We start from the raw sequence: 56,832 nt of genomic DNA, 5'->3' as shown, positions 1-56,832 counted from the left end.
CCTGGGCCGCGAGCAGCCTCGCGCTCATGGCCGTGGCCATCTCCAGCAGGTCCCCGCCCGCCGCCACGGCGGCCGTGACCATCCACGAGAGCGTGACCGTCGGCAGAGGACGTCCCGAGGAGACCTCGGCGCCGAGTCGTGCGAACAGGGCCACGTCGATCGTGCCCGCCACCTCTGCGACCGCCCAGGCGGCGATCGCGACGGCGCCCGGGTCCGCCTGCTCCAGCGCCAGCACCCCGGTGGCCCGGGCCAGCTCGGCCGCCGTCGTGCCACCGAGCACCGACCGCTGCTCCTCGACGGGGAGCCGGGACAGCCCGAGGGCCGCCATCGCCGCGTAGCGCAGGCTCGTCCCCTCCCGTCGCACCGGCGCGCCCGGCCCGTCCGAGCGCCTGACGGTCTGCGCGAACGCGCCGCTGTCGACGTCGTACGCCGACGGCAGCCCACGACGCGCGGCCTCGACGAGCCGGCGCACCTGTTCCCCGGCGCCGGGGCTCTCGATCCGCGCGATCCGGCCCGCGGCGCTCGGGGCGTCGCGCCCCTCCCCCTGCACGTCAGCGCTCATCGTCCTGCACTCCTCACGATCGACGGGGACCACGCCTGCTCGATGAAGATCGAGGGCTTGGCACCGGAAGTTGTCCTGATCCTCCAGATGTCGCTCACGCCGGTCTCGCCCTCGCGCGGCAGTCCGTACAGCAGCGAGTCATCGTCGAGCCACTCGACCTGGTCGTCGACGTTGCGGGTCTCCCCGTCGAGGGTCACGGCCCGCCCGGAGGCGAGGTCGAGGACCACGATCTGCCAGTACGGCGCCGAGCCGCCCACGTCGTGCTTGAACGCGATCTGCGAGCCGTCGGGCGACAGCGAAGGGCATTCGGCCCCTTTGCGCAGGGTCGTGAGCGTTCGCGCGGACAGGTCGCCGCGCGCGAGGTACGTCGTGCCGCCGGTCGCGACCGTCGCGTAGAAGGTGTCGTCGTCGCGTGCGAAGGTCACGCCCCAGATGTTGCGGTCGCTGGGTCGGACCGTCCTGCCGTCCACGACCAGCCGGAACTGCTCGAGATTGCCCAGGTCGCGCCCGCCCACCTCGCGGATGTCCGTCGCGGTCGAGAAGCCCACCTGCATGTAGGTGTGCCCCGTGACGAACGAGGTCGTGGCCAGCAGCGTGCCGTCGGCAGAGACGCGGGTTCGGCTGGGGATGCCCGGCAGCCCCCAGGACTCGACCTCGTCCCACTCGGCGTCGAGCTGCACGGCCTTGAAGGTCGTCGCGAGGCCCCGCTTGGTGCGCAGGCAGCTCGCGGTGCCTGCCGCGGCATGGACCCGGTCGCAAGAGACGTCGGTGAAGGCGCGGGGGCCGCGCGGGTCGGCGAGGCTCACGATCGACACCAGCCCGTAGCGCGAGCCGATCTCGGTGTTGCGGAACACCACGTGCGGCGCGCCCTCCAGCGACGCGACGCGGGTGACCGCGACCTTCGGCGCGGCATCTGCACGGGCCGACGCCCGGTTGACCGCGACGACGACGCACAGCCCCGCACCGATCACCAGCACCGTGGTCAGGCCGATGAACGTCGTCAGGCGTGCGCTGCCCGTCACGGCCATCGCCTCATGCCGAGACACCCGGCTGGACACGGCGGACGGGTCCGCGCGGCTCCTCGGCCATCACGACGGCCATCGGATCGTCGTAGTCCATCAGCACCGAGAGGATCGAGTCGCCGGTCACCGCCCGGTGGGCCGACCACGTGATCTCCAGGCCGCCGTCCTGATATCCCTCGTCGGCGTCGACGTACGCACGACCGGCCGTGCCGGACAGATAGCTCGTCGCGTTGTACTGCTCCATGACCGACATCAGTCCGGCCGCGCCCCTGCCGCTCGGCGGACGCGCGATCGACACCGGTGTGCGGATGTCGAGCAGCTCGCGGATCCCGAGGATCAGCTGCAGGTTGAGCTGCCACAGGTGCTCGGTGTGGATGTCGTCGATCATGTCGAGGATCGTCGGACCGTGGCGCGACCAGTGCTTGGCGTCGCCGTAGCGCTCGGTCACGACGGACGTGAGCACCTCGCGCGTCTCGCGGGGCAGGATCCTGGCCTCGGAGATCAGCGATCCGGCCGGACCCGCGACGATCGGGATCGAGGCCCAGCGGCCCCGCATCATGACCCGTCGCTGGAAGCCGCGCGGATGGATGGGGTCGAAGATCCTCAGGTCGAACAGGTCGGCCTTGGCCATCTTGTACCAGAATCCCGAGTACGGCAGCAGGTCCGCCTGGTGTCCCGCGATGATCATCGCCGGCCTCCCACGGCCTCACGCACGGGCCTCACCCGTGGGCCCGCGGACATCCGCACGACTGCGAACTGCTCGGCCCACGCGATCTGCCTCGACTGCCCCACGAGGGCGGCATTCCTTCGCAGCCCTCCGGCGAGCGGGGAGCCGTACGCGAGCGCGGCAGCGCACTTGCGCTCCACGTCGCGCTCGTCCAGAGGCTCGTGGATCGCCCACAGGACGTCCTCGGCGTAGTCCGCCACCTCGACCGCGCCCACGTCGTACGCGAGCACCGTCACCGGACGCCGGGCGCCGTAGCCGTACGGGGTCCGCAGGGCCCTCATGCCGGCCTCGTACGCCACCACTCGGTCGTGGTGGTTCGACGGGAACGGGAGGTACACCGTCGAGGGCTGAACGGCGGTGAGCAGATCGGCCAGCATGCCCACGAGCAGGTCCATGTCCTCGCCGAGACGATGGCGCGAGAACCCGAGCACCGTGGCGGGCGGCCGGCCGAGCTCGAGCTGGGCGGCGAGGAACTGCTCGCGGCGCCGTTCGTCGGGCTCGGCGAGGATCACGAGGGCGGCGTCGTCCGCGTGGCGGGCGAGCACTCCCCCGCACCCGAGGGTCTCGTCACCCACGTGTGGTGCGATGACGAGCCTGGTGGCTCGTCGCGGCGTACGAGGCACGCCGGTTCCTTGATCAGTCATGCAGAGGCTCCCTGGATGTGCGTGGCGGAGCCAGGTCGGATGGCTCCGTGCAATGCCCCCCGCACATGCACGGATCCGAGTCGAGCCCCAAGGTGATCGGCTCATTAGTGCACGGCCCGAGAAAATTTGCGTCAAAGCGGAAAACGCTGTCTCGTTCTCGCCGTCAAGCCCCTGGACGTGCAGGAGACTGCGCTGAACCAGGGGTTCTGCGCAGCCTCCCTCTACCCGCGGCGAAGCGACACCCTCGGGGCGATGACTGCCTCGCTCACGGAAGCTCTTCGCGCCATCTGACGTGCGTTGCTGCCGTGCGCACCATGATGGACCGACCCCGTCAAGGGAGCGTCAAACCGGGACGAACATCCTCCGGGGACCGGGCACTAAGTCACGATCTGTACAAAGTTCTCGTTTCTCCAACGCCCCAGAATTGTGGTCGTACTCTGGAAAAGTCCCAACTCACGGACATGCCAAGGACGCAAGGAACAAGCCGAAGACGCAGCCAGCTGACTGCTCGAGAAGCCCGCGCCCGGGCATCCAGGTCGGAGGTTCGCCACATGCACGACCGCATCGAGATTCGTATGTTCGGCAGGTTGTTCGTCCGCAGGTCCAACGGCGAGGTCGTCGAGGCCGATGAGTGGAGCACCGGCAAGACCACCGATCTGCTCAGACTGCTCGCACTCAACAACAACCGAGCTGTGAGCCCCCAGAGCATCATCGACAAGCTGTGGCCCGACGTCGCCGAGGACAAGGCCCGCGCGAGTCTGCGCACCGCCGTGTCCCGGGTGCGTCATGTGCTCGACGAGCCGTGCATCGAACGTCATCTCGGCGGTCTCGTCCTGCGCAACGCCTGGGTCGACGTCACGGCGTTCCAGGCCGCGACGCACGATCTGAGCGCGGCGCTGCACGCCGGCGACCACGCGCGCGTCGTCTCGTTGGCCCGGGAGGCCGAGGCGCTGTACGTCGCGGACTTCCGCGCGCACGACGACAAGAGCTTCTGGGCCACGCAGACGCGCGACTCGCTGCTCCTGAGCCGGCAGTCGGTGCTCGCGGACGCCGGGGAGTCGGCCCTCAAGCTGCAGTGGATGCGCGACGCGATCGACTTCTCGACCCTCGCGGTCGCGGAGGACCCGTGCTTCGAACGGCCCCACCGCACCTTGATGCAGGCCCACAGCGCGCTCGGCGAGACCGAGCTGGCCCTTCGCGCCTTCGAGCACCTGCGCGTGTGCCTCCTGCAGGAGCTCGGCGCGGACCCTTCTCCCCAGACCAGGGCGCTGCACATCCAGATGCTCTCCTGCGAGACGCCCCCCGAGTTCACGCGCCGACCGTTCATCGGCCGTCGTGCCCAGGTCACCTCGCTCGCTGCCGACCTCCGCTCCGCGATCGCCTCGGACGGCTGCGACGTGATCTGCCTGACCGGGCCGAGCCGGTCCGGGCGCAAGGCCCTGCTCGACGCCGCCGTGGCCCAGGTCGAGCACGCCCACCTGCGTCATCTGATCGAGGACGGCCGCCGCTCGTCGGCGGCGGAGAGGCTCGCTCGCCTGGCCAGCGACCGCCGCTCGGACATCACGGTCTGGGGCCCGTCGAACCACGATGCGGTCTCGGACGTGGAGCTGCTGCGGACATTCCTCGCCGGCCTCGACCCACGCCTCCCCCGTGTCATCGCCGTCATCGCCTCCGAGGAGGCGGGCGAGCTCCTCGCGCAGCAGCTCGGGGGCGGCGCGGTCACGGTCTACCGCCAGACGGTCGGCCCCCTGTCCGACGCCGACCTGCTCGCCCTCGCGACCGTCACGCTGTCGGCGCCGCCGAGCCCGCGCCTGCTGGAGGAGCTCCGCGACCAGAGCGGATGCCTGGCCGGCAAGGCCGTCGCGATCCTGCGGGAGTGGATCGCGTCGGGCTGGATCATCTCGACCATGAGCGGCGTCGACCTCTACAACGGCGCGAACGCCTACACCGGGGGCTTCCCCGTCGGTGACTACTTCCGGACCATGCTCGAGCAGCTGTCCGTCGCGGAGACCGAGCTGTGCCAGCTGCTGGCTGTCCTGGACCGTCCCGCCTCGGGAGATGCACTGACGGACATCGTCGCTGCGGACATCGATCGGCCCGCGCACATCTACGACCTCCAGTCGAGCCTCGACGAGCTCGCGGACCTCGGCATCCTGCGCGTCTCTCCGTGCGGCTACGAGATGCGCAACCGCGCGCTCCGCGACGCGTTCGAGCACCGGCTCCGGCCCGCGGTGAAGGCGCGGCTCCTGCGCCAGGTCAGGACCGCGGTGCCCCACGAGATCGCCGCGGAGGCGTGACGTCGCGAGCTGGCGTCAGGCCCGCGGCGGGGCGTCGAGGTCCCTGACCCAGACGTACGCCACGACCACCACGACGAGCAGCAGGCCCGCGACCGTGAGCAACGCCCGGTGGGGACCCATCGTGAACCACAGGAGACCGAAGCCGGTCGAGGCGACCAGGCGCGCGAGCGCCACGACTGTCTGGGCGCACGCGATGCCGCTCGCGCGCACCTCCGGCGCGGCCAGGCGCCCGGCGACCGCGGCCAGCACGCCGTCGGTCGCCGCGTAGAACGTGCCGAGCAGGAGCAGGGGCAGGATGACGACCGCGAGCCCGCCCAGCGGCAGCGCCGCGCAGACGTACGTCAGGATCAGCGCCACGTGGCCGCCGACCAGCACCCGCGTGCGACCCACTCGGTCGGCGATCCGGCCGAGTGGCACGGCGAGCGCGAGATAGGCCAGGTTCGTCCCGACGTAGAGCAGCGCGAACCAGGTGGCCGCGAACCCGCCCCGGTCCAGCAGCGCCAGATAGACGAATCCGTCCCCGACCGTGAGCAGGCCCAGCGCACCGGCCGCCACCAGGAGCTTGGTCAGCTGTGGATCGCACACCTGCCGCCAGCGGAAGGCCGGCGCAGTCCGGGCCGGCGAGGCCGGGCGAGTGAGCCGCTGGTCCGGGACGAGCAGTCCCAGCAGCGCCAGGCCGACCAGCGCGAAGGCCAGCGAGACGATCATGACGGTCGTGTAGCCGTCGGGCACCGCCCACAGGATCGCGAAGGCGATGAACGGCCCCAGCACGGCGCCGATCGTGTCGAGCGTGCGGTGCACGGCAAAGGCGCGTCCCAGGTGCGACACCGGGCTCGAGGCCGCGATCATCGCATCGCGGGGGGCGGTCCGGATGCCCTTGCCGACGCGGTCGACTGCGACGACCGCCGTGATCGCAGCGAACCCGCTCGCGACCAGCAGCCCGACCTTGGCCACGGCCGACAGGCCGTAGCCCAGGAAGGCGACCCACTTGGGATGCCCACCGCGATCGGCCGCCCATCCGCTCGCGATCCGGACCAGCGCGCTGGCTCCTTGGTAGAGGCCGTCGAGGAAGCCGTACGCGACGGGTGACAGGCCCAGCACGGTGGTCAGGTAGAGCGGAAGGATCGCCGCGACCGACTCCGACGAGATGTCCGTCAGCAGGCTGACCAGGCCGAGGGACACGACGACCGGCGCGACCCTGACCCGCTTGCCGCTCCCCTTGCCTGCCGCTGAGCCCCGTCCGCCCGCGGGACGGTCATTGACCGATATGTACACGTGTCATCCCCGCCTCGCGCCCGCTCGCCACGGCTCAGTCCTTCGCGCCGGCGCGGATGACACCGAACAAGGAATAGCCCGTGCGTCCGCTGCCCCCGGTGGTCGTCACGGTGAGGTGATCGCGGCCACGGGCGAACGCCGACGCGGTCGATCCACCCACCGCAGGGGACGGCGACTCGACGAAGCCGTACGCCGTGAGGATCCTGCGGTACCCCGCGAGGATCCGTTCGGGGGACCGCTCGTGCGTGGCCACCAGGGACACCTGGACCACGTCCGACCTCGAGGACACCCCGCTCGACCGCACGGTCGATCCCGGCAGGACGGGCAGCACCGCCAGTGGGAAGCCGGCCACGACCGCGCCGCGGCTGCTCGCGGTACGTGGTGACGACGTCAGCAGCGGCTTCTTCGACGCCTTCGCACGAGGGCGCTCGGGCGCCACCTCCTCGTCCGCCGAGCGCTCGGACGTCGACGGTCGCGACGGCATGATCTCCGACGCGTTCTCGTCGGCCGAGCTGCGCGTGTCGGCGCGTGCCGCGGACCGGTCCCGGGCCTGTGCGTCGTTGGTGCCCCTGTCGCCGTCGCCTCGGATCCCGACCGTGACCAGCGCGGCCACCACGACGGCGGCCGAGAGTCGGGCGACTCCCGCGAGGCTCACACCGCACCGTCGCGGGTGAGGACCACGCGGGCGGTCCTCATGGCGATGAGCAGGTCGTCGCGCAGCGTCGCGTTGTCCACGTAGTCGATGTCCAGCCGGACGGATTCCGACCAGCTGAGGTTCGAGCGGCCGCCCACCTGCCAAGCGCCCGTCATGCCCGGCTTGGCGCTCAGGCGACGATGGACCCACTCGTCGTACGCCATCGTCTCCACCGGCAGGCTCGGTCGCGGCCCCACCAGGGACATCTGCCCCTTGAGGACGTTCACGAGCTGCGGGAGCTCGTCGATCGAGCTGCGCCGCAGGAATCGCCCGATACGCGTGGCGCGGGGATCTGCCGCCATCTTGAACAGCGGGCCCGCGGCCTCGTTCTCGGCCAGGAGCCCCGCGAGCAGCGACTCGGCGTCGACGACCATCGTGCGGAACTTCAACACCTCGAACAGCGCTCCATCGCGGCCGACGCGCGTCTGCCGGAAGAGCGCAGGGCCTGGAGAGTCCCGGCGGACCAGGACCGCCACGAGGGCCAGCACCGGCGACAGCAGCACCAGCAGGAGCGCCGCGGCCACCCGGTCGAGCAGACCCTTGCCCCACAGCGCCGGGCCCGATCGACCGCCCGGCCGCACCGAGAGCATGACCCGGTGGCCGATCACCTGCGGGACGATGCGGCGCGGCAGGATGCCGTCGACCTCTGCTGCCACCGAGAGCTCCACCGAGGTCTTCTCGAGCGACCAGCTCAGCCGGCGCACGTCGTACGCGGTGAGCAGCGGGCCGGGCGCGACGACGACAGCGTCCACCCCGAGGCCGGCCGCAGCCGCCACGACGTCGTCGATCGACCCGACCACCGGGACGTCGATGATCTGGTCCGCCCCGTCGCCCACGAACTCCGGAAGGCACACCCCCTCGACCCGGACGTCGGGGCACGACGCCCACTGGGTGATGAGCTGCGCGGCGCCGACTCGGCCGCCGACCAGCAGCACCGTGCGCGGGCCACGCGCGGCGCGGGCCAGCCACGCACCGGCCAGGAAGGCGACGGACGCAAGCAGCACGATCGCGAGCTCGGCGCGCGCCTGGCCCGGCGTCAGCCACGCGAACGAGGTGGCGGCGAGAAGGGCTGTGCCCGCGACCAGGCCGAGACGCTTGAGCGGTGCCGCGATGCTGACCGGCCCGAGGGACCGTGACATGACGAGGTCGTACGCCAGGGCCAGCACGACGACCGCCGCTGCCGTCCACACGACCGGCCCCCCGGCGCGCGTCAGGACCGCGGCGGCGGCGGTGCCCACGAGGCACGCGGACACGTACGGCTGGACCCGTGCCCTCGCCCACCGCTCGCCGGACCGTCGCAGGCCCGGGGCGAGCCCCGCCCAGCGTCCACTGACTGTCCTGGCGCGGCCGCCTGTCGACCCCGCGCCGAGTTCGACTGCCGTCACAGATCCACCCCACAGCAAGAGCCCGAATTGATTGCAGGGCCAAGCGTCGCGCGAGGTCGTCAAATATCCGCGAAACCCCGAAGGGCCGCAAGAATCAGCGGTTGAATGCGCTCTGGGTCTGCTCGAGCCCGACCGTGATCAGGCTCTCGACCGCGTCGGCGGCCTCCTCGACGTACGTCGGGAGGTCCTTGCGCTCGGTCGAGGAGTAGGGCTTGAGGACGAAGTCGTGCACGTCCTGCCTGCCAGGGGGCCGGCCGATGCCGACGCGGACGCGGTAGAAGTCGCCGGTGTCCAGCGACTGACGGATCGACTTGAGCCCGTTGTGGCCGTTGTCCCCGCCACCGCGCTTGACCCGCAGCATGCCGAAGTCGATGTCGAGCTCGTCGTGGATCGCGATCACGTGGTCCGCGTCGATGCCGTAGAACTTGGCGAGCGTCGACACCGGGCCACCGCTCTCGTTCATGTACGACCGCGCGCGGCCGAGGACGACCCGCTCGCCGGCGAGCCGCCCCTCGACCACGTCAGCGCGGCCGGACTTGTGCTTCTTGAACGATGCACCCATGCGGGCTGCCAGCACGTCGGCCACCATGTAGCCGATGTTGTGGCGCGTGGCAGCGTACGTCGGGCCCGGATTGCCGAGCCCGACGACCAGCCAGGTCACTCCGACTCGGCAGCAGCCTCAGCCTCGGCCGGAGCGTCATCGCTCTCCGACTCGGGAGCGTCGTGCTCGATGCCGGCCTCTGCCTCGGCCTCGGCGAGCTCGGACTCGAGCTGGGCCTCGGTCGGCGCGGCGGTGACGTTGACGATGAGCAGGTCCTCGTCGACCGCGAGGGACGAGCCCTCGGGCAGCTCGATGTCCTTGGCCAGGATCTGGTCGCCGGCAGTCATGCCCTCGATCGAGATCTCGAACGACTCGGGGATGTGGGTCGCCTCGGCCTCGATCGCGATCGTCGCGTTCTCCAGGACGACGAGGTTGCCGCTGACTGCGTCGCCGACGGGGAGGATGCGGACGTCGACGGTGACCTTCTCGCCCTTGCGGACGATGAGCAGGTCGGCGTGCTCGATGAAGCCCTTCAGCGGGTCACGCTGAACCTGCTTGGGGATCGCGAGGTGCTGCTCGGAGCCCAGGTCGATCGTGAGCAGGGCGTTCGCGTTCTTCAGGGCCAGCATGAGCTGGTGACCCGGGAGGGCGACGTGGACCGGGTCGGCGCCGTGTCCGTAGAGGACTGCGGGCACCTTGTCAGCGCGACGGATGCGGCGGGCGGCGCCCTTGCCGAACTCGGTGCGGGTTTCGGCTGCGATCTTGATCTCGGCCACGGGGAACTTCTCCTGATGAGTGCGTCATGGGGTGAAACAATGGTCTGTGGTCACCGGGCAAGGCGCTCGACACAGCACTCCTGTGGAGCGCCCTGTCGATCACGGTCCGCGAAGGACCCTCGCCGAGGCAACTGGGGCAGTCTATCGCAGCGTCCCGGGACGATGAAATCCGTGCTCTCACGGTGTGACCCACTCGTGCGGCCCTCGGCCGCGAAGTGGCCCCGCCGGGACCCGCGGTTGGGATACGCTGCGGCCATGAGGGCGTCTGCACTCCGCCCGCGCGAGCCGCAGCGCACCGCGATCAGCTTCGGAGCCAGCGTGTTCCGCACCCAGGCGCTCCTTGCCGGGGCCTTCGGGGTCGTGGTCTGCGTGACGCTGGCCCTGTCGGAGCGGCGCTTCGACGACAGCCCCGGCTTCTTCGCCGGCCTGACGATCGTCCTCTGGGCGACGATCGCGGCGGCGATCGTCCCGTGGCTGCGGCTGCCGGTGCACGCGCAGATCGCCCTCCCCCTGCTCGACATCTTCGCGATCGTGCTGCTCCGCAACGCGTCCCCGGAGAGCGGATTCGGCATCCTGCTGATCTTCCCGGCGATCTGGCTCGCGATGGCGTTCGGTCGCCTCGGCAGCGTGCTCGGTCCCCTGTTCGCGGGAGTCCTGCTGTGGGGTGGCGTCGCCCAGGCCCAGCTGGGCGTCGGACCCGCTGCGGGCACGTCGGCCGGCAGCGCTGTCGCGGCCGCGAGCCTCACCGTCACCCTGGCCTTCGTCAGCGTCATCACCCACCTGACCGCCGAGCGGGTCGAGTCGCAGCGAGTGCTGCTGCGGCGGCAGACCGCGATGCTCGAGAAGGCGCTGCAGCGCGCCCGCCGCCAGGAGGCGATCCTGCGGGAGGCCTTCGACGCGGTGGAGTTCGCGGTCATCAGCCTCGACCTGGACGGCACCACGCTGACGACGAACCGGGCGACCCGCGCCCTGCTGTCCCACCTCGGGCTGCCGGACGACACGCCCTGGGAACGCTATCCCCTCTACCGCGCGGACCGGGTCACCCCCGTTCCTGCGCAGGAGATGCCCCACCTCCGGGTCATGCGGGGCGAGACCGTCGACAGCGAGACGTACGTCATCGGGCACCGCACCGGGACCCGCTTCACGATCCACGTCACCGCCCGCATGCTGCGCGACGAGAGTGGCGAGGTCGACCGCGTCGTGCTGGTGCTGCGCGACGTCTCGGCCGAGGTCCGGGCCATCGCGGACCGCGACGACCTGGTCACCTCGATGTCGCACGAGCTGCGCACCCCGCTGAGCTCGGTGCTCGGCTACGTCGACCTGGCGCTCGAGGTCGACGGGCTCCCGGACGAGGCCCGCTCGATGCTCGACATCGCTCTCGTCAACACGCAGCGGCTCAACTCGCTGGTCAACGACCTGCTCTCCGCCCGCTCCAGGAGCCCCGAGAACGCGATCACCGTGAGCCTCCAGGACTGCGACATCACCGCGATCGTGGTGGAGTCGATCGACGCGCAGCGGATCATCGCGAGCGAGCGGCTGATCCCGGTGAACCTCGTGACCGACGGCGGGACCGTCCGGGCGCCCGCGGATGCGTTCCGGCTTCGCCAGGTCGTGGACAACCTGCTGTCCAACGCGATCAAGTACAACGACATCGGCGGCCGGGTCACGGTGGCCGTCCACGACGTGGTGCGCGACGACGGGTCCGAGGCCGTCGAGATCCGGGTCAGCGACACCGGGCGCGGCATGACGCTGGACGAGCAGAAGGGACTGTTCGAGCGGTTCTACCGCGCCGAGTCGGTCCGCGGCTCCACGACCCACGGCACGGGCCTCGGTCTGGCGATCTCTCGCGAGATCGTCGTGATGCACGGAGGGGCGATCGAGGTCGCGAGCGAGCCTGACCGCGGCACCGAGGTCGTCGTGACGCTGCCGAAGCGGCCCGCCGCGCACCCATCTGCTGTCCGTACGAAGGAAGCCTGACATGGACCTGGACATCGACCTCACCACGCTGCTCGTGGCGTGCGCCCTCGCGCTCGCCACCGTGACCACGGTGTTCACGATCACCGCGGCGCTCCGGCACAACGACGAGTCCAACCGCACGTGGGTCGGGGCATTCGCAGCGGCCCTGTGTGCCACTGGGCTCACCGCGATCTACGGGCTCGACCGCTCGACCCCGGCGGCGGTCGTCGCGACGATCGACGCCTCCTGGGTCTTCGCGACGGGTGCCCTCTGGGCCGGCTGCCGTCTCCTGGACGGTCGACGGCGCTCGCTGATCCTGGTGGTCCTGCTGGTCGGCCTCGCAGCGGCCGCGCCCGCGGCGCTCGGCGGCCCGGACCCCGATCTCGACGTGGTCTCGATCGTGCGGCTCGGGCTCTCGGGGTTCTTCGCGTGGCTCGCCGCGACCGAGCTGATGCGTGGGCCGATGCGGCTCAACCTGAACGCCCGCATCCTGCAGACCACGCTGCTCGTCGTGGGGGGCTGGTTCATTGCCGCCGCGGCACTCTTCGCAGCGGGCGAGGACGGCGGGCGACCGGGCCAGGCGAGCACGATCCTGCCCTTCACGGCGATCTTCGTGGTGGCCGCGATCTGCCTGTCGGCGCTGCGAGTCGAGCGCTCGGGCAACTGGTGGTCGGTCAGCGTCGAGTCACGCCGGCAGTCCGATCTGCCGGTGCTGGCCGCGGAGTCCTTCCGCGAGGACGCCCGGGACCGGGTCGAGAGAGCCGCACTCACCGGCGGGCAGGTCGGCCTCGTCCTGGCCGAGATCAGCGATCTCGACGAGCTCAACTCCGCATTCGGCCGTGATGCCGGCGACCGGGCGCTGATCCACTTCACGCAGGTGCTGCGCTCCCACGTCCCCGCCTCGGCGCTGATCGGCTACCTCGGTGCCGGCCGGTTCGCGGTCCTCGTCGACTCCGCGATGTCCGGCGCCACGGCGCTGGTCGTGTCCGCGGTGCGCACCGGCCTGGTCGAGGAGTCGCTCGGCGAGCGCCTCGAGATCCGCACCGGCGCCCGCTTCGGCACGAGCGGCGGCATCCAGGTCGCCCCCACGTTCGAGGGCCTGCTCGCCGATGCGACAGCCGACCTGGACCGGGTGCGCGTCCTCGACGGCTGAGCCGGGTGCGCGAGAACTGCGCAAATCCTGAGCAGACCTTGTGCCAACGCTGACCCAAGCCTGACCTCGGCCCGCGACGATGGCGGGGAGGGACCCGCGCACGGGTCCGCGGCCGCAGGGAGCAGGAGCAGCACGTGAACGATGACGGCATCGGCTACGCCGACCACGCACCGACGTTCGATCCGGTGATGGACCACTACGCGCAGCAGTTCATGGCCGAGATCGAGTCCCTGCCGACCTTCAAGTCGACCGTCGGATGCGTGATCCCCGCGTACAACGAGGAGGACGCCATCGCCGGCGTGCTCGACTCGCTGCTCGCCCAGACCCTCCTGCCCGACGCGATCCACGTGATCGTCAACAACACCTCCGACGCGACGGTCGAGATCGCCAGCCACTACGCAGGCCTGCACACGCGCGGCGAGGGTCGCGACGAGCAGATGACCGAGATCTTCGTCCACGACATCGGCGAGAACCCCGACAAGAAGGTCGGCGCGCTCAACTACGGCTACACCCTGGTCGAGGGCATGGACTACCTCCTGGGCGTGGACGGTGACACGACCGCCGACCCCCGGGCGGTCGAGTACCTCGTGCAGGAGATCCAGGACGATGAGCGCATCGGCGGCATCTCCGCGATCTACAGCATCGACGACAGCGGGCTCGACACCCTGACGAGCAAGTTCCTCATCGCCGGGCAGCGCGCCCAGTTCGCCGCGTTCAACATGCAGAACCTCCTGCGCGGCCGCAACATGGCGGTGCTCGGCGGCCAGTTCTCGATCTTCTCGACCGAGGCCCTGCGCCGGGTCGTGGCCCAGACCCACCAGCGCTACCCGTGGGTCCGCGACAGCGAGATCGAGGACTCGCTGCTCTCGCTGCAGATCAAGAGTGCGGGCTACCTGACCAAGATCAGTGCCCGGGCGCGTGCCAACGTCGGTGGCATGACCACCCTGCGGTCGCTGGACGCCCAGCAGGTCAAGTGGAACACCGGGGCGATCGATCTGATGTGGCCCGGCCAGCGCGGTGACACGAAGGGGCAGCCGTTCCACCCCAACCTGCGCCTGCGCTGGTTCGAGAACATCTCGATGGCGACCAACGGCTTCACCCGCATGATCTTCGGCTTCCTGCTCATCAGCTCGCTGCTGCTGCACGCGTACGTGTTCGCCGCCCTGTGGCTGGTGCCGACGCTCATGGCAGCGCTCCTGAACGCCCGCATCGCCCACGCGATGCACAACCGCAACCGGCGCGACTACCTGTTCGCCCTGCTGGTGCTGCCTGCCGAGATCTACATGTGGGTGCGCCTGGGCCACTTCGCCCGGTCGTGGGCCAAGTTCGCCTCGAGCTCGCAGACCGACAACTGGGCGCTGCAGGCCAAGGCCGAGAGCGGCGGAGGCGGCCCCGCCCACCTCGCGCCCGTGGCGATCGTCGTGGTCCTGCTCGTCGCCGCCGTCGCCATCTGGTCGCAGTTCACGACCGCCGTCCGCTCGGACATCCTGCTCGCGGGCTGGACCGTCCTGGGCGTCGTCACGATCCTGCAGACCGCGTGGATGGCACTCAAGCTGCTGAAGCGTTACAAGGGGTTCACGGCATGACCTCCTCCCCCACCGTCCGACCCGTTCCCCCTGCCACCAGGAGCCTTCCCGTGCACACTTCCCTCCGCCGCCGTGCGGCCGCCGCGATCGCGCTGACCGCGACGCTCCTCCTCAGCGGCTGCGGCCTCAGCGACTTCGCCGCCCAGGACCCCGAGCCGGTCGCGACGAAGCCCACCCCCTCCCCCACCCCGGCGTTCGACTCACAGTTCACCCGCGACGGCACGTTCCAGTCGCACGTCGACATCGACGGCATGGACTTCGTCTACACGCTGTGGCCGACCAAGTCGACGCCGCGGACGAACCTCTGGTTCCCCAAGGGCAACAAGTACTTCTCGTTCACCCTCCAGGCATACGACCTCGACCAAGACCTGCGCGACAAGTTCTCGACCAAGCGCAAGGTGTGGCTGGACCGGATCCGGGTCGAGTCCGAGACCACGACGAAGTCCGGGGCGGTCGAGCGGCCGTACGATCTCGATGCCACGGCCTCGCGGATCACCTTCGACCCTGAGCCCGTCACGACCAAGCGCGGCATGCTCATCACCTCGCCCAAGGGAGCGTTCGAGCTGCGCAACCAGAAGATCGGGACGCTCGCGATGGACACCAGCGGGCTCAACCTGATCTTCCGCGCGACGGTCCACATCCAGCGCTCCGCAGGCTCCAAGACGTACTACAAGGAGACGATCCGCCAGCGCGTGCCGATCGCGATCTTCGCCTCCGACCAGGAGACCGTGGCCGCCAAGATCCCGATCGACGCCAACTGATCGGCACCAGCACACGACGAAGGGCCCCCGCCTCGTGGCGGGGGCCCTTCGTGGTCGTGTAGGTGAGGCGTGCTCAGACGGGATCGCGGTCGGAGGCCAGTCGGTAGCCCACGCCCCGGACCGTCTCGATGAATCGCGGCGTCGACGACGAGTCGCCGATCTTGCGGCGCAGGTTGGCCAGGTGGACCTCGACCGCACGCTTGTCGGCGTCGTTGACGTAGTAGGTCGTCACGTAGCTCTCGCCGCGCAGCATCAGCACGAGGTCGGCCTTGCTGCGGACCCGGCGTCCCGTGCTCAGCAGGGCAGCCAGCAGGTCGAACTCGCTGCGGGTCAGGTCGACGCTGCGTCCGTCGACCTCGGTCATGCGGGTGCTGGTGTTGAGCCGCAGTCCGCGGTGCTCGAGCCAGCCGTCGGTCGACGGGACAGGAGCCTCGGCCGACAGAGCATGGCCGGAGATCCGCACCGGCGCCGCGTGGGCGACCGCAGCGGCCGGGGGCAGCTGCACCTGTGCGGCCTGCTGCATCTGGGCGGCCTGCTGCATCTGGGCGGCCTGCTGGACCTGCACGGCCGGCTGGACCTGCGGCAGGGGCGCGGGAGGCGCCGCGGAGAAGACGGGCTCGGGTGCCGACGCGGGGACGAACGGCTCGGAGGCGGCGGGCACGCGGATGCGGTCGGCCTGGACCGGCGCCTCGGCGGGGCTGGTGACGCCCGCGCGCTCGCGCGGGCGGCGCATCATCGTCTCGATGCGGGCGCGGAGCTCACGCGGACGGAAGGGCTTGAGCAGGTAGTCGTCGGCTCCCGAGTCGAGCCCCTGGACGATGTCGATCTCGTCGGACAGCGCCGTCAGCATGACGAGGTAGGTGTTGCTGAACTCGCGGATGCGCTTCGCCGCGGCGAAGCCGTCCATGCCGGGCATCGACACGTCGAGCGTCGTCAGCACGGGGTCGTGCAGGCGCACGGCCTCGATGCCGTCGGCTCCGTTGGTCGTCATGATCGTCTGGAAGCCGCTCTGGGTCAGCACAGTCTTCAACAGGTGCCGGACGTCAGCGTCATCCTCGATGATCACCGCGATTTTTTCTGCGTTCATGCAGCGATCCTAGGGTGAACAGATCTTGTCCGTAGCGAAAAACAAACTGAGGGACGGGAGGCGAATGTCACCATCCCGCGTTGCGCGCGAGCTCGAGCGCCCGCTCGGTCCAGAACTCACCCGCCCCAGGGCCCCCACCGCACGTGCCGTCGCTCTCGCCCGGAGGCTTGATCCAGAGCCGCGCGTCCAGGCCCCCCGCGGACACGTGATCGGGTTCCTGGCCGAGTGCCCGTCCCGCCGGATTGCACCACTCGCCGTTGGATCCAGCCCCGTTGCGACTGGTGTCGATCACCCAGTGGGTCGGGGACGTCAGCGCAGAGCTCACCGCCTCTGCGTACGCAGCCTCGTCCTCGTCGGACTCATAGCCCGAGACGTTGGTCGAGAAGCCCCTCGCCTTGTCGACACCGACGGCCGACAGCATCGACGCCATGACCCCCGGGTCGGTCCAGCTCGCGTGCCCCGCGTCCACGTAGACCGTCGGACCGCCGTCGACGAGGCGGTCGACCGCGTCGCCGAGCAGCTCGGTGCGCTGGTCCAGTTGATCGCACTCCTCCGCGGTCGCCAGCGCGTCCGGCTCGAGGATCGCCACCGACTCGGTGCCGGCGGCCTCCGCGATCTGCTCGACCCACTCCTCGTACTGGTCCGGCGGCAGCCCGCCGCTCGACTCGCCGTCGATGCAGTCGCGGTCGGTGATGCCGTAGACCACGAGGACGGGCACCTTCCCGGCCTCGTCAGCAGCCCGGACGATGCCGGTGACGAACTCGCCGACCGATCCGGGCGGATGGGCCTCCGGCGTGAGCCAGATGCCCGTGGGGACTCCGGCGAGTCGTTCGAGGACGGCGCGGTCGGTGCCGCTTGCTGATTCCGCAGCCTGGCGGGCCGCCGATCCGGTCCACGTGAACTGGGTCCGGTCGGCGAAGGGGTTGCTCTCCTGCGCCGAGGAGTCCACGCCGACCGACGAGGCGTACCGGGCGAGGCCGAACACCAGCACGAAGATCAGGAACGGCACGAGGAGCAGGAGCCCCCGGCGCGCGGGAGAGGATCGCTCGGCTGCCCTGATCGACACGTTCCCTCATCTCGAAGCGCTCGCCTGGGCAGCGCACGTCATTGAACGCCTCAGCGTAGCGGTCGGGCGGGCGATCCCCGGTCGCCCTGCAGGTGAGTCAGGACACCACCGACTGACTCGCGATCCGTCGGACAGGACGGGCATCTGACGATAAAATCTGCTCCACCGCTGGTGAGTCCTCGCCTGCTGAGCGAGGGAGAAAAATCATCGTGCCCAGTCGTCGTGCGCTTGCCGCCGCCTCGTCCATGCTCCTGCTCCTAGGCGGCCTGGTCGCCGTGTCCGGCCCCTCGCAGGCCGCGGCCCCCCACGCACGGATCTACGGGTACGTGACCGACGCGAGCGGCAAGGCGGCGCGGACCATGACCGTCCGACTGTTCCGCTCGGGCGCGGACGACAAGAGCTGGACGTACCTGCGCAAGGACGACGTCAGCTCGAGCGGAATCTACGAGCTGCCCACGGACGGCCCGGGGCGCTACCACCTGCAGGTCGTCGAGCGACGTCCCGCGTACGACACTCGCTCGAATGCGCGCGTCCCGGACGTCCCGGTGAACGTAGGCACCACCGCGGTCGTGAAGAACATCTCGGTCCGGCGGGGCGGCGCGATCGGCGGCACGGTCAAGGTCCGGGTCAAGTCCCGTGGGAAGTACCGCAGCAAGGCTGCCGCCTCCGCGAGCATCCGGGCCGTCAGCGACGACGGACAGATCTACGAGGTCGCCGCGAACCGCTCCGGCCAGTACGCGATGGGTGGCCTGCCCCGGAACAACTACCGGGTCTTCGCCTACGACAAGCAGGGACGCCGCGTCGGGACCGGCAAGCTCGTCCGCGGCGTGAAGCTCGGCAAATATCGCCAGGTGTCGTTCGTCCTTCGCACCCGCCCCGCCGCCTACAAGGGATTCCTCACGACCGGGGGCACCCTTGCCAAGGGCAGCGTGACCGTCACCGCGGTCAACCGGCGCACCGGCGAGTACTGGGTTCGCAAGATCTCCCGAGGCGCGCTCTCGCTCACCGGCCTGACACCCGGCAGCTATGTCCTGACGGTCCCCGACACGGCCGGCTACTTCGGTCGCACCCTCACGCTGCCGTCGTTGAGGGCCGGCCAGACGCGGCGTCCCAACGTGAACCTGCCCACCAGGGCCGGGACCTTCACGGGCCAGGTCGTCGACGCGACGAGCGGCAACCCGATCCCCAACATCAGCGTCCGGCTCACGGACTCCAGCGGCAAGGTCCAGCAGGAGCTGCCGGCGTCGAGCACCGGGACGTTCTCGATCGGCGGGACGTTGCGCGCCCAGTCCGGCGTAACGGTCACGATCTTCGCGTACGACAAGATCGGCGAGCACTACTACCTGCCGCGATCGTTCTCGGGTCTGCAGATCGCCGACAACCAGACGCTGGACCTCAACACGATCAGCGGGGACACGCTCCCGAACGGCACCAAGGTGATCAGGCTGCAGCGCAAGCCGATCGAGACCCCGACGCCGACTCCGACCACCCCGGCTCCGACGACGCCTGTCCCCACCACATCGGTCCCCACGACGCCGGAGGCATGATCACGCCGCGGGTCCTGAGCTGCGGGGGCGCCGCCCCGTCGCCCGCCACAGCACCGCGCCGATCACGATGAGCAGCACACCCAGCACGACGAACGCCATCACGTCGTAGGTCGTGCGTCCGAGCGACGTCAGGTCGCCCACGATCGTCATCAGCACCTGGACGCCGATGAACGCTCCCACGACGGCGCCGGCCAGCGTCACGAGCACGCGTCGAGCCGTCGAGGGCGGCTCTGCGGCGACCACCGGGCCGGGCTGCGCCGGGCCTTCGTGCCGGGGAGCACGGGGCAGGTCCAGATCGACCACACCCGGGAGCAGCACCCAGGTCGCGGCCGCTCCCACGGCACCGAGCACGACGAGCGCGATCAGTGACCCGACGAACAGCAGCGGCGACACCGTGAGCACCGACAGCACCCCCGACGCGAGCCCGGCCGCGAGCGCTCCGCGGAGCCGCCGCCTCGTGGCTGAGCCGCTCGTCGCATCGGCCACCCCGCGCCCGACCGCGAGCCCCGCCACGCCCACGACGAGCCCCACCACCGCCCCGACCAGGGCCGCGATGACGTACAGCGCCGGCAGGTCCTGCCGATCGGCGAACGAGGGGATGTCATCGGTGCCGATCACCGCCAGACCGAGGAGCTGACTCACCAGGATCCCGACGGCCGCTCCCACGAAGCCACCGCGCAGCACGACCTTGCCCATGGATGCCCCCAGCTGATCGATCCGACCCGTCAGCTGGATCCTAGGGGTTCCTGGCCCGGCACCCAGCTTCGCTGCGGGCGCCTTCGGCGCGAGCGCTCTCGCTCGCAGAGCGAGCGAGTCCTCAGGACTTGAAGAGGCTGGTGACCGAGCCCTCTTCGAAGACCGCCGCGGTCGCCTGCGCGAGCAGCGGGGCGATCGAGAGGACCGTGAGCTTGTCGAAGCGCTTGTCGTCCGCGATCGGCAGCGTGTTCGTCACGATGACCTCGCACGCGGTGCTGTTCTTGAGCCGGTCGACGGCCGGGCCGGAGAACACCGCGTGCGTCGCGACGATCACGACGTCCTCGGCACCGTCGGCCATGAGCGCCTCGGCGGCCTGGACGATCGTGCCGCCGGTGTCGATGAGGTCGTCGACCAGGATGCAGACCCGACCGGTGACGTCACCGACGACCCGGTTGGCCTTGGACTCGTTGGGACGGCGGGGATCGCGGGTCTTGTGGATGAACGCGAGCGGAGCACCGCCGAGCGCGTTGGCCCACTGCTCGGCGACCTTGATGCGGCCCGCGTCGGGCGAGACGACCGCGAGGTCCTTCTTGCCGTAGCGCTTCTTGACGTGGCGCGTGAGGATCGGCATCGCCAGCAGGTGGTCGACCGGGCCGTCGAAGAAGCCCTGGATCTGCGCGGTGTGCAGGTCGACCGTCATGAGCCGGTCCGCTCCCGCGGTGAGGAACAGGTCGGCCATGAGGCGCGCGGAGATGGGCTCGCGGCCGAGGTGCTTCTTGTCCTGGCGGGCGTAGCCGTAGAACGGCAGGATGACCGTGATGCGCTTGGCGGAGGCCCGCTTCAGCGCGTCGATCATGATGAGCTGCTCCATGATCGCCTCGTTGATGGGCGAGGAGTGGCTCTGCAGCACGAACGCGTCGCAGCCACGCACCGACTCGTCGAAGCGGACGTAGATCTCGCCGTTGGCGAAGTCGTACGCCGTGGTCGGCACGACGTCGATCTCGAGGAGGTCGGCGACCTCCTGGGCCAGCGTCGGGTGGGCGCGGCCCGAGAACAGCAGCATGTTGCGGGTCGGCGTCCGCTTGGACAGGCTACTCACCGGGGGCCTCCAGATTGGTGTCTGCGTCGGCTGCGCGCGCCGCTTGGTCTGACGGGGAGCCGGGACGTTTGTCCCGCACCCACCCCTCAATGTTCCTCTGTGACCCGGCACTCACCGCCAGCGCCCCCGCCGGGACGTCCTGGCGGATCGTGGCACCCGCCCCCGTGAAGGCGCCGTCGCCCACGGACACCGGGGCCACGAACGTGTTGTTGGAGCTGGTCTTGGCGTGACGCCCGATCGTCGTCCGGTTCTTGTTCACACCGTCGTAGTTGGCGAAGATCGTGCCCGCACCGATGTTGGCGCCCTCGCCGATGTCGGCGTCACCGACGTAGGACAGGTGCGGCACCTTGGCCCCCACCCCGATGACGGAGTTCTTGACCTCGACGAACGTGCCGATCTTGCCGCCCTCGCGCAGGTCGGCGCCCGGGCGCAGGTAGGCGTACGGACCGACGGTCGCGCCGGCCCCCACGACCGCGTCCGAGCCGTGGGTGCGCACGACCGTGGACCGGGCACCCACCTCGACGTTGCGCAAGGTGGTGTCGGGCCCGACCGTGGCAGCCTCGCCGACGACCGTGGCGCCCAGCAGCTGCGTGCCGGGCAGCAGGGTGACGTCCTGCGCGACGGTCACCGCGGAGTCGATCCAGGTCGTCGCGGGATCGACGATCGTGACGCCCTCGGACATCCAGTGCCGGGTCAGGCGGTCGTTGAGCTCGCGCCCGAGACGGGCGAGCTGGATGCGGTCGTTGACGCCCTCGGTCTGCCAGACGTCCTCCAGGACGTGAGCCCCGACGGGTCGCCCCTCGGCGACGGCGCGGCCCACGATGTCGGTCAGGTAGAGCTCGCCCTGCGCGTTGCCCGACTCCAGCGTCGCGACGGCGTGCCGCAGGAACGCGGCGTCCACCGCGAGGATGCCGCTGTTGATCTCGCGGACCGCCAGCTCCTCGGCGGACGCGTCGCGGTGCTCACGGATGGCCGTGACCCCGCCGTCCTCACCCCGCAGGATGCGGCCGTAGCCGGTGGGGTCGTCGACCTCGGCGGTCAGGATCGTCACGGCGCGCTTCGCGGCCTCGTGGTCGGCGAGCAGCTCCGAGAGCGTCTGCGAGGTCAGCAGCGGCACGTCGCCGTACGTCACGAGGACCGTGCCCTCGGGTGGCGAGTCCAGCGACTCCAGCGCGATCTGGACCGCGTGGCCCGTGCCGTTCTGCTCCTCCTGGACGGCCAGCACGATCGCGGGATCGTACGCCGCGATCGCCGCCGACACCTGCTCGCGGTCGTGGCCCACGACCGCGACGGTCCGCTCGACCCCTGCGCCCGCCACTGCGACGAGTGCGTGCTCGATCATGCTGCGGCCCGCGATCTCGTGCAGGACCTTCGCTCGGGAGGACTTCATCCGCGTGCCGGCACCTGCCGCCAGCACGATTGCCGTCACGCCTGCCGCGTGTGGGCTAGTGGTCACGGGGACTCCTTCACTTGCTCGCTCGCGCCTGCCCGCACCTCGGCGGTGCTGGCTCCCCGGGTAGGAGTCGAACCTACGTCGCTTGTCCGCATTCAAAGTGCGGCGGGCCCTGCCGGCAGACCAACCGGGGAACAGCAACCGGCGGACCGGGGCTGCCCCACGAGCGTACCGGAGTCAGACCGGGCGGCGGGCCACGACGAAGGTGCGGCGGAACGGGAACACTGTTCCCCACGGGCGTCGCGGGTACGCGCCGCGCAGCGCGGTGCGGTAGGCCGCGACGAAGCTCTCGCGCAGGTCGTCGGGCAGCGCCTGCACGTACGGCCGGGCGCCCGTGCCGGAGACCCAGTCGTGGACGGGGTCGTCACCCTGCAGGACGTGCAGGTAGGTCGTCTCCCACAGGTCGACGTGCCAGCCGAGGCCGGCGAAGAGCTCGAGATATGCCGTCGGCTCGGTCCCGCGGTCGGCGAGGACGTCGGCGGTGGCCTCCGCGAAGGGGGCCTCGGCGGCGATGTCCCGCAGCAGCGTGTGGCTGGGCGAGTCGTAGTTGCGCGGGACCTGCAGAGCGAACGTCCCCTCGGCGGCCACGTGGGCCGTGAGCCGCTCGATGACGTCGAGCTGGTCGGGCACCCACTGGAACAGGGCGTTGGAGACCATGAGGTCGACCGGGGCGTCCGGCGCCCATGCGGCGACGTCCGCGAGCTCGTACGTCGCAGCGTCGTCACGGTTGCCGGCCAGTGCGCGCTCGATCATCTCCGGCGAGGAGTCGATCCCGTGCACGGTCGCGTGCGGCCACCGCTCGCGCAGCACCGCGGTCAGGTGTCCGGGCCCGCAGCCGAGGTCGACGATGCTGCGCGGCGTCCCCTGCACGCGGCCCACCAGGTCGACGAAGGGCCGGGAGCGGTCATCGGCGAACTGCAGGTAGCGGGCCGGGTCCCAGGTCGGCATCAGGCGCTCCGCTCGAGCTGGCCGGCCAGCGCCATGAGCCGCGCGTCGTCGTCCCGCCGGGCGATCAGCTGGATCGCGAGCGGCAGACCGTTCGCCGTCGAGCCGGCCGGCATCGAGACGGCCGGGACGCCCGCGTGGTTCCACTGGGCGGTGTACGGATAGAAGGCGTTCATCGACACGACCGTGGCCAGGCCGCCCTTGCCCTTCCAGTGCTCGACCTCGATCGCCGGGCCGGACATCACCGGCGTCAGCAGCACGTCGACGCCCAGGTCGTCGTGCACCCGGCCGCCCCACTCCTGTCCCTTGCGCTTGGCCCACTCGACCGCACGGGGCCCGAACGGGCGGCCGAGCCGGGCGATGGACCGCGTGCGCGCCTCGAGCCGGTCGGGGCGGTCGACGCCGTCCGCACCGTCCCGGATGCCCGCGAGATAGCGGACGGTCAGGGCCTTGGCCGCGACCCCGTACGGGACGTCCACCTCCACGACGGTGTGGCCCGCGGAACGGAAGGTCTCGGCGGCGGCCCGGACCGCCGCGCGTACGTCGGGATCCAGCGGCGCCGCCTTGGTCGCGGCCGAGGCGCTGAACGACACCCCGATCCGCAGCGGCGCGGGATCGACCGCAGCGGCCTCGACCAGCGAGTCCGCGAAGCTGCCGAACGTGTCGAGGAACAGCGCACTGTCCGCGACGCGACGCGCGAGCCCGCCCTGGGTCGACAGGTCGTGCCAGCCGCCCGAGCTCGGCATCGTGCCCTGGGTCGGCTTGAAGCCGACGAGGCCGCAGCACGCGGCCGGGATGCGGATCGAGCCCGCGCCGTCGGACGCGGTCGCGATCCCCACGGCCCCGGCCGCCACGAGCGCGGCGGACCCGCCGGACGAACCGCCCGGGGTGCGGCCGTGGTCGTGCGGGTTGCGCGTCACGCCGGTCGCCTCGGACTCGGTGAACCCGAAGATCGCGAGCTCGGGCAGGGTCGACTTGGCGACCACGACCATGCCCTCCGCGCGCAGGGCGGCGACCAGGTCGCTGTCCTGGGAGGCGTCGTGCAGCATCGCGCGCGAGCCGAGCCCCGTGCGGTGCCGCGCGATCGCGAGATCGTCCTTGACCGCGATCGGCACCCCCAGGAGGGGGCCGTCCTGTCCCGACGCGCGACGCCGGTCGGCCTCGTCAGCGGAGGCGAGCGCCTCCCCCTCCAGCACCTGAACGACCGCGTTGATCGCGGGGTTCTCGCGCTCGATCGCCGTCAGCGTCGCCTCGGTCAGCTGGCGGGACGTCATCGTGCCTGACCTCAGCAGCTCGGCCTGTCGAGTGGGTCCGGCGCTCACGGCCTCGGATGCGTCCATCGCACGAACGTACCGCGCAAACAATCTCGACATCAAGAATCTTGATAGGCTCAGGCCATGGAGGACGACGTCGACCGGCTGATCGCCGCCTGGCAGCACGAGCGGCCGGACCTGGACGTGTCCCCCATGCACGTCCTCAGCCGGGTCACCCGGCTGGCGCTCCACCTCGACCGGGCCCGCAAGGACGCGTTCGAGGACCAGGGCCTGGAGCCGTCAGAGTTCGACGTCCTGTCCGCCCTGCGCCGGGCCGGCGAGCCCTATCAGCTCTCCCCCGGGCAGCTCGTGCAGGAGACCCTCGTGACCAGCGGCACCATGACGAACCGGGTCGACCGCCTGGTCCGCAAGGAGCTCGTCGACCGGCTGCCCGACCCCGCGGACCGCCGCGGCGTGCAGGTGCGGCTCACGTCCCAGGGCCGTGAGGCCGTCGACGGCGCGCTCGACGCGCTACTCATGGCGGAGAAGAAGCTGCTGGCCGGTCTCACCCCCGCGGAGGCGACCCAGCTGGCGGATGCGCTGCGCAAGCTGTCCCAGCCGTTCGACCGCTGAACGGGGCTGAGGCACCGCCGCCTAGACTCGTGCAGTGGCTCATCTTCTCGGCGTGGAACAGATCGCGCTCGACTTCCCCACCAAGACCGTCTTCGAGTCGGTCACCATCGGCATCGACGAGGGCGACCGGATCGGCATCGTCGGACGCAACGGCGACGGCAAGTCGACGCTGCTGCGCATCTTCGCCGGCCGGCTCCAGCCCGACTCCGGACGTGTCACGACCCGCGGCGGCGTGACGATCGGGATGCTCGACCAGACCGACACCCTCGACCAGGACGGCACGGTCGGTCACGCGATCGTCGGCGACAAGGCCGACTACGAGTGGGCAGGCGACGCCAAGATCCGCGACGTCATCGCCGGTCTGGTCTCGGACATCCCGTGGGACGCCACGGTCGGGACCCTGTCCGGCGGCCAGCGGCGGCGGGTGGCCCTGGCGCGGCTGCTGGTCGGCGACGACGACGTCCTGTTCCTCGACGAGCCGACCAACCACCTCGACGTCGAGGGCATCACCTGGCTCGCCGGTCACCTCAAGTCGCGCTGGTCGGCCAACGCGGGCGGCCTCCTGGTCGTGACCCACGACCGCTGGTTCCTCGACGAGGTCTGCACCGCGACCTGGGAGGTGCACGACGGCATCGTCGAGCCCTTCGAGGGCGGCTACGCGGCGTACATCCTGCAGCGCGTCGAGCGCGACCGGCACGCCTCCGCGACCGAGTCCAAGCGGCAGAACCTCATGCGCAAGGAGCTCGCCTGGCTGCGCCGCGGCGCCCCCGCGCGCACGTCCAAGCCCAAGTTCCGCATCGACGCGGCCAATGAGCTGATCGCCAACGAGCCGCCGCCGCGCGATCCGATCCAGCTCAAGCAGATGGCCACCTCGCGCCTCGGCAAGGACGTCGTCGACATCCTCGACGTCTCGGTGTCGTACGACCACGAGGTGCTCAAGCACGTCGAGTGGCGCATCGGGCCGGGTGAGCGCACCGGCATCCTCGGCGCGAACGGTGCCGGCAAGTCGACGCTGCTCGGGCTGGTGACCGGCAAGGTCCAGCCCACCTCGGGACGGGTCAAGAAGGGCAAGACGGTCAAGGTCGTCACGTTGACCCAGGAGCTGGACGAGCTCAAGGACGTCGGCGACGACCGCGTCAGCGACGTCGTGGGGCGCCAGCGCACGGCGTACGTGTCGGGCGGCAAGGAGATGACCCCCTCGCAGCTGCTGGAGCGGCTCGGCTTCTCCAGCGCCCAGATGTCGACCCCGGTGCGTGATCTCTCGGGCGGGCAGAAGCGCCGCCTCCAGCTGCTGCTGATCCTGCTCGACGAGCCCAACGTGCTGGTGCTCGACGAGCCGACCAACGACCTCGACACCGACATGCTCGCGGCGATGGAGGACCTGCTCGACTCGTGGCCCGGCACGCTGCTCGTGGTCTCGCACGACCGCTACCTGCTCGAGCGCATCACCGACCAGCAGTACGCGATCCTCGACGGCCACTTCCGGCACCTGCCCGGCGGCGTGGACCAGTACCTGCGCCTGCGCAAGGAGCAGGACACCCCCGCGGCGTCCAACCCGTCGACCGCGGGGCACGTCAAGGCCTCGAAGCTGTCGAGCGCTGACGAGCGCAACGCCCGCAAGGAGGTCGGCTCGATCGACCGCAAGATGCAAAAGCTCTCCGCCCGCATCGACGCCCTCCACGTCGAGCTCGCGGAGCACGACCCCTCGGACGTCCCCGGGCTGCTGGCGCGGACCAAGGAGGTCGCCGACCTCGAGGCCCAGGTCGCCGCCCACGAGGAGCGCTGGCTCGAGCTCACCGAGCTCCTCGAGGGCTGACCGGCCGGGCCCGGGGCCGGGGCGCGGGGCCGGACCCACGATGAGGGTTTTGGGTAGCCCCCGGTGCCGCAAACCCTCACCCTCGGCCGCCGCCGGGACCGAGGATGAGGGTTTCCGGTAGCGGGCGCTGCCGCAAACCCTCATCGCTCGTCCGTGTCCACAGGGGGACGCGGCGCGGGCGGCGTCCACAGCGGGCGAGATCGGCGTCGCGCGGCGGCAACGGCGTGACGACCGTGGACGCATGAGAACTGTCTTCCGTACGTCGGAGGTCGTCGCCGCACGTGGTCGCGGTGCGGTGCGCCACGCGATCGCGTCGGGCCGCTGGCAGTCACCGTGCCGCGGCGTCGTCGTGACCCACTCCGGCCCCCTCTCCCTCGACGAGCGCGAGCTGGTCGCTCTCCACACGTGCGCGCCGGCCTCGGCCCTGGCGGGACTGAGCGCACTGCGGCACGACGGCTTCACCGGAGTCGAGACGGAGACGACGTACGTGGTGCTGCCCGAGGGCGCCGACCGACCGCGCGACGCGCCGTTCAGCACCCACTGGAGCACCGAACTCGGCCCGCAGGACGTCCACCCCCTGAAGGAGCCGCGCCGCACCCGCCCCGCTCGGAGCCTGATCGACGCGGCGAGCTGGTGCGACAGCGACCGACTCGCGCGCACGATCGTCATCGCCGGTGTGCAGCAGGGCCTGGTCAACGACCGCCTGATGCACGTGGCTCTCGACCGTCGCGGCGCGTGCCGCCGTCGCGGGCTCGTCCGCGAGTCGATCCTCGACGCGTCCGGAGGCATCCACTCGCTGCCGGAGAAGGACTTCGACGACATCCGACGCAGCGCGGGCCTGCCACCGCCGACCCGCCAGAAGGTCGTCCGGGGCCCCGACGGCCGCTACTACCTCGACGTGTCGTGGGACGCCCTGCACATCGCGGTCGAGGTCCACGGCGCGCCGCACCAGGCAGTCGCGCGATGGGACGCCGACCTGATCCGTGGCAACGAGATCGTGATCGACGGACGTCGGCTGCTGATCTTCACGTCGTACGCGATCCGGCACACGCCCGACGTCGTCGCCGCCCAGCTCACGCGGATGTTCGCGGCCCTCGGCTGGCCCGCGGCCTGACGGAGGGCTAGGTGAGGCGGGCGCCGTGGACGGGGCCGCGGGACTGGACGACGTCCGCGCAGGCGGCGGCGCTGCTGAGGGCGAAGGCGATGTCCAGGCCGTGCTGCTCGTCCGAGGCCAGGAACAGCGCCGTCGGACCCGACCCCGAGAGGATCGCACCGAGGGCGCCCGCCTCGATGCCGATCGAGAGGGTGTCCTCGAGCTCGGGACGCAGCGACAGCGCCGCCTCGGTCAGGTCGTTGGAGAGGGCACCGCCGAGCGCGTGGGCGTCGCCGGCCCGCAGGGCAGCGAGCAGGGCGTCCGGCACCACGGGATCGGGCACCGTCGCGCCCGCGTTGAGCCGGTCGAACTCGGCATAGACCGCAGCGGTCGAGAGTCCTTCGTGCGCCATCGCGAAGACCCAGTGGTACGTGCCGCGCGCCAGCACCGGGCTGATCGTCTCGCCGCGGCCACCGCCGATCGCGTTGCCGCCGTGCAGCAAGAACGGCACGTCGCTGCCGAGCTGTGCCGCGAGCTGCTCCAGCGCCGCCCGTGACAGGCCCGTGCCCCACGCCTCGTTGCACGCGACGAGGGACGCCGCAGCGTCCGCGGATCCCCCTGCCATGCCACCGGCCACCGGGATCACCTTGCGGATCGCCAGGTCCGCGCCGAACGGCACGCCGGTGCGCTCGCGCAGCAGGCGGGCGGCCCGGACCGCCAGGTTGTCATCGTCCTCGGGCACGAACGCGATCTCGGAACGTACGTCGAGCTCGGACTGCACGGACACCCTGATCTCGCCGTCCGCGCGGGACGTCGCGCGCACCTCGTCGTGCAGGTCGACGGCCTGGTAGACCGTCGCCAACGGGTGGTAGCCGTCGTCGCGGACCGGCCCGACACCCAGGCACAGGTTGATCTTGGCGGGGACGCGGACGTTGGCAGAGCTCACCCGATCAACTTAGTGGCTCCCCCCTGCTCGCCGCCCCCGGACGTCCGACCGGGTCTCGCCGATCCGCCGGGCGAGCTCGATCAGCGCGTGGTCCGAGCTGGCCGGGCCGACCAGGCAGGCGCCCGCGGGAAGCCCGCCGTCCGTCGTGACCGGGACGCTCACCGCCGGCAGCCCGCCGATCGTCGCGACGCAGGTGAGCTGCAGCGTGGCCTGTCGCACCGCGTCCAGCGACCGCGGCCGGCCCACGGGCGGCGCGACCGACGAAGCGGCCGGCAGCAGCAGCACCCGGTCACCGAGATATCCGCGCATGCCGGTGCGATGGCGGTCGAGCTCGGCACGGGCCGCGTCCGCCTGGGCAGGCGTGACAGCCGCGGCGCGTGCGAACCGCGACCGCACGTCAGCACCCAAAGCGTCGGGCCGGGTCGCGAGCCACGCGCCGTGGGCGCGCCAGGCCTCGTACGCCTGCACGGTCTGCATCGCGGCGAGCATCCCCGGCATCGAGGCCATGGGCCAGCCGATCCGCGGCAGCCCGGCCGCCAGCGCTCCCACCGCTGCCGCGACGTCGGCGTCGGCCAGCGCGAGCAGCTCGTCGACCACCACGACCTCCCCCACCGCGGCACCTCCCGGCGGCAGCAACGAGCGGCCGACCTCGGCGAGCAGCGTCGGGCCGTGCGTCAGCCAGCCGACCGTGTCGAATGAGCTCGCGAGCGGCAGCAGTCCGTCGACGCGTACGGCCCCGACGGTCGGCCGGATGCCCCAGAGCCCCTGGTAGGCGGCGGGCACGCGGATCGAGCCGGCGGTGTCGGTGCCGAGCCCGATCGTCGCCTCGGACATCGACACCGCGGACGCCGGCCCCGAGCTCGACCCACCGGGGATGCGGTGCGGTGCAAGGGGGTTGGGCGGCGCGCCGTAGTGAGGGTTGACGCCGGCCAGGCTGTACGCGAGCTCGTCGGTCTGCGCGATGCCCCGCACGGCCGCGCCGTCGGCGAGCAGGCGTTCCACGGCCCAGGCGTGGGCGAGCTCGGGCACCGCGTGCTCGAGCCAGGCCGGGTTGCCAGCGCCGATCCGCTGCCCGGCGACTGCGAGGACGTCCTTGACCGCCACGGTCTGGTCCGTCAGCGCGCCCGAGCCGGTCGGCCGGACGAGGGGGTCGCCGACGACCCGCCAGATCCTCGGGTCCGTCATGCGACGTCCACCCCGCCGATGCGGTCGGCAACTGGGTCGCGAGCGGTCACAGGCCCAGAGTAGGGCGCGCCCGGTGCCCCGGCGGCCGATCGACTCAGCGCAGGGAGGCGCCGGCCGCCGGCACGAGGTGCCGCGCGAGCCGGGCGAAGTCCTCGACCGTGAGCTGCTCGCCGCGTGCCTGCGGCGAGATGCCGGCTGCCACGAGGGCCTCCTCGGCCGCAGCGCCCGAGCCCGCGAGGTTCGCGAGTGCTGCGCGCATGGTCTTGCGACGCTGCGCGAAGGCCGCATCCGCGACCGCGAACGTCCGCACGCGCAGCTCCTCGTCGCCGGGCGGCTCCCGCCGGGTCCACGCCACGAGCGAGGACTCGACGTTGGGCATGGGCCAGAAGACGTTGCGACCGACCGACCCGGACAACCTCATCTCGGCGTACCAGGCCGACTTCACGCTCGGCACGCCGTACGTCTTGGAGCCCGGCCCCGCGGCGAGCCGGTGCGCGACCTCGGCCTGCACCATGACCAGGCCCGTGCGGATCGACGGGAACCGCTCGAAGAAGGTCAGCAGCACCGGCACCGAGACGTTGTAGGGCAGATTGGCCACGAGCGCCGTCGGCGCCGGCCCCGGCAGCGAGGTGACCTTCATGGCGTCCGCGGTGACCAGGTCGAACGATCCGGCCTGGTCGGGCGCGTGCTCCGCGATGGTCTGCGGCAGCTGGCCCGCCAGCACCTCGTCGATCTCGACCGCCGTGACGTGCGCGGCGACCTCGAGCAGCCCGAGGGTCAACGAGCCGAGCCCGGGTCCGATCTCGACGACGACGTCGTCAGCGGTGATGCCCGAGGCATTGACGATCCGGCGCACCGTGTTGGCGTCGTGGACGAAGTTCTGTCCACGCTGCTTGGTCGGGCGGATCCCACAGGACTCGGCTAGACGACGGACGTCAGCGGCTCCGAGCAGCCGGGGAGGCGTCAGTTGAACCTCGCCCCGGCGCAGCCCCACTGGCCCCAGCCCGAGCGGGCCTGAAGGATCTTGGCGTACTTGATCTGGACCTCGCGGCTGTTCTGGTGCGGCAGGCCCGGGCCGCCGACGCTCTTCCACGTCGCGGCGCTGAACTGCAGGCCGCCGTAGTAGCCGTTGCCGGTGTTGATCGACCAGTTGCCGCCGGACTCGCACTGGGCGATCTTGTCCCAGACGGTGTCGCCGGTCGACATGTCAGGAGCGGGCGTCTTGGGACGCTGGGTGCCGCGCGAGACGATCTGCGTGACGGGCTTGGCGACGCGGTTGGTGGACAGGACGGCCTTCTTGCGCAGCTTGCCGTCGGCGTAGACCAGCTGGACCTGCTGGCGGGCCTTGCCGTCGCGTCCCGGGCGGACGACCTCGGTCTCGCCGACCATCGCGTCGGCATCCTTGCGGACGACCGTCTCGTGCTTGAGGTCCACGGTCTGGGTCTTGGTGACCTTCTTGATGCGGACGACGCGGACCTTGTCGTCGGCGCTGACGTACTGGCTCTTGGCGGGCCTGACCTCGTCGTCCTTGTCGAGCGTCACGCCGGCCTCCTCGAGGACGCCGGCGACCTTCGGGGTCGTGGTGGTGACGGTCTTCTTCTTGCCGTCGGCCACGATCGTCAGCGCCTTGGGCGTGCTGACGACGAGCGTGGTGCCCGCGCGCGGGATGACGGTCGAGCGCTTCTCCGACACGTACGAGCCCGTCGGCTGGGCCAGGTCGAGCGAGTCCAGCGCGTCGTCGACCGTGCGGTCGAACACCGTGCGGGTCGTCTTCTTGCCGTCGACGGTCAACGTGAGGGGCTTGGCGTACGCGACCTCGATCGTGTCGCCGTCGGACAGGCCGCTCGTCTTCTCCATGTTGAGCCGGTCACCGGGACGCAGCGAGACGGAGTGGTCCTTCAGGACGTCACCGACCGTCCCGCCGAACGTGCGGATGTCCTGGCTCTTGCCGTCGACCGTGAGCGTCACGGTCTGGCTGAGAGCGCCGTATGCGGCGGTGCCGCCGCCCACCAGGAGCACGGTCGCCAGTCCGAGAACGATGGACTTACGGGGACGACGCTTGGCCTGTACGGCCGTTTCGCCGCCGGTGGTGGGGGGCTGATGTGAAGCTGAAGACACTACATTCCTCGAGGATCGATGAGTGAACCGACCCTCCACGATAGCCAGCGTGTGCGTGTGGTCAAGTGCGCTGTGCCCAGGGGCCGCCGAAGGCCCGATCGGTGTTGGCGTCGATGTCGCGGCAGAGCTCGTCGACCGTTTTGCCTGCGATCCCAGCCATGAACCGCACCGTGAGCGGCACCAGGAACGAGGCATTTGGCTGACCACGGTATGGAGATGGTGTGAGGAAGGGCGCATCCGTCTCCACGAGGAGCCGGTCGGCGGGGGTCACGCGCAGCGCGGCCCGCAGGTTGTCGGCATTCTTGAACGTCACGGTGCCCGCGAACGACAGGTAGGCGCCCCGCTCGAGGCACTCCCGAGCGAAGTCGGCGTCGCCCGAGAAGCAGTGCATCACTACCCGGTCGGGCACGCCCTCGTCGTCGAGCACCGCGAGCACGTCGTCGTGGGCGTCACGGTCATGGATGACCAGGGTCTTGTCGTGCCGCTTCGCGATGCGGATGTGCTCGCGGAACGAGGCGTGCTGGGCCTCGCGGCCGTCCTGGCCGGTCCGGAAGTAGTCCAGCCCGGTCTCGCCGACCGCCCGCACGTGCTCGCCGGCCTGGGCCAGCCGATCGATCTCGGCCAGCGCGGCGTCGAGCTCCCCGGCGGACGCCAGCAGCGGTGCCTCGTTGGGGTGCAGCGCGACGGCTGCCACCACCGAGTCGTACGCCGCCGCGGTCGAGGCCGCCCAGCGCGAGCCCTCGAGGTCGCAGCCCACCTGCACGATGCGGGTCACGTTGACCGCTGCGGCCCGGTCGAGCGCCTCGTCGACCGGGATCAGCACGCCGCCCTCGACCCCCTTGCTGTACGCCCGGTGGTCGAGGTGGCAGTGATTGTCGACGACCGGGGACGGCAGCGCCTCGGGCGTCTCGGGCCAGCCTGCGGTGAGCGTCATCCGGCGGCGGTCTCGATCCGCGGGAACAGCGATGCGGGCTTGGTGATCGTCGAGCCCGCGGGCAGCTGGTCCCACGCGGCGACCGCGTCGATGCGCTGATCGGCCAGCGCGCCCAGGGCGGCCTCGGCCCCCAGCGAGTCCCACAGCACCGCGGACGCCTTGGGCATCACGGGGTTGAGCAGCACTGCGAGGACGCGCAGGCCCTCGGCGGTGGTGTGCAGGATCGTGGCGAGGCGGTCACCGTCGGGATCCTCCTTCGCGACCTTCCACGGGGCCTGCTCGGTGATGTAGCCGTTGAGCCCGTCGACGATCCGCCAGATCGCGGTGAGCGCGTCCTGCGGGGCGACCGCCTCGATCGCGGCGTCCGCATCGCGTACGGCCTCGGCCACGGTGTCGATCACGACCGTCTCGGCGTCGGTGCGCGCGCCGGGTGCCGGGAGCGTCCCGTCGAAGTACTTGCCGATCATTGCCGCGACCCGGGACGCGAGGTTGCCGAAGCCGTTGGCGAGCTCCGCGTGGTAGCGGGCGCTGATGTCCTCCCACGAGATCGAGCCGTCGGACCCGAACGTCAGGGCGCGCGCGAAGTAGTAGCGGTAGGCGTCGGAGCCGAAGGTGTCGACGATCTCGTCGGGACGGATGCCGTTGGCCTTGGACTTGCTCATCTTCTGACCGCCGACCAGCAGCCAGCCGTGGGCGAACACCTGGTGCGGCACGGGCTGGCCCGCGGCCATCAGCATCGCGGGCCAGATGACAGCGTGGAAGCGGGCGATGTCCTTGCCGACGATGTGGATGTTGGCGGGCCAGATCTTCTCGAACCGCTCGGGGTCGCTGCCGTAGCCGATCGCCGTGACGTAGTTGAGCAGCGCCTCGACCCAGACGTACATCACGTGCTTGTCGTCCCACGGCACGGCGATGCCCCAGTCGAACGTCGAGCGCGAGATCGACAGGTCCTTGAGGCCGCGCGACACGAACGAGATGACCTCGTTGCGGGCCGACTCGGGCTGGATGAACGTCGGGTTGGCCTCGTAGAAGTCGAGCAGCTTCTGCTGGTAGTCGCTGAGACGGAAGAAGTAGTTCTCCTCGGTCATGTGCTCGACCCGGCTGCCGTCGAGCGTCGAGACCTTGAAGCCCTCGTCGTCGCCCTCGCCGTCGGCGACGTCGTCATCGCTGACGAACTCCTCGCTGCCGACGCTGTACCAGCCGCTGAACGAGCCCTTGTAGACCGCGTCCCGCTGGTGGAGGTCCTGCCAGAACGCCTGGGAACCCTCGAGGTGACGCTGCTCGGTCGTGCGGATGAAGTCGTCGTTGGCGACGTCGATCGTCTTGAGGAGCGGCTTCCACTCCTCCTCGACGAGCCTGTCGACCCACTCCTGCGGCGAGACGCCGTTGGCCTCGGCCTTGCGCAGGACCTTCTGGCCGTGCTCGTCGGTGCCGGTGAGGTACCAGACGTCCTCACCGCGCTGGCGGTGCCACCTGGTGATGATGTCGCCCATGACCGTCGTGTAGCCGTGCCCGATGTGGGGCGCGTCGTTGACGTAGTAGATGGGCGTGGTCACGTAGAACGTTTGGTCGGACACCCCTTGATCCTAGTGGGGCGCGCGGACGGGGCTACGAGTGCGCGGCGTCGTAGACGTCCTTCTTGCGGACGCCCGTCTCGCCGGCGACCTGCTCGATCGCGTCCTTGCGACTGAGGCCGTCGCCCTGCCGGGCCGCGACCAGCTCGCGCAGGTCCTCGGGGGCGTACGTCCGGGACTCGGCGACCACTCCCCCGACGACGATCGTCACCTCGCCGCGTACGCCCTGCTCCTGGCCGGCGGCCCACTCGACGAGCTCGGCGAGGCCACCGCGGGCCACCTCCTCGTACGTCTTGGTGAGCTCGCGGCACACCGCGGCCGGACGGTCGCCGCCCCACACCTCCGCCATCGCGCGAAGGGACGTTTCGGTGCGGTGGGGCGACTCGAAGAACACCATCGTGCGGCGCTCGGTCGCCAGCTCGGTCAGCGCGCGGGTGCGTTCGCCGGCCTTGCGGGGCAGGAAGCCCTCGAAGCAGAACCGGTCGACCGGGAGGCCCGAGACCGCCAGGGCGGTGAGCACCGCGGACGGGCCGGGGATCGCGGTCACCGTCACGTCCGCCTCGATCGCCGCGACGACCAGGCGATAGCCGGGATCGGACACGCTCGGCATGCCCGCGTCGGTCACCAGCACCACGGTCTGGCCGTCGGCCAGCATCGCGGCGAGCTCGGGGGTGCGACGCTCCTCGTTGCCCTCGAAGTAGGACACGACCCGGCCGCCGATCTCGACGCCCAGATCGGACGCGAGCCGCTTGAGCCGCCTGGTGTCCTCGGCCGCGACGACGTCCGCGGACACCAGCGCTTCGGCCAGACGTCCGCTCGCGTCGGCGACCTGACCGATCGGTGTCGCAGCGAGGATCAGCATGTCCTCATCCTCTCAGTCCCCAGCGGGCGCGGTGCCTGCGCCACTGTTTCCCGTGGGCGCGGTGCGTACGCCACCGTTTCCCGTGGGCGCGGTGCGTACGCCACCTTCTGGCGCCGATTCGGGCCTCATACGGTGGCGTACGCACCGGGCCGCCGGGGAAGGGGCGCGAACAAGGAGCTCCAGCGGGCCCCGAAGACTGGGGCGGGGCCGTCGTAACCGCGCTTGACCAGGAGGTCGTGGACCCGCAGCACCATCGCCCGTGGTCGGGCCAGTCGGGCCTCGGTGACCTGGCAGTAGTCCCACCCGATGCTTCGGAACGCGCCGTACCGGTCGATGTCGCGGGCGAACTGGGCGTCGTCGAACGCGTGCTGCCGACCCTCGTACTCGACCAACAGCTTCCAGCGGCGATAGACGAGGTCACCGATCCCGACGAGCACGCCGTCCGAGTCATGGATCTCGACGTTGACCTCGGGGACCGGCAGGCCGGAAAAGACGAGGATCGCGCGGGTCTCGGACTCCTTGGGCGATCGGGACCGAGCGTCGAGGCGCGCCGCGACGGCGAGAGCCTCCGCCGCGCCGGGACGCCACGTCGACGAGCTGACGAATCGGCCGAGCGACTCCACGGACATGTGCTCAGTCCGCAGCATCCAGTCCCCGATGACGATCAGGTCGATGAGGCGCTCGGTCGTCGCGAGTGACACGAACACCGCCTCTGCGCAGACCCCCGACCCGTCGTTCGGTGGCATGCGCACCGTGCGGTGGAGGGTGATGCCGGCGACGACCAGGTGCAGGTCGCGGGGCACGACGAAGTGCAAGGGCTCCAGCTCGCCGTGCTCGTAGCCGAGCTCGCGCAGCCGGGTGACGTGGGTCGTCCGAGCGTCAGCGGGCAGGTTGCGGCGCGCGGCCGCGATCTGCTCAGCGTCGGAGACGGCCAGGTCCGCGAGGCAGTAGACGCGCGGATAGACCTCGCGGAACCGCGCGTGCTCGAGCATCCGGGACGAGATCCCGGCGGCCCGCGCCTCCGCGAGGCTGAACGTCCGCTCACGCAGGTGCTCGGGGACGGGGCGTGGAGTTCGCATGCCCCAGCCGACCGCGAACAGGTGCCGAGCGGAACGACGCACGTCGGACCTGTGGACGCCGTCCTGGCGCGGCCGGCGCTGTGGACCCGCGGGGGCGGGGTGCGGACCCCCCCTTGGGGCTACTACTCGGCCTTCATCGGGGGGCGTCCGCACCGCGGCCCCCGGAGACGGTGGCGTACGCACCGCGCCACCGGGACGTCCTAGTCTTGCGGGGTGACGTCACTGGCCCGCCTGTCCCCGTACAGGTGGTCCGACCGCCTCTGGGGCTGGATCGGTCCGGTGGCCGTGGCGGTGCTGGCCTTCGTCCTGCGGGTCTGGAACGTCGGGTACCCGAACAAGTTCGTCTTCGACGAGACCTACTACGCCAAGGACGCGTGGTCGCTGCTCCAGCACGGCTACGTGCAGGACTACACCGACAAGGCCGACGCGCAGATCCTCAAGGGCGACCTGTCGGGCGTCTTCACCGGCGAGCCGTCCTGGATCGTCCACCCCGACGGCGGCAAGTGGCTCATCGCGGTCGGCGAGCACTTCTTCGGCTTCGACTCGTTCGGCTGGCGCATCTCCGGCGTCGTGATCGGCGCGCTGACGGTGCTGGTGCTGGCCCGTCTCGTGCGCCGCATGACCGGCTCGACGTTCATCGGCTGCCTCGCCGGTCTGCTGCTGACGGTGGACGGCATGCACTTCGTGATGTCCCGGCTGTCCCTGCTCGACATCTTCTTGACGTTCTGGATCGTGTGCGGCGTCGCATGCCTCGTCGCCGACCGCGACTGGATCCGGGCACGGCTGGACCGCTACCACGCACTGCGCCCCTGGCAGCTGGCCGCGGGCCTGTGCCTCGGCATGGCCTGCGCCACCAAGTGGAGCGGTGTGTACGTCCTCGCGGCGTTCGGCCTGACCTGCGTCGTGTGGGAGGTGCTCGCCCGGATGCGCAATCCGCGCACAGCGATGCACCACGGCTGGGTCCGCACGACGTTGCGGGTCGGCGTGCCGGCGTTCGCCTCGATCGTCCTGCTCGCGGGCGTCGTCTACCTCGTGTCGTGGACCGGCTTCCTCTTGCACCACGAGGCGTACGAGGCCCGGTTCGGCCGCGGCTACGGCGACTACTCCAAGCCCTGGGGGGCGTACGTCGATCGGCCGAGCTCGGGCTTCCTGGGCGAGGCCTGGGACGCACTGCGCTCCCTGTGGCACTTCCACGTCATGACGTTCGACTTCCACACCAAGGAGATCGTCAACGCCGAGCCGCACCCCTATCAGTCCCATCCCGGCGGCTGGCTCCTGCAGTGGCGCCCGGTCGGCGCGGACGCACAGTTCGACCTGCCGAAGACCACCCAGTGCGGACAGGCCCCCGGCTCGACCTGCATCCGGGAGATCCTCATCCTCGGCAACCCGGTCGTCTGGTGGTCGGGCGCGGTCGCCCTGCTGGGCTCGATCGGCGCCTGGATCATCACCCGCCGCTGGGTGTGGGGCGTGCCGCTGATCGGCGTCGCGGCCTGCTGGCTGCCCTGGTTCCTCAGCACCGACCGGCCGATCTTCTCCTTCTACGCCGTCACGATCGTCCCGTTCACGACCATCGCGATCTCCCTCGTCGCGAACGCACTGCTCCGGGCCCGCAGCACCCCGCGCCAGACGTACGCCGTGGGCCTCGTGATCGGGCTGTACGTGCTCGCCGCGGTGGTCGCGTTCTGCTACTTCCACCCGATCTGGACCGACACGCTCATGCCGTACGACGAGTGGCGCGACCGCATGTGGCTGACCCGCTGGATCTGACGCGCCGCCACCGGAGGGTTCACACGGCGGTGGCGCTGTCCACCAGCGGAGCCAGGCCGTGGGCCCGGAAGCGCTCGACCAGCGTCGCCCGGTCCTCGGGCATCCCGTAGAGGAAGCCCTGCAGGTGGGTCGCGCCGGCGTCACCCAGGACGCGTGCCTCCTCCTCGGCGGTCACGCCTTCGGCGACGACCCAGAAGCCGAGCTCCTCGAGCAGTGCCGTGGTGCGCGTGACGACGAGCGTCTGGCGGGGGTTCGCCAGATCGGTGAGCAGGTTGCGGTCGAGCTTCACGGTGTCGACCCGCGGCAGGTAGAGGGAGCCGAGACCCGCGAACCCGGAGCCGAAGTCGTCGATCGCGATGAGCACGCCGGCGTCCTGCAGCCGTGACGTGACCTGGGCGTTCGCCTCGGTCCAGTCACCGATCGAGTTCTCCGAGATCTCCACGACGACGGTGAGGTCGTGCTCGCGGCAGCAGTCCGCGATGCGCTGCAGCAGGGGCGACCACACCATCATCTGCTCGAGCTCGAGGTTGATCGAGAACATCGTGAGATCCGCGACGTGGCGCCGGCACTCGAGCAGCGTCTCGACGGCCTGCTCGAGCACGAGGGCCGTCATGTCGTCCAGCATGTTGAGCCGGATCGCGGACTCGACGATGACCGGCGGCGGGATCGACCCGAGTCGCGCGTCGGTGCAGCGCACGAGGGCCTCCAGGCACCGGATCTCGCCGCGCGCGACGTTGACCACCGGCTGGTACGCCGTCCAGAGCGTCCCGTCGACGATCGCGTGGCGGACCGCGTCGTCGATGCCCGACGTGACCTGCGGATCCGCGGCGTGGATCGCGCGCTTGCGCTGGATCATCTGCTGGTCGGCGGCCCGCACGAGCGCCATCAGGTCGTCGTCGGCGCTCGACGACAGCGCGCAGCCGATGCTCGCGCGAAGCCTCACGGTGCTCTGCCCGACCAGCAGGGGTCGGGCGACCAGGGCCGTCAGGCGTTCGCACTCCTCGGTCAGTGCCGCGTAGTCGCGGACGTCGCGCACGAGCACTGCGAACTCGTCGCCGCCGTACCGCGTGATCGAGCGGGCGTCGCCGCTGTGCTCGAGCAGCCGCTGCGCGACGGTGCGGATCGCGACGTCACCCGCCACGTGGCCGAAGCGGTCATTGATCTTCTTGAACCCGTCGAGGTCGAGGAACACGACCGCGATGGACTCCCCCGGCCGTCGGGTGCGGCTGACCTCCGAGAGGGTCTCCCGGAAGTACGTGTAGGTCGACAGGCCGGTCAGCGCATCGATGTTGAGCCGCTCGCGCAGGTGGTCGATCTGGGTCGCTTCTCGCCGGGACGTCTCGGACATGTGGGCCAGCGCCTCGAGCACCTGCCGCTCCACGTGGGTGAACGGGAGGTCACCCGGGCTGCGGCCCGCGACCGCGAACCGTCCGTCCACGAGGGGGACGCTGAGGTCCCCGCGCGCTCCTGGCTCCTCACGGACGTCGACCCGCTCGGCCCGGATGCCCTGGGCACCCCACCGTCCGAGGGACGCGTCGATCTCGTCGCGGCGCCACGGCATGGCCACGGCCGCGCGCGACAGCGCCGCGACACTGCGGTTGAGCTCGCGATTGCGCATCGTGAGCCCGATGGCCACCGCCCCGAGGCCGACCATCGACACGATGAAGCTGGGCACGACAGGCAGGTGCAGACCGGCCTCGAGGCGTCGCAGGGCCGCCAGGACGCAACCGAGGTAGAACATTGCGAGCCCGATGACGAGGGCCCAGGTCCACCGCAGGCGCAGCGGGTGGCCGTCCCCGGTCGGGGCCGCGAGGCGGGCACGAACGATCTCGAGCAGGCAGATGGCCACGAAGTACGCCACGAGGCCCGCGAACACCCGGTCGAACGGCGCGAAGTCGATGTCCGCGACCTCCGCGACCCGCAGCAGCACCGCACCGCCGAGGATCTGCACCGCCGCACGGAACTGTCCCCAGGTCTCGTCGCGGTGGAACAACGCGTACGAGCCGGCGACCAGGATCGCCCAGATCGGCAGGATCGAGGCCTGCCGGTCGACGTCCGCCGAGAACAGCACAGCCGCCGTCATGCCCAGCGTCAGGCGCGTCTCGCCTCGCGACACCGTGATCTGCGTACGCACCGCGAGCGGCACCAGCAGCAGGGCGATGATCGCGACGACATTGAGGTCCGGCGGACCCGTGCGCCACTGGAACGTCCGGAAGCAGATCGCAGTCACGGCGACAGCGATGACGAGGACCTCGTAGCGTCGCTCGGCGCGCGTACGAACCGTCATCCCCCGCCTTCCTGTGACCCCGCGCGTCATCCTACGGTTGCCGGGGGGTCCCACGGGTCACTTCAAGACCACCCGTCTCGCCCACATCGCGGGGATGATGGAAGATAGGCACATCCACAGCGCGATCGGAGGGGGTCCACCCATGCGCCTCGTACGCCGTCGCTCCGCCGCGCTGGTCGCGGCCCTGGCCCTCGCGGGCACCAGCCTCAGCCTCGCCCCGTCACCTGTCTCGGCCGCCGAGTGCACGGGTGGCACCGCGTGCGTCATCGTCAACGTCGTCCGCACCGTCGACGGGAACCAGACCACCCTCTACCGGGGCGCCGTCACGGCCGATCAGATCAAGGAATGGTCGGACTTCGACGAGACGCGGCAGTACTACAAGCGCCGCAACGTCGCCGGCGACGTCTCGGAGGGTCCGACCGTCAAGGCGAAGCGCGGCATCTCGTTGCACGCGCTGTTGGCCAAGATCAGCGAGCTGCACCCCGAGGCAGGCAGGCCGGCGACCTTCTCCGAGACGCCCAACGCCAGTCAGATCCCCTCGGTCCTCTCCGACGCCGAGCTCGCGGACCCCGCCGAGGCCGACTACCCGTTCGACGACAGCCTCCCCCCGGCGGTCTACCTGGCCGGCGACCAGATCGGCTACGTCCGACCGCTGCGCGACGCCAACAAGGACGTGAACATCTCCGACATCTTCAAGGTGTCAGGCCCCCTCGAGCTCACGTTCCACACCACCGGCAAGCTCCTGGAGCCCTCGGTCAAGGTCGACAAGACCGACGTGACGACCAAGACCAAGAACACGTTCTCGGTCTCGTACGCCAAGGAGCCCGGCACCCGCATCATCAGGACGCGGTGGGACTTCGGCGACGGCTCGGTCAAGGGGACCAAGCGCGAGAGCCCGTCCAAGACCTATGCCAAGAAGGGCACCTACCCCGTGTCCGTGAGCGTCTACGGCGCCAACGGCTCGTACGGTCGCTCGTCCGCGGTGGAGATGAAGGTCGAGAAGCCACCGAAGCCACCGAAGGCGCCCGACTCCGGCGGCACCGGTGGCGGCGGTGGAGGCACCGGGGGCGGAACCGGCGGGGGAACAGGTGGCGGCGGATACGTCCCGCCGTACGACCCGGCCCCGATCGAACCGGAGCCTCTCGACCCGCCGTCCGACATCTCTCCGGACCAGGACATCCCCGACGACGAGCCGACCGAGACCGCGCCGGTCGACGACGGCCTCGAGGAGGTCGAGGGCTACGTGCTGGCGGGCGCCGAGATCGTGCCCGGCGGATCCCCCGAGGCCATCCCCGGGACCCAGGACACCAGCCAGCCCACTCCCGCGTCCGAGGCGTCGCTCCGCAAGCGCGTCGCGACCTGGGTGCTCGCGGGTCTCACGATCGCCCTGCTCGTCGGCGCCGGCGCCGCGAGTGAGACACGATGGTTCCGAAACCGACTGCGCCCACTCAGGAGACGTGCATGAGCGACAAGATCTACGACTTCATCTTCCGCGTCGCGGAGGTGCTCGAGCTCCCGGTCGTGATCCTCACCCTGCTCGCCCTCGCTGTCGTCCTGGTCGAGGTCGGGGCACTCATCACCGAGCTCATCAAGCGTCGCAGCCGTACGTTCTCGGCCCTCGCCCGTGCCGGCGCCTCCGCGCGTCGCGCGGTCGACGAGCGGCGCATGGACGAGGCCTCGGCCCTGCTGCAGACCGTCGCGTGGTCCGGGCCCGTCGGCAAGGCGTTCAAGGTGCTCGTGGGCGCGGTCGACAAGCCGGGCGCCGACACCCGCATCGCCAAGGAGCTCGCGGACTTCGACTTCGGCCGCCAGGCCCGGCTCGGCCGCACCCGCCTCCTGGTCCGCCTCGGCCCGGCCCTCGGCCTGATGGGCACCCTCATCCCGCTCGCCCCGGCGTTGGACGGACTGGCGCGCGGCGACGTCGACGCGCTGACCGAGAACCTGCGCCTGGCGTTCAGCATCACCGTGCTGGGCATCCTCATCGGCGTCATCGCGCTCGCCCTGTCGCTGCTCCGCGAGCGCCTCTACGGCCAGGACTTCTCCGATCTCGAGTACGTCGCGGCGATCCTGACCGACGACGGGTCCGCTGCGGCCTCGATCGCCCCGACCGGCACGATCACGCCGAGCGTCCCGCCCACGCCGTCGCGACCCGTCACGAGCTCGGAGACCGTCTCGCTCCCGCCGCTCGTGCCGCCCGCTCCGCCGGCGGCCCCCGCCCCGAGCGGGACGGACGTCTCCTCATGATCAAGGTGACGCCGCGGGCCCGCGTCCACCAGGACAAGGCCGGTGACCCGCTCGACGGGCTGGTCAACATGTTCGACATCGGCATCGTCCTGGCCGTGGGCTTCCTCATCGCCGCGCTGTCGTCCCTGGGCCTGTCCGGGGCGGTCAACGAGGGCGGACTGACCAAGCCCGCTCTCGGCGAGGTGACGGTCAAGCCCGGGGAGACCGTCGAGGACGTCCCCGACGAGGGGGTCAAGACCGTGGGCCGCGGCACGCCCGTCGGCACGGTCTACCGCCTCGCGGACGGCCGCCTGGTCTACGTCACGGGCGACGGCACCGCCGCGCCGGTCAGCCCCGGCGCGGACCCGACCGATCCCACGTCTCCCGCCGACCCCACCGCCCCGGCCGATCCGTCGGCGACGGACGACGTCCCGTCCGCGGACGTGCCCGACATCCCGGTTCCCTGACCCGCGTCCCCCCTCAGCCCCGGGCGGCCGCGCCGCGCAGGGCCAGCCCCACGAGCCAGGCGATGTCGTCCGCGGCCTCGGCGGGGGGCTTCGAGGGGCGGGTGAGCGCAGACAGCACCAGGCGGACGACCGACTCCACCGCGACCTCCAGCTCGTCGCTCGTGAACGGTGTCGGCGCGAAGAGCTCCTCGATGCTCTGGCGCACCACCAGCACCGCGGCCTCCACGATCTCGCCCGACTCGGTCGTCAAGATCTGCAGCAGGTCGGTGTCGTGCTCCCCGGGCAACGAGCCCACGACCGTACGGACCAGCACGCTTCGCCGGCCCATCTCCAGCGCGCCCTCGCACGCGGACCGGATGCCGTCGAGGAGGTCGTCGGCGGCCGCCATGCGCTCCCGGACCACCCCGAGGAACCGGTCGAGCTCGCGCAGGGCGAGCTGCTCGGCCAGTCCGCGCTTGGTGCCGAACTCGTTGTAGACGGTCTGCCTGCTCACTCCGGCGGCCTCGGCGACGGCCGCCATCGTGACCGTCGACCAGCCGGTCGACTCGATGACCGCGTGGGCTGCATCGAGCAGCCGCACCCTGACCGTCACGCGCCGGCCTCGGGGTCCAGCACCTCGTCGAGCCTCGCGTGGTCGGCGATCCAGGCCCGCGCGGTGCGGACGTCGCGCGGCCTGCCGATCGACACCGCACCCCGCACGACGCCGTCGTCGAGCAGGTACGCGATGAAGTCGCGATCGCCGATCGATCCCCGCACGACCATGTCGTGGGAGCCCTGGGGCCAGCCCGCCACCTGGAGGTTCACGCCGTACTGGTCCGACCAGCACCACGGGACCTCGACGAATGCACCGTCGCCGCCGGCCATGACCTTGCCGACCGCGGTGCCGTGGTTCTGGGCACCCTGCCAGTGCTCGACGCGATGGCGCCCGCCGAGCACCCCGTTGGGCTGGTTGGCGACGTCGCCGGCAGCGAAGACCCCGGGGGCCGACGTCCGGCCGCGGTCGTCCACCAGGATCCCGCCGCCCTCGGACTCCGGCGCGATGCCGATGCCCGCGGCGTCCGCGAGCTCCACGTGGGGCTCCATGCCGACCGCGACCACGACCACCGGCGCGGACCACGTGCGCCCGTCGACGGACCGGACGACCGTGGTGCCCGCCTCGTCCTGGATCGAGGAGACCATGACACCGGTGTGCAGGTCGGTGCCCTCGGCCTTGTGCAGGTCGCGGTACATCTCCCCCAGCGCAGTCGGCAGCAGGCGCGGGAGCGGCAGGGAGGCGGTCTCCAGCAGCGTCACGTCGCAGCCGAGCTCGCGGGCGCTGGCGGCGATCTCCGAGCCGATCAGGCCCGCGCCGACGACGACGACCGGCCCGCGCGCCGAGAGCTCGTCCTTGAGTCGCGGGACGTCGGCGAGACCACGCAGCGTGCGGACGCCGTCCGCGTCCCACGGGCTGCGGGCCCGACCACCCGTCGCGAGCAGCAGCTGGTCGTAGAGCAGCGGCTCGCCCTCGCTGAGGCGTACCGCCCGCGCCTCGGTGTCGATCGAGGTCACCGAGACGCCCGTGCGCAGCGCGATGCCCTGCTGCTCGTACCACTCGGCCTTCTTGATGCGGACCTCGTCCGCGGTCTTGTCACCGCGGATGATCTCCTTGGAGACCGGAGGGCGTCGGTACGGCAGGCCGGGCTCGTCGCCGAGCAGGTCGATCGTGCCGTCGTAGCCGGCGGACCGCAGGGCGGCCGCGGCGCTGACGCCGGCGATGCCGGCTCCGACGATGACGGTGCGGTGGGTCATCGAGCGCTCAGAGCTCCACCATCACGAAGTCGGCCTTGGCCGCACCGCAGTCGGGGCACGTCCAGTCGTCGGGGATGTCCTCCCACTTGGTGCCGGGCGGGATGTCCTCCTCGACCCAGCCTTCCGCCTCGTCGTAGATGAAGCCGCACTGCTGGCATTCCCAACGCTTCATGACAGATCTCCTGGGGTGGTGGTGTGGGGCAGGAAGTCGACCTGCTCGCGCACCCCGCAGTCGGGGCACGTCCAATCGGGGTCGACGTCGGCGAACGGGGTGCCGGCGGGCCACCCCTCGCGCGGGTTGCCGCGCTCCTCGTCGTAGACGTACTCGCAGTTCGGGCAGATGAACTGTGCCACGTCAGGCTCCCGCCCCCGCGTGGCGGCGCCGATAGCGCGCTGCGGTGCGCGGATGCAGGTTGGTGCGGGACAGGTCGCCGTCGTAGTGGTCCAGCACCTTCTCGTCCATCACCGACCTCCAGATCTGCGGCACCCACGTCAGGACGATCATGCCCGCGTACCCCGTGGGCAACGTCGGCGCCTCCTTGAAGTCCCGCAGTGCCTGGTAGCGGCGGGTCGGGTTGGCGTGGTGGTCGCTGTGACGCTGCAGGTGGTAGAGCAGCACGTTGGTGCCGATGTTGTTGGAGTTCCAGCTGTGGCTCGGGTTGACCCGCTCGTAGCGGCCCGATGCGAGCTTCTGGCGCTTCATCCCGTAGTGCTCGAGGTAGTTGACCGACTCGAGCAGCCAGATGCCGACGACGGCCTGCAGCACGAGGTACGGCAGGATCTGCCAGCCGAAGGCGACCATGAGCGCACCCCACAGGACGACCGAGAACGCCCATGCGTTGAGCACGTCGTTGCGCGGCGACCAGTGCGACGTCTTCAGGCGTCCGAAGCGCTTCTTCTCCAGCTCCCACGCACTCCTGAGGCTGCCGGTCACCGTGCGCGGCATGAACTCCCAGACGGTCTCGCCGAGGCGGCCGCTCGCCGGGTCCTCGGGGGTGGCGACGCGGACGTGGTGGCCGCGGTTGTGCTCGATGAAGAAGTGTCCGTAGAACGTCTGCGCGAGAGCGACGCGGGCGAACCAGCGCTCGTGCTCCTGCTTCTTGTGGCCCAGCTCGTGCGCGGTGTTGATGCCGATACCGGCGACCATGCCCAGCCCGAGCGAGAGGCCGATCTTCTGGGCGATCGTCAAGGGGTCCTCTATGCCCGGCAGGGTGCCACCGCCGAGCAGGTACGCACCCCAGACGAGTCCGGCGATCTGCGCAGGGATGAACAAGTAGGTCACCCAGCGGTAGTAGCGATCCTCCTCGAGCTGCTCGAGGACCTCGTCAGGCGGGTTCTCGCCGTCCCGGCCCGCCACCAGGTCGGCGAGCGGGACGACCACGAACATGAAGAACGGTCCGAAGTACCACGCGAGGGTCGAGTCGGTGACGGCGTAGATGCCCCACATCGCGACAGGGATCAACGGGACGATGGCCCCGATGACCCACAGGTGGCGCTTGCGGTCACGCCACTGGATGACCGTCCCGTCGACGGTGGCCTCGATCGTCATCTGTTCCTCTCGTGCACTCTCGGAGATGTGCTTTACATGAAAGTAGCGAATGTAAACCTCGCTGACAATGATCCACCCGTGCCGGTGAGCGTCGGATGAGGTGTCGGAGCCCGTCCCTAGAGTGAAGGAAAGGCTGCAAGGAGAGGAGGATCCCGTGCTCGACGACCACCAGATGATCGATCAGATCGTGATCCGCCGCGAGGCCATGGCCTCCCTCGACGCTGCCGAGGCCGCCGATCTGGTGGACTACGTCGACCGCGCCCGGGGCCCGCGCCGGGCCGATGCCGCAGTCCACGAGCTGTCGCTCGCACTGACCCAGCCGGTGCCCACGATCGAGCGGCGCATCGCCCAGGCACGGCGGCTGCGGTCCACGATGCCCACGGTCTGGCAGGCCTGGCAGGACGGACGCCTGAGCACGAGCGCGGTCGGTGAGATCGACCGGGCCGCCCGGCGCCTGACCCATCCCACCTCCCGGGTCGACCTCGACGGCCAAGCCGTGGACGCCGCGAGCGGCCGCACCCCGGGCCAGCTGTCACGGTGGCTGGACCGGTGGGTCGAACGCACCGAGGCCCACGCCGCCCGCGCCCGTCACGAGACCGCCCGTGCCGACCGGGCGGTGCGCCTGCGTCCCCTGGGCGACGCGATGACCCGGCTGACCGTGGACATCCCGGCCACCGAGGCCGCGGCGATCGCCCAAAGGCTCACCGCTGCCGCCCACGCACTGGCCTCCGACGACGCCCGGACCCTCGATCAGGCCCGCGCCGACATCGTGTGCGACGTGCTGCTGGATCGCCGCGACGGAGCCCTGGGCTACCGCGCGGTCATCGGGATCACCGTGCCCCTGTCATCGCTGCTGGGCTTCAGCGACGCCCCCGGCGAGCTGACCGACCGGTCCGCGACCATCCCCGCCTTCATCGTGCGCGAGGCCGTGGCCGACGAGCACAGCCTCCTGTATCGCCTGGTCACCGACGACATCGGCAACCTGCTGACCGTGCAGTGGCTGGGTCGCTTCGCCCCCGCCCGCCTCCGACAAGTCCTGGCGTTTCGCGACGGCACCTCGGTGTTCCCCACCAGCTCGGTGCCCGCCGCCCACTGCGACAGCGACCACACCGATCCCTGGCCCGCGCCCACCCACGCCGCCAACACCGGCCCGCTGAACCGCCGCGCCCACCGGCTCAAGACCGAAGGCCTCATCGACCTGCGACAGCCCACACCCGGGGTCTTCGCATGGACCACCCACACGGGGCACCGCTACACACGACGTCCCGAACCCGTCCCGATCGCCGACTGGGACCTCCCGCCACCGCACCCCGCCTGACCGTCCCGCGCGAGACGATGGGTCACGTCCCGACATCTGGGGGCAGAGACATGTCTGCACACCCGCACAGATCGGAGCCGCCCGGTGACCGCACCACCGACGACCGAGCACGGCACGGCCGCCACCGACCGGGATCTCCTCGTGCGGGCCGCTGCCGGCGACCGGGGCGCGTTCGGCCTGCTGTACGACCGGCACGTCCGCCCGGTCTACTGGCAGGCCTACGCGGTGGTGCACGACGCCGACGAGGCCCAGGACGTCACCCAGGACGTCTTCATCACGATGTGGCGCAAGATCCGCACGATCACGGTCGTCGACGAGTCCGTCCTGCCGTGGTTGCTCGTCACGTCGCGATTCACCGCCCTCAACGCGGGACGCCGCAGGATGCGGACGCCGTTTCGCGAGCTGGACCCCGAGGCGCCGGCCGACATGACCGTGGAGGACGAGGTCGAAGCCGGCCTCGTCCGCGCGGAGATCGACAAGGCCGCGGCGGCCCTCACCCCGGCGGACCGGCGGCTCTACGAGCTGTGCGTCGAGGGTGACCACACCTACGAGATGGCGGCGCGCGAGCTGGGCGTCAGCCACGCGGCGGTCCGCAACCGGCTCTCGCGCCTGCGCACCCGGCTCCGCGCCGACCTGCGATCCATGAGGGAGACATCATGACGAGCCCCGGACTGAACGACGACCGCATCGAGGCCATGCGCGGAAGCGTCATGACCGCGGTCGACCGCGACATCAGGCGACGCGGCCGTCGGGCCCGACGCGCGATCGGTCTCACTGCTGCGAGTGTGCTGGTCGTCGGCGTGGGCGGCTATGCGCTCTCGTCGATCGACCTGCAGGGGTCCTCGTCCAGCTCTGAGGCCTCCTCCAGCTCCGAGTCCTCATCGTCGCTCGACAGCGAGGGCTCCGACGCCGCGGGCGGCAGGGCGGATGCGCCGACCAACAAGCGTCTCGGCGGGACCACCAACCGGGCTGTGCCCGACGCGGACCGACAGGTCGTGACCACGGGCTCGGTCTCGGTGACGGTGACCCGTCCTCGTCAGGTCGCGGCGCGGCTCAGCACGTACGTCGAGGGGATCGGCGGGCGGGTCGACGACCGGAGCGAGAGCGGAGACGGCGAGGACGCCACGGCGACCCTCCGCGTCCGCGTGCCGGCCACGAAGGTCGCCGCCACGATCGCCCGTCTGGAGGAGCAGGGCACCGTCGAGGACGTCTCGCTCGAGAACCAGGACGTCACCTCGGTCTCGCAGGACCTCGACGCCCGGATCGACGCACTGGAGATCTCGGTCGATCGCTTGGAGTCGATCCTCGGCGCGAGCGAGACCAGCAAGGAGGTCATCGCAGCCGAGTCGGCCCTGACGAAGCGGCAGGAGCAGTTGGAGAGCCTGCAGTCGCAACGACGCTCACTGGCCGGGCAGGTCGAGCTGTCGACCATCACGATCGACCTCGCGCAGGAGCCGCGGGTCGACTCGGTCGAGCCCGGCGGATTCTCCGGCGGCCTGCGGGACGGCTGGAACGGCCTCGTCACGACGGTCAACGCCGTCGTCGAGGTCGCAGGCCGCTTGCTCCCCTGGGCCGCCGTCGCGGTCGTGGTCGCTGGCGCGGTCCGGCTCGTCACCCGGCGCCGGGCGCACGGCTGAGGCAGGCCTTCCGGCCGGGCCACTGGACCCTTCCCAGGCCCGGCACACAGGCGTTCCATGGAACCGACGTCGTGCCGGCCCGAAGGCCGCGACGGTGGAGGCCCCCCGACTGCCCGGCGCAGGGCACCCTTCCGAGGAACGGAGAGACGCATGAGCATCCTGAACGAGACCGCATCCCTCGCCAATGGCGTCCAGATCCCCAAGCTGGGGCTCGGCACGTGGTTCATCGACGATGCGGTGGCCGCCGACGCCGTCCGTGCCGCGATCGAGATCGGGTACCGCAACATCGACACCGCCCAGGCCTACGGCAACGAGCGCGGCGTCGGCGAGGGCGTCCGCACCAGCGGCGTCCCCCGCGATGAGCTGTTCGTGTCGACCAAGCTCGCTGCCGAGATCAAGGACCACGACGGGGCCGTGACCGCCATCGAGGGATCGCTGGACACGCTGGGTCTGGGCCACATCGACCTGATGCTCATCCACGCGCCCCAGCCGTGGGCCGACTTCCGCGGCGGCGACTACGCCGACGGCAACCTCCAGGCATGGAAGGCGCTGGAGGTGGCACACGCGGCGGGCCGGATCAGGGCGATCGGGGTGTCGAACTTCCTGCAGGCCGATCTGAAGAACATCCTGACCCGCGGCACGGTCGTCCCACACGTGAACCAGATCCTCGTGCACCCCGGCAACACCCCGACCGAGCTGATCCAGTACTGCCGGAGCAGGGACATCCTCGTGGAGGCGTACTCGCCGATCGCGCACGGCGAGATCCTGCGCAACCCCGCCGTCGCAGCGATTGCGGAGCGGTACGGGGTGTCGGTGCCGCAGCTGTGCATCCGGTACACGATCCAGCTCGGGACCGTCTCGCTGCCGAAGACCGCGAACCCCGATCACATGCGCAGCAACGCCCAGATCGACTTCACAATCAGCGACGAGGACATGACCGCTCTGCGCGACCTCGACGCCAGGGACTACGGCAAGCACGCCGCGTTCCCTGTCTACAGCGGCAAGTGAGTCGCAGACCGCTGACCGAGGTCAGTCGCACCCCATCGGTCCGACCAGCCGAACCGACTCGCCTTCGTAGTTCAGCACGAGTCGCCCGTCGGACTTGGTCACGGTTCCGTCGTAGGTGCCGACGGGGACGTCCGTCTCCGGGCCGAGGTCTTTCCTCGGTGTCGTGTAGAGACCGCCGTCGACGTCGAGCGTCCCCACGATGTTCACGTCGAGTCCGGGTTTGGTCACGACCAGGACTGAGACGTCTTGCTTCGCTCCCTCAGCCATCGGCTTCGACGTGACGCAGGAGTCGGACGCGGTGGGTCCGCAACCTGCGAGGAGCGTTGCTGTGGTGGCGCCCAGAAGTAGCAGCCTGACCCCGTTCCGGTAACGATGAGGCGAGTCGTGCACGTGGACCTCCCGGGTCGTCGGCGGGCGTCGATTCCAGCGTCAGATGGGGGACGGTGACGATCCAGGGGTGGCCGTGGCGTGTCTCCCGACAAGATGAAGAAGGCCCGACCGGTGACGGTCGGGCCTCTTCCACTGGTGGAGCATAGGAGATTCGAACTCCTGACCTCTTCGATGCGAACGAAGCGCGCTACCAACTGCGCCAATGCCCCAGTGCTGGTCCTTCACGCACTCAACGTGCGAGTGCTCCGCAACTTTATCAGGCCCGTCAGTGGCCCACCGCGCGGCGTTCCTCTCCCGTGTCATCTGCCCGCTTCGGCAGCTCCACCTCCTCGCCCTCGATGTGGCCCGAGGTCCACGTGTTGGGCTGCGAGAAGTCGATCGTGCGGACCGTGCGGCCGGCGCGGGGCTTGGTGACGTAGGTCGGCAGGGTGACGGGCAGCGGGTCCCAGAGGGCCTCGCCGGAGGACGAGACCGACGGCACCGCGATGACGATCTGATCGTCGAGCGCATCCGCCTCGAGGTCGACGACCTCCATCTCGTGCTTGCGGCCCGGGTCGATGTCCTCGAACAGGCCCGAGACGATGACCGTCTCCTCCTCGTCGGGGCTGAGCCGGGGCGTGACCTTGGCGGCGGTCTTGCTCTTGGTCCTGGCGCTCGGTGCAGCGTCCGACGTCGCCACGCCCGTGCGGGGCTTCTTCTCGCGCACGATGCCCAGCTCGCCGCGCACCTGGATGCGGCAGGCCACGAGCCACGCGGCGACCAGTGCGACGGGGGCGGCGATCGCGAGGGTCGGCAGGACTCCCGTGACGGCCAGGACAGTCACGACGGCGGTCAGGCCGAGCAGGGTCAGCAGGGTGCGCCGGCGGCGGCGGGCGGCCAGCCTCGCGGCGGGACGATCGAGGTCGCGCTTGGGGGCGGCGGGCGCACGAACGGACGCGGCGGGAGCCGCAGGTGCGGCCGCTTGCGTGGCCGCGGACGGCTTGGTGACGACGCGGCTGAGCGTCCCGGTCGTCTCGACCGACTCGTTCTTGGTGGCGTCGTCGTAGCGGCGCAGGGCGAGCGGGATGAAGTACGCCGCCCAGACAACGACGACGAACGCGATGATCAACCCGCTGCTAGGACCCACGGTCAAAACCCTAGGCCGTCGCGACCCCGATCGTCCGCACCCGCCGCGTGTGTCGCGGGAGAAGTCTGTGACGGGTGTGGCGAGAGGGACCCGGCGAGACGGCTCAGGACCCGCCGGGCTCCTGTCCGGGTGCCTGGACCCGGGCCATCAAGCCACCGGGGACGTCCTCGGCGAGGATCTGGAAGATCCGGTGGTCGCGCCACTCCCCCGCGATGTGCAGGAACCGACGCGCCACCCCGATCTCGGTGAAGCCGAGCTTCTCCACGACCCGCAGACTTGCTGCGTTCTCGGGGCGGATCGCGATCTCGACGCGGTGCAGCCCGACCGTGGTGAGCAAGTGGTCGCACACCAGCGCGACCGCGATGGGCGTGATCCCGCGCCCTGCGTGGCTGCGAGAGACCCAGTAGCCCATGTTGGCCCAGCGGGCCGATCCCCACGTGATCCCGTTGACCGTCAGCATGCCGACCAGCTCGCCGTCCCAGGTCAGGGCGAACGGCATCGTGTGCCCGAGCCGCGCGCGACGTCGCAGCGTGCTGATCATGCCCACGTACGAGCTCGCGGGACTCCCGGCCTCGCGGGGCAGCGTGGCCTCCCACGGGCCGAGCCAGTCGGCGTTGTCGGCGCGAAGCCGGGCCCAGGCGCGGGCGTCACGGCGGCGCACCGGACGTACGCCCACCGAGCCGTGCTGCAGCTCGACCGGCCAGCCGGGGCTCAGGAGTCGCTCCGCGGGTGATCGCCGCCGTGCAGCTGGTCGACGGCGTGCGGCAGGATCTCGGCCAGCACCGCGAGCCCGTCCTTGACGCCACCCCGCGATCCGGGGAGGTTGACGACGACCGCGCTGCCGGCGACACCGGCCAGCCCCCGCGAGAGGGCGGCGGTGGGCACCCCGGCCGCGACACCACGCGCCCGCACGGCCTCGGCGACGCCGGGCAGCTCGCGATCGAGGAGCGGGCGGGTCGCCTCGGGCGTGCGGTCGGTCGGGTTGATGCCGGTGCCGCCCGTCGTGACGACCGCGGAGACCCCGTCGGCGAGTGCGGCGGCGATCGCGGTCGCGACGGGGTCGCCGTCACCGACGACGGCCGGCTCGGCGACCTCGAAGCCCCACGACGTCAGCGCCTCCACGATCAACGGCCCCGTCTCGTCCTCGTAGACCCCGGCAGCGGCGCGGTTGGAGGCGACGACGACCGCCGCCCGTGGTGAGCCGTTCATCGGCGCCAGTCGCCGCTCTTGCCGCCGGACTTCGCGACCACCTCGATGTCGGTGATGCGCGCGAGCTTGTCGACCGCCTTGACCATGTCGACCACGGTCAGGGCCGCGACGCTGACCGACGTGAGGGCCTCCATCTCGACTCCCGTGCGGTCCGCGGTGCGGACGGTGGCCTCGACCAGCACCACGCCCTGCCCCTCAGGGGTCGTGTCGACCTCCAGGTCGACCTCGACGCCGCCGATCGCCAGCGGATGGCACAGCGGGATGAGATCGGGCGTGCGCTTGGCGGCCATGATGCCGGCGATGCGGGCGACCGCGAGTGCGTCGCCCTTGGGCACGCCCTCGCCCTGCAGGAGCCTGACGACCTGGGTGCTGACCTCGACGCGACCGCGTGCGGTCGCGGTGCGGGCGGTGACCTGCTTGGCCGTGACGTCGACCATGCGGGCCGCGCCCGAGTCGTCGACGTGCGTCAGCCGGTCAGCCACTAGAACGGCCTGTCGAGCACGAGCGTGCGGACCGTGTCGCCCATGTTGAGGGCAGTCTGGTCCTCGCCGACGATGATCAGGGCATTGGCCTTGGCCAGCGTGCCGATCAGGTGCGAGCCGGCACCGGCCAGCGGGGTGACCTTCGCACCGCGGTGGGTGACCTCGAAGACGCCGCGGACGTACTGCCGGACACCGGGGCGTGACTGGATGTCCGAGGCCAGCACCGCGTGGACCATGGGCCGGCGATAGGGGGTGCGGCCCATCATGCGACGGATGGCCGGCAGCACGAAGACCTCGAACGAGACGTAGGCCGAGACGGCATTGCCCGGCAGGGTGATGATCGGCGTCTGCTCGTCGAACACCCGCCCGAATCCCTGCGGCTTGCCCGGCTGCATCGCGACCTCGTTGAACTCGACCGTGCCGAGGGCCGAGAGCGTCTCCTTGACGACGTCGTGGTCGCCCTTGCTGATCCCGCCACTGGTGACGACGAGGTCCGCGCGCACGAGCTGCTCGGACAGCACCCGCTGGAACGTGCGGGGGTTGTCGTCGACGGCGCCCACGCGATAGCAGATCGCGCCGGCCTCGCGGACGGCTGCGGCGAGCATGTAGCTGTTGCCGTCGTTGATCGAGTCGTAGTCGAGGTGGGTGCCCGGCTCGCGCAGCTCGCTACCGGTCGAGATCACGACGACCCGCGGTCGCGGGCGGGCCTTGACCCGGGGCGCCCCGAGCGCGGCCAGCAGGCCGATCTCGCGCGGGCCCAGGACGGTGCCCTCGGGCAGCACGACGTCGCCCTTGGTGACGTCGTCGCCCTTCGGCCGGATGCGGGCCCCGGGCCGCGCCGGGGCGTAGATCTGGACGCGGGCGTTGCCGCGATCGGTGTCCTCGAACGGGACGACAGCGTCGGCGCCGCGCGGGATCGGGGCCCCGGTCATGATCTTGACCGCGGTGCCTGCGCTGATCGCGAACGGTCGCGCGGAGCCGGCCTGGATCTCGCCGACCACAGGGAGCATGACGGGGTGGTCGCGGTCGGCCGCGGCGACGTCCTCGGCACGTACCGCATATCCGTCCATCGAGGAGTTGTCGAACAGCGGCAGGTCCATGGGGGCCACGAAGGCCTCGTGCAGCGGCAGTCCTAGCGACTCGACGAGCGGCTGGTCGTACGCCGCCAGCGGGCCGACGCCCCGCAGGATCTTCTCGAGGTGGTCCTCGACGGTCAGCAGACCCTCGCGGATGCTGGCGGGGCGGGGCCGCGTGGGCTGGGTACCCGGCCCGGTCGGCGACGCACCCTGCTCCGATCCGTCGTCGGATCCTCCTGTCGACATGCCGATCAGCCTAACCGCGACCCGGATGCCACGCTCTCGGCGGCGCCCGTGTCGTCGAGCGTCACGTCACCGTGCACCACGACGTCGCGGCCGAAACGCCAGTCGCCACGGACCGTCAGCGAGGTCGCCTCGGCCAGCGAGGGCGGGGTCGGGATCCGCGCGTCGAAGTCGGCGATCGTGGTGTAGAACCGGCGGTCCAGATCGATCAGGGGCGGCGTGGGCACCGTCGCCCGCACCCGGAAGTCGTCCCCCACGCCGTAGACGTCCGAGCGCAGCAGCAGCAGGTCGTTGGTCGTCTTGACCGGCAGGAAGCGCGAGCGGTCGACCTCGATCGCGGTGGCGCCGTCGAACACCTCGACCGCAGCACCCATCGCGGACTCGATCTGCACGACCTTGGTCGAGGACGGATCTGTCGGGTCGACCGTCTTGGAGTTGCGGATCAGCGGCAGGCCGAGGATGCCGTCGCGCGCCTCGAGCGTCGCCTTCATGACGTGCAGGTCGAACCAGAGGTTGTTGGTGTGGAAGTACAGGTGCTTGTCAGGGTCCGCGGCGGCGGCCGCGTCCTCGTCGGCGGTCTGGGCGGTCTCGCGCAGGACGAGCCGTCCGTCGCTCTTGCGGACCACGATGTGGCCGCCCTTGACGTCCGCAGGCGTGCGGCGGCAGACCTCGGCGGCGTAGGGCGCTCCGGAGGCGGCGAACCAGCCCATCATGGCCGGATCGGGCGCGGCGCCCAGGTTGTCGGCGTTGGAGACCGTCGCGTAGCGGTAGCCCGCGTCGATCAGGGCGTCGAGGATGCCGGAGACCTCGAGCGCCGTGTAGAGATCGCCATGTCCCGGCGGGCACCACTCGAGCGACGGGTCCTGGGGCCAGTCGACCGGCGTGAGGTCGTCGGCGCGCAGCTTGGGCTCGCGGTTCTGCAGGAAGTCCAGAGGAAGCCCCTCGACCTCGAGGTCGTCGTAGGACGCGAGGGCGGCGAGGGTGTCGTCACGCGTGCGGAAGCTGTTCATGAACAGCAGCGGCAGCGTGACGCCGAGCTCCGCACGGACGTGACGCACCTGGCCGGCGATGACGTCGAGGAAGCTGAGGTCGGGCCGGACGGGCAACAGCGTCTTGGCGCGGTCCAGGCCCATCGAGGTGCCGAGACCGCCGTTGAGCTTGATGACGGCCGTGACCGACGCGGCCTCGCGGCACTGCTCGTCGCTCAGCGTGATCGCGCCCGCGTGGTCGATGTCCGTGAGGGGATCGACGTCCGACTCCCGGATCATGCCCGTCTCGCCCTGCTGCAGCTGGCCGTAGAAGGACGCGAAGACGTCGATCGCGCGCTGCGGCACCCCGGCGTCCGTCATCCGCTGCCGTGCCTGCTCGAGTCCGTCCATGTCAGCGCCTCCGCTCACGAAATCTCCCTGTTCGTCCGCGCCCATAGGTTAGCGTCAGGCCGTGACGAAGGCACAGGTGCGCACGGCGCTGCTCGCCCGCAGACGCGCCATGACCGGG

Annotated in this window: 55 protein-coding genes and 2 tRNA genes (2 of these 57 cut by a window edge); 18 read left to right on the top strand and 39 right to left on the bottom strand. The window is 70.9% G+C overall.

Annotated elements, in window-relative coordinates; genetic code table 11:
- The 4 genes in view from GEV27_RS04745 to GEV27_RS04730 are tightly spaced (at most 10 nt apart) and all read right to left on the bottom strand, a layout consistent with a single transcriptional unit that may run on beyond the window.
- On the bottom strand, positions 1-562 hold the start of the coding sequence (locus GEV27_RS04745) for a hypothetical protein (protein WP_153933571.1). It extends 614 nt beyond the left edge of the window; only the first 562 of its 1,176 coding nucleotides appear in the window; it begins with the start codon at positions 560-562; the stop codon falls past the left edge of the window.
- Entirely contained in the window at positions 559-1,584 is a 1,026-nt protein-coding gene (locus GEV27_RS04740; protein ID WP_194944127.1) for a PD40 domain-containing protein, read from the bottom strand. The genes GEV27_RS04745 and GEV27_RS04740 overlap by 4 nt, the downstream gene beginning before the upstream one ends.
- Before the next feature lie 10 nt (positions 1,585-1,594).
- Positions 1,595-2,272 carry a WbqC family protein gene (locus GEV27_RS04735; RefSeq protein WP_153933569.1) on the bottom strand — a complete coding sequence of 226 codons (678 nt, stop codon included), beginning with the start codon at positions 2,270-2,272 and terminating at the stop codon, positions 1,595-1,597.
- Positions 2,269-2,955: a PIG-L deacetylase family protein gene (locus GEV27_RS04730; protein ID WP_153933568.1), complete on the bottom strand. Its 687-nt coding sequence runs from the start codon at positions 2,953-2,955 to the stop codon at positions 2,269-2,271. Before GEV27_RS04730 ends, GEV27_RS04735 begins: the two co-directional genes overlap by 4 nt.
- A 551-nt stretch (positions 2,956-3,506) precedes the next feature.
- On the opposite strand from GEV27_RS04730, the gene GEV27_RS04725 reads away from it, so the two are divergent.
- Complete coding sequence (locus GEV27_RS04725; protein WP_194944126.1) at positions 3,507-5,252, top strand: bacterial transcriptional activator domain-containing protein; 1,746 nt, start codon at positions 3,507-3,509, stop codon at positions 5,250-5,252.
- A 15-nt stretch (positions 5,253-5,267) separates the two neighbouring features.
- On the opposite strand, the gene GEV27_RS04720 is transcribed toward GEV27_RS04725, so the two are convergent.
- The 5 genes from GEV27_RS04720 to GEV27_RS04700 form a co-directional block, all read right to left on the bottom strand.
- The gene (locus GEV27_RS04720) at positions 5,268-6,527 is read right to left on the bottom strand and encodes an MFS transporter (protein ID WP_153653958.1); all 1,260 of its coding nucleotides are present in this window, start codon (positions 6,525-6,527) and stop codon (positions 5,268-5,270) included.
- Positions 6,528-6,561: 34 nt separating this feature from the next.
- Positions 6,562-7,182: a hypothetical protein gene (locus GEV27_RS04715; RefSeq protein ID WP_153933566.1), complete on the bottom strand. Its 621-nt coding sequence runs from the start codon at positions 7,180-7,182 to the stop codon at positions 6,562-6,564.
- Complete coding sequence (locus GEV27_RS04710; protein WP_194839866.1) at positions 7,179-8,606, bottom strand: exopolysaccharide biosynthesis polyprenyl glycosylphosphotransferase; 1,428 nt, start codon at positions 8,604-8,606, stop codon at positions 7,179-7,181. Before GEV27_RS04710 ends, GEV27_RS04715 begins: the two co-directional genes overlap by 4 nt.
- A 94-nt stretch (positions 8,607-8,700) precedes the next feature.
- Entirely contained in the window at positions 8,701-9,267 is a 567-nt protein-coding gene (pth, locus tag GEV27_RS04705) for an aminoacyl-tRNA hydrolase (RefSeq protein WP_153653964.1), read from the bottom strand.
- A complete protein-coding gene (locus GEV27_RS04700) occupies positions 9,264-9,923 on the bottom strand; it encodes a 50S ribosomal protein L25/general stress protein Ctc (RefSeq protein WP_309222033.1) in 660 nt (219 codons plus the stop codon). The genes pth and GEV27_RS04700 overlap by 4 nt, the downstream gene beginning before the upstream one ends.
- A gap of 255 nt (positions 9,924-10,178) precedes the next feature.
- Between GEV27_RS04700 and GEV27_RS04695 the strand changes: the two genes are divergently transcribed.
- The 4 genes from GEV27_RS04695 to GEV27_RS04680 all read left to right on the top strand — a co-directional run bounded on the left by GEV27_RS04695 (position 10,179) and on the right by GEV27_RS04680 (position 15,379).
- Positions 10,179-11,900, top strand: a complete 1,722-nt coding sequence (locus GEV27_RS04695; protein ID WP_194944125.1) for a cell wall metabolism sensor histidine kinase WalK — start codon at positions 10,179-10,181, stop codon at positions 11,898-11,900.
- A gap of 1 nt (position 11,901) precedes the next feature.
- The gene (locus tag GEV27_RS04690) at positions 11,902-13,032 is read left to right on the top strand and encodes a diguanylate cyclase domain-containing protein (protein WP_153933564.1); all 1,131 of its coding nucleotides are present in this window, start codon (positions 11,902-11,904) and stop codon (positions 13,030-13,032) included.
- A 134-nt stretch (positions 13,033-13,166) separates the two neighbouring features.
- On the top strand, positions 13,167-14,618 hold the full coding sequence (locus tag GEV27_RS04685) for a glycosyltransferase (protein WP_243838764.1): 1,452 nt from the start codon (positions 13,167-13,169) through the stop codon (positions 14,616-14,618).
- A 50-nt stretch (positions 14,619-14,668) separates the two neighbouring features.
- Positions 14,669-15,379 carry a hypothetical protein gene (locus GEV27_RS04680; protein ID WP_153910164.1) on the top strand — a complete coding sequence of 237 codons (711 nt, stop codon included), beginning with the start codon at positions 14,669-14,671 and terminating at the stop codon, positions 15,377-15,379.
- A 73-nt stretch (positions 15,380-15,452) separates the two neighbouring features.
- Here the strand turns inward: GEV27_RS04680 and GEV27_RS04675 are convergent, their stop codons facing one another.
- Entirely contained in the window at positions 15,453-16,466 is a 1,014-nt protein-coding gene (locus GEV27_RS04675; RefSeq protein WP_153933563.1) for a response regulator transcription factor, read from the bottom strand.
- Positions 16,467-16,533: 67 nt separating this feature from the next.
- Entirely contained in the window at positions 16,534-17,532 is a 999-nt protein-coding gene (locus GEV27_RS04670) for a glycoside hydrolase family 6 protein (protein ID WP_153933562.1), read from the bottom strand.
- 209 nt (positions 17,533-17,741) lie between these two features.
- Here GEV27_RS04670 and GEV27_RS04665 point away from each other — a divergent pair, with 209 nt between their 5' ends.
- On the top strand, positions 17,742-19,079 hold the full coding sequence (locus GEV27_RS04665; RefSeq protein WP_153933561.1) for a carboxypeptidase-like regulatory domain-containing protein: 1,338 nt from the start codon (positions 17,742-17,744) through the stop codon (positions 19,077-19,079).
- Here the strand turns inward: GEV27_RS04665 and GEV27_RS04660 are convergent, their stop codons facing one another.
- The 6 genes from GEV27_RS04660 to GEV27_RS04635 all read right to left on the bottom strand — a co-directional run bounded on the left by GEV27_RS04660 (position 19,080) and on the right by GEV27_RS04635 (position 24,612).
- Positions 19,080-19,775: a hypothetical protein gene (locus GEV27_RS04660; protein ID WP_153933560.1), complete on the bottom strand. Its 696-nt coding sequence runs from the start codon at positions 19,773-19,775 to the stop codon at positions 19,080-19,082. It lies immediately after the preceding gene.
- Positions 19,776-19,896: 121 nt separating this feature from the next.
- Positions 19,897-20,865 carry a ribose-phosphate diphosphokinase gene (locus GEV27_RS04655; RefSeq protein WP_153911075.1) on the bottom strand — a complete coding sequence of 323 codons (969 nt, stop codon included), beginning with the start codon at positions 20,863-20,865 and terminating at the stop codon, positions 19,897-19,899.
- Between the two features lies 1 nt (position 20,866).
- Entirely contained in the window at positions 20,867-22,330 is a 1,464-nt protein-coding gene (gene glmU, locus GEV27_RS04650; RefSeq protein ID WP_309222032.1) for a bifunctional UDP-N-acetylglucosamine diphosphorylase/glucosamine-1-phosphate N-acetyltransferase GlmU, read from the bottom strand.
- 49 nt (positions 22,331-22,379) lie between these two features.
- A tRNA-Gln gene (locus GEV27_RS04645) sits at positions 22,380-22,461 on the bottom strand.
- Between the two features lie 43 nt (positions 22,462-22,504).
- Complete coding sequence (locus tag GEV27_RS04640; RefSeq protein WP_153933559.1) at positions 22,505-23,275, bottom strand: methyltransferase domain-containing protein; 771 nt, start codon at positions 23,273-23,275, stop codon at positions 22,505-22,507.
- Positions 23,275-24,612, bottom strand: coding sequence for an amidase (locus GEV27_RS04635; protein ID WP_194944124.1), 1,338 nt, complete (start codon positions 24,610-24,612; stop codon positions 23,275-23,277). Before GEV27_RS04635 ends, GEV27_RS04640 begins: the two co-directional genes overlap by 1 nt.
- Positions 24,613-24,669: 57 nt before the next feature.
- On the opposite strand from GEV27_RS04635, the gene GEV27_RS04630 reads away from it, so the two are divergent.
- The 3 genes from GEV27_RS04630 (at position 24,670) to GEV27_RS04620 (ending at position 28,088) form a co-directional block, all read left to right on the top strand.
- Entirely contained in the window at positions 24,670-25,158 is a 489-nt protein-coding gene (locus GEV27_RS04630; RefSeq protein ID WP_153933557.1) for a MarR family winged helix-turn-helix transcriptional regulator, read from the top strand.
- A gap of 34 nt (positions 25,159-25,192) precedes the next feature.
- Positions 25,193-26,974 (top strand): ABC-F family ATP-binding cassette domain-containing protein, encoded by a 1,782-nt coding sequence (locus GEV27_RS18225; RefSeq protein ID WP_153653986.1) that lies wholly within the window; start codon positions 25,193-25,195, stop codon positions 26,972-26,974.
- A 241-nt stretch (positions 26,975-27,215) separates the two neighbouring features.
- Positions 27,216-28,088 (top strand): hypothetical protein, encoded by an 873-nt coding sequence (locus GEV27_RS04620; RefSeq protein ID WP_153933556.1) that lies wholly within the window; start codon positions 27,216-27,218, stop codon positions 28,086-28,088.
- A gap of 7 nt (positions 28,089-28,095) precedes the next feature.
- Here the strand turns inward: GEV27_RS04620 and GEV27_RS04615 are convergent, their stop codons facing one another.
- The 8 genes from GEV27_RS04615 to GEV27_RS04580 form a co-directional block, all read right to left on the bottom strand.
- Positions 28,096-29,013, bottom strand: coding sequence for a 4-(cytidine 5'-diphospho)-2-C-methyl-D-erythritol kinase (locus GEV27_RS04615; protein WP_153653990.1), 918 nt, complete (start codon positions 29,011-29,013; stop codon positions 28,096-28,098).
- 9 nt (positions 29,014-29,022) lie between these two features.
- On the bottom strand, positions 29,023-30,198 hold the full coding sequence (locus tag GEV27_RS04610; RefSeq protein ID WP_153933555.1) for an amidase family protein: 1,176 nt from the start codon (positions 30,196-30,198) through the stop codon (positions 29,023-29,025).
- Positions 30,199-30,292: 94 nt separating this feature from the next.
- Positions 30,293-31,165, bottom strand: a complete 873-nt coding sequence (gene rsmA, locus GEV27_RS04605) for a 16S rRNA (adenine(1518)-N(6)/adenine(1519)-N(6))-dimethyltransferase RsmA (protein WP_153911072.1) — start codon at positions 31,163-31,165, stop codon at positions 30,293-30,295.
- On the bottom strand, positions 31,162-32,208 hold the full coding sequence (locus tag GEV27_RS04600; protein ID WP_194944123.1) for a resuscitation-promoting factor: 1,047 nt from the start codon (positions 32,206-32,208) through the stop codon (positions 31,162-31,164). Before GEV27_RS04600 ends, rsmA begins: the two co-directional genes overlap by 4 nt.
- A gap of 169 nt (positions 32,209-32,377) precedes the next feature.
- On the bottom strand, positions 32,378-33,250 hold the full coding sequence (locus GEV27_RS04595) for a TatD family hydrolase (protein WP_153933553.1): 873 nt from the start codon (positions 33,248-33,250) through the stop codon (positions 32,378-32,380).
- Positions 33,247-34,827: a methionine--tRNA ligase gene (metG, locus tag GEV27_RS04590; RefSeq protein ID WP_309222031.1), complete on the bottom strand. Its 1,581-nt coding sequence runs from the start codon at positions 34,825-34,827 to the stop codon at positions 33,247-33,249. Before metG ends, GEV27_RS04595 begins: the two co-directional genes overlap by 4 nt.
- A 31-nt stretch (positions 34,828-34,858) precedes the next feature.
- Complete coding sequence (gene rsmI, locus GEV27_RS04585) at positions 34,859-35,686, bottom strand: 16S rRNA (cytidine(1402)-2'-O)-methyltransferase (protein ID WP_153910156.1); 828 nt, start codon at positions 35,684-35,686, stop codon at positions 34,859-34,861.
- A gap of 125 nt (positions 35,687-35,811) precedes the next feature.
- Positions 35,812-36,807 (bottom strand): hypothetical protein, encoded by a 996-nt coding sequence (locus tag GEV27_RS04580; RefSeq protein ID WP_153933552.1) that lies wholly within the window; start codon positions 36,805-36,807, stop codon positions 35,812-35,814.
- Positions 36,808-36,978: 171 nt separating this feature from the next.
- Here GEV27_RS04580 and GEV27_RS04575 point away from each other — a divergent pair, with 171 nt between their 5' ends.
- Positions 36,979-38,532: a phospholipid carrier-dependent glycosyltransferase gene (locus GEV27_RS04575; protein WP_153933551.1), complete on the top strand. Its 1,554-nt coding sequence runs from the start codon at positions 36,979-36,981 to the stop codon at positions 38,530-38,532.
- A 19-nt stretch (positions 38,533-38,551) separates the two neighbouring features.
- Here GEV27_RS04575 and GEV27_RS04570 read toward each other — a convergent pair whose 3' ends face one another.
- Positions 38,552-40,819: an EAL domain-containing protein gene (locus GEV27_RS04570; protein ID WP_194944122.1), complete on the bottom strand. Its 2,268-nt coding sequence runs from the start codon at positions 40,817-40,819 to the stop codon at positions 38,552-38,554.
- 142 nt (positions 40,820-40,961) lie between these two features.
- On the opposite strand from GEV27_RS04570, the gene GEV27_RS04565 reads away from it, so the two are divergent.
- Genes GEV27_RS04565 through GEV27_RS04555 form a run of 3 tightly spaced genes read left to right on the top strand, consistent with a single transcriptional unit; the run spans position 40,962 to position 43,509 of the window.
- Positions 40,962-42,284 carry a PKD domain-containing protein gene (locus GEV27_RS04565; protein WP_194944121.1) on the top strand — a complete coding sequence of 441 codons (1,323 nt, stop codon included), beginning with the start codon at positions 40,962-40,964 and terminating at the stop codon, positions 42,282-42,284.
- Positions 42,281-43,063 carry a MotA/TolQ/ExbB proton channel family protein gene (locus GEV27_RS04560; protein WP_194839871.1) on the top strand — a complete coding sequence of 261 codons (783 nt, stop codon included), beginning with the start codon at positions 42,281-42,283 and terminating at the stop codon, positions 43,061-43,063. Before GEV27_RS04565 ends, GEV27_RS04560 begins: the two co-directional genes overlap by 4 nt.
- Positions 43,060-43,509: a DUF2149 domain-containing protein gene (locus GEV27_RS04555; RefSeq protein WP_153933548.1), complete on the top strand. Its 450-nt coding sequence runs from the start codon at positions 43,060-43,062 to the stop codon at positions 43,507-43,509. Before GEV27_RS04560 ends, GEV27_RS04555 begins: the two co-directional genes overlap by 4 nt.
- Positions 43,510-43,522: 13 nt before the next feature.
- On the opposite strand, the gene GEV27_RS04550 is transcribed toward GEV27_RS04555, so the two are convergent.
- From GEV27_RS04550 to GEV27_RS04530, 5 genes are read right to left on the bottom strand one after another with little or no spacing between them, the layout of a single operon-like run.
- Positions 43,523-44,101, bottom strand: coding sequence for a TetR family transcriptional regulator (locus GEV27_RS04550; RefSeq protein WP_153654010.1), 579 nt, complete (start codon positions 44,099-44,101; stop codon positions 43,523-43,525).
- Positions 44,098-45,297 carry an NAD(P)/FAD-dependent oxidoreductase gene (locus tag GEV27_RS04545; protein ID WP_153933547.1) on the bottom strand — a complete coding sequence of 400 codons (1,200 nt, stop codon included), beginning with the start codon at positions 45,295-45,297 and terminating at the stop codon, positions 44,098-44,100. The genes GEV27_RS04550 and GEV27_RS04545 overlap by 4 nt, the downstream gene beginning before the upstream one ends.
- Before the next feature lie 7 nt (positions 45,298-45,304).
- On the bottom strand, positions 45,305-45,469 hold the full coding sequence (locus tag GEV27_RS04540) for a rubredoxin (protein WP_153933546.1): 165 nt from the start codon (positions 45,467-45,469) through the stop codon (positions 45,305-45,307).
- Entirely contained in the window at positions 45,466-45,651 is a 186-nt protein-coding gene (locus GEV27_RS18220; RefSeq protein ID WP_153654016.1) for a rubredoxin, read from the bottom strand. The genes GEV27_RS04540 and GEV27_RS18220 overlap by 4 nt, the downstream gene beginning before the upstream one ends.
- Position 45,652: 1 nt before the next feature.
- Positions 45,653-46,846: an alkane 1-monooxygenase gene (locus tag GEV27_RS04530; RefSeq protein WP_153654018.1), complete on the bottom strand. Its 1,194-nt coding sequence runs from the start codon at positions 46,844-46,846 to the stop codon at positions 45,653-45,655.
- A gap of 154 nt (positions 46,847-47,000) precedes the next feature.
- On the opposite strand from GEV27_RS04530, the gene GEV27_RS04525 reads away from it, so the two are divergent.
- The 4 genes from GEV27_RS04525 (at position 47,001) to GEV27_RS04510 (ending at position 50,809) form a co-directional block, all read left to right on the top strand.
- Positions 47,001-48,164, top strand: coding sequence for a DUF222 domain-containing protein (locus GEV27_RS04525; RefSeq protein WP_153933545.1), 1,164 nt, complete (start codon positions 47,001-47,003; stop codon positions 48,162-48,164).
- Positions 48,165-48,248: 84 nt separating this feature from the next.
- Positions 48,249-48,824 (top strand): RNA polymerase sigma factor, encoded by a 576-nt coding sequence (locus GEV27_RS04520; protein ID WP_153654022.1) that lies wholly within the window; start codon positions 48,249-48,251, stop codon positions 48,822-48,824.
- The gene (locus tag GEV27_RS04515; RefSeq protein ID WP_153933544.1) at positions 48,821-49,801 is read left to right on the top strand and encodes a DUF4349 domain-containing protein; all 981 of its coding nucleotides are present in this window, start codon (positions 48,821-48,823) and stop codon (positions 49,799-49,801) included. Before GEV27_RS04520 ends, GEV27_RS04515 begins: the two co-directional genes overlap by 4 nt.
- 150 nt (positions 49,802-49,951) lie before the next feature.
- Positions 49,952-50,809: an aldo/keto reductase gene (locus GEV27_RS04510; RefSeq protein WP_153933543.1), complete on the top strand. Its 858-nt coding sequence runs from the start codon at positions 49,952-49,954 to the stop codon at positions 50,807-50,809.
- Positions 50,810-50,830: 21 nt separating this feature from the next.
- On the opposite strand, the gene GEV27_RS04505 is transcribed toward GEV27_RS04510, so the two are convergent.
- The 8 genes from GEV27_RS04505 to GEV27_RS04470 all read right to left on the bottom strand — a co-directional run bounded on the left by GEV27_RS04505 (position 50,831) and on the right by GEV27_RS04470 (position 56,714).
- Entirely contained in the window at positions 50,831-51,037 is a 207-nt protein-coding gene (locus GEV27_RS04505; RefSeq protein ID WP_153933542.1) for a hypothetical protein, read from the bottom strand.
- Between the two features lie 295 nt (positions 51,038-51,332).
- Positions 51,333-51,408: transfer RNA gene (locus GEV27_RS04500), tRNA-Ala, on the bottom strand.
- A 56-nt stretch (positions 51,409-51,464) separates the two neighbouring features.
- On the bottom strand, positions 51,465-52,325 hold the full coding sequence (locus GEV27_RS04495) for a hypothetical protein (protein WP_153933541.1): 861 nt from the start codon (positions 52,323-52,325) through the stop codon (positions 51,465-51,467).
- A 103-nt stretch (positions 52,326-52,428) separates the two neighbouring features.
- Complete coding sequence (locus tag GEV27_RS04490; RefSeq protein ID WP_243838765.1) at positions 52,429-53,001, bottom strand: GNAT family N-acetyltransferase; 573 nt, start codon at positions 52,999-53,001, stop codon at positions 52,429-52,431.
- Between the two features lie 35 nt (positions 53,002-53,036).
- Positions 53,037-53,534: a molybdenum cofactor biosynthesis protein B gene (locus GEV27_RS04485; protein ID WP_153910145.1), complete on the bottom strand. Its 498-nt coding sequence runs from the start codon at positions 53,532-53,534 to the stop codon at positions 53,037-53,039.
- On the bottom strand, positions 53,531-53,971 hold the full coding sequence (moaC, locus tag GEV27_RS04480; protein WP_153933961.1) for a cyclic pyranopterin monophosphate synthase MoaC: 441 nt from the start codon (positions 53,969-53,971) through the stop codon (positions 53,531-53,533). Before moaC ends, GEV27_RS04485 begins: the two co-directional genes overlap by 4 nt.
- Before the next feature lie 44 nt (positions 53,972-54,015).
- The gene (glp, locus tag GEV27_RS04475; protein WP_153654035.1) at positions 54,016-55,338 is read right to left on the bottom strand and encodes a gephyrin-like molybdotransferase Glp; all 1,323 of its coding nucleotides are present in this window, start codon (positions 55,336-55,338) and stop codon (positions 54,016-54,018) included.
- A gap of 5 nt (positions 55,339-55,343) precedes the next feature.
- A complete protein-coding gene (locus tag GEV27_RS04470; RefSeq protein ID WP_153933540.1) occupies positions 55,344-56,714 on the bottom strand; it encodes a UTP--glucose-1-phosphate uridylyltransferase in 1,371 nt (456 codons plus the stop codon).
- 61 nt (positions 56,715-56,775) lie between these two features.
- Here GEV27_RS04470 and GEV27_RS04465 point away from each other — a divergent pair, with 61 nt between their 5' ends.
- Positions 56,776-56,832, top strand: partial view of a 5-formyltetrahydrofolate cyclo-ligase gene (locus GEV27_RS04465; protein WP_208430745.1) — the start only. Its footprint extends 519 nt past the window's final position; the window shows 57 of its 576 coding nt (coding positions 1-57); it begins with the start codon at positions 56,776-56,778; its stop codon lies off the right edge, out of view.

Source organism: Aeromicrobium sp. S22 (genome assembly GCF_009661045.1).
Taxonomy (GTDB): domain Bacteria; phylum Actinomycetota; class Actinomycetes; order Propionibacteriales; family Nocardioidaceae; genus Aeromicrobium; species Aeromicrobium yanjiei.
The sequence above is the reverse complement of the archived record's forward strand: the minus strand, read 5'-3'. Positions and strand labels throughout refer to the sequence as shown.

Coding starts and splice junctions, on each gene's coding strand:
- GEV27_RS04735 (WP_153933569.1), bottom strand. CDS start 2,272: ATGATCATCGCGGGACACCAGGCGGACCTGCTGCCGTACTCGGGATTC.
- GEV27_RS04730 (WP_153933568.1), bottom strand. CDS start 2,955: ATGACTGATCAAGGAACCGGCGTGCCTCGTACGCCGCGACGAGCCACC.
- GEV27_RS04725 (WP_194944126.1), top strand. CDS start 3,507: ATGCACGACCGCATCGAGATTCGTATGTTCGGCAGGTTGTTCGTCCGC.
- GEV27_RS04695 (WP_194944125.1), top strand. CDS start 10,179: ATGAGGGCGTCTGCACTCCGCCCGCGCGAGCCGCAGCGCACCGCGATC.
- GEV27_RS04690 (WP_153933564.1), top strand. CDS start 11,902: ATGGACCTGGACATCGACCTCACCACGCTGCTCGTGGCGTGCGCCCTC.
- GEV27_RS04675 (WP_153933563.1), bottom strand. CDS start 16,466: ATGAACGCAGAAAAAATCGCGGTGATCATCGAGGATGACGCTGACGTC.
- GEV27_RS04660 (WP_153933560.1), bottom strand. CDS start 19,775: ATGGGCAAGGTCGTGCTGCGCGGTGGCTTCGTGGGAGCGGCCGTCGGG.
- GEV27_RS04640 (WP_153933559.1), bottom strand. CDS start 23,275: ATGCCGACCTGGGACCCGGCCCGCTACCTGCAGTTCGCCGATGACCGC.
- GEV27_RS04635 (WP_194944124.1), bottom strand. CDS start 24,612: ATGGACGCATCCGAGGCCGTGAGCGCCGGACCCACTCGACAGGCCGAG.
- GEV27_RS04630 (WP_153933557.1), top strand. CDS start 24,670: ATGGAGGACGACGTCGACCGGCTGATCGCCGCCTGGCAGCACGAGCGG.
- GEV27_RS04620 (WP_153933556.1), top strand. CDS start 27,216: ATGAGAACTGTCTTCCGTACGTCGGAGGTCGTCGCCGCACGTGGTCGC.
- GEV27_RS04610 (WP_153933555.1), bottom strand. CDS start 30,198: ATGACGGACCCGAGGATCTGGCGGGTCGTCGGCGACCCCCTCGTCCGG.
- GEV27_RS04595 (WP_153933553.1), bottom strand. CDS start 33,250: ATGACGCTCACCGCAGGCTGGCCCGAGACGCCCGAGGCGCTGCCGTCC.
- rsmI (WP_153910156.1), bottom strand. CDS start 35,686: ATGCTGATCCTCGCTGCGACACCGATCGGTCAGGTCGCCGACGCGAGC.
- GEV27_RS04570 (WP_194944122.1), bottom strand. CDS start 40,819: ATGACGGTTCGTACGCGCGCCGAGCGACGCTACGAGGTCCTCGTCATC.
- GEV27_RS04565 (WP_194944121.1), top strand. CDS start 40,962: ATGCGCCTCGTACGCCGTCGCTCCGCCGCGCTGGTCGCGGCCCTGGCC.
- GEV27_RS04560 (WP_194839871.1), top strand. CDS start 42,281: ATGAGCGACAAGATCTACGACTTCATCTTCCGCGTCGCGGAGGTGCTC.
- GEV27_RS04555 (WP_153933548.1), top strand. CDS start 43,060: ATGATCAAGGTGACGCCGCGGGCCCGCGTCCACCAGGACAAGGCCGGT.
- GEV27_RS04545 (WP_153933547.1), bottom strand. CDS start 45,297: ATGACCCACCGCACCGTCATCGTCGGAGCCGGCATCGCCGGCGTCAGC.
- GEV27_RS04540 (WP_153933546.1), bottom strand. CDS start 45,469: ATGAAGCGTTGGGAATGCCAGCAGTGCGGCTTCATCTACGACGAGGCG.
- GEV27_RS04530 (WP_153654018.1), bottom strand. CDS start 46,846: ATGACGATCGAGGCCACCGTCGACGGGACGGTCATCCAGTGGCGTGAC.
- GEV27_RS04515 (WP_153933544.1), top strand. CDS start 48,821: ATGACGAGCCCCGGACTGAACGACGACCGCATCGAGGCCATGCGCGGA.
- GEV27_RS04510 (WP_153933543.1), top strand. CDS start 49,952: ATGAGCATCCTGAACGAGACCGCATCCCTCGCCAATGGCGTCCAGATC.
- GEV27_RS04485 (WP_153910145.1), bottom strand. CDS start 53,534: ATGAACGGCTCACCACGGGCGGCGGTCGTCGTCGCCTCCAACCGCGCC.
- moaC (WP_153933961.1), bottom strand. CDS start 53,971: ATGGTCGACGTCACGGCCAAGCAGGTCACCGCCCGCACCGCGACCGCA.
- glp (WP_153654035.1), bottom strand. CDS start 55,338: ATGTCGACAGGAGGATCCGACGACGGATCGGAGCAGGGTGCGTCGCCG.
- GEV27_RS04470 (WP_153933540.1), bottom strand. CDS start 56,714: ATGGACGGACTCGAGCAGGCACGGCAGCGGATGACGGACGCCGGGGTG.